Annotated in this window: 59 protein-coding genes and 1 tRNA gene (2 of these 60 only partly in view); 41 read left to right on the top strand and 19 right to left on the bottom strand. The window is 46.2% G+C overall.

Annotation, left to right across the window (positions count from 1 at the left end; genetic code table 11):
* The 3 genes in view from CWI78_RS07915 to CWI78_RS07905 are tightly spaced (at most 15 nt apart) and all read right to left on the bottom strand, a layout consistent with a single transcriptional unit that may run on beyond the window.
* On the bottom strand, positions 1-778 hold the 5' portion of the coding sequence (locus tag CWI78_RS07915; RefSeq protein WP_126781935.1) for a carboxyl transferase domain-containing protein. Its footprint begins 830 nt before the window's first position; only the first 778 of its 1,608 coding nucleotides appear in the window; its start codon is at positions 776-778; its stop codon lies beyond the left edge, outside the window.
* A gap of 15 nt (positions 779-793) precedes the next feature.
* Positions 794-1,963 carry an isovaleryl-CoA dehydrogenase gene (locus CWI78_RS07910; protein ID WP_126781933.1) on the bottom strand — a complete coding sequence of 390 codons (1,170 nt, stop codon included), beginning with the start codon at positions 1,961-1,963 and terminating at the stop codon, positions 794-796.
* Positions 1,960-2,379: a MerR family transcriptional regulator gene (locus CWI78_RS07905; RefSeq protein ID WP_126781931.1), complete on the bottom strand. Its 420-nt coding sequence runs from the start codon at positions 2,377-2,379 to the stop codon at positions 1,960-1,962. The genes CWI78_RS07910 and CWI78_RS07905 overlap by 4 nt, the downstream gene beginning before the upstream one ends.
* Positions 2,380-2,457: 78 nt before the next feature.
* Between CWI78_RS07905 and CWI78_RS07900 the strand changes: the two genes are divergently transcribed.
* Positions 2,458-3,639 (top strand): acetyl-CoA C-acyltransferase, encoded by a 1,182-nt coding sequence (locus CWI78_RS07900; RefSeq protein WP_126781929.1) that lies wholly within the window; start codon positions 2,458-2,460, stop codon positions 3,637-3,639.
* 10 nt (positions 3,640-3,649) lie between these two features.
* Here CWI78_RS07900 and CWI78_RS07895 read toward each other — a convergent pair whose 3' ends face one another.
* A complete protein-coding gene (locus CWI78_RS07895) occupies positions 3,650-4,528 on the bottom strand; it encodes an EamA family transporter (RefSeq protein ID WP_126781928.1) in 879 nt (292 codons plus the stop codon).
* Between the two features lie 68 nt (positions 4,529-4,596).
* On the opposite strand from CWI78_RS07895, the gene CWI78_RS07890 reads away from it, so the two are divergent.
* The 9 genes from CWI78_RS07890 (at position 4,597) to rlmM (ending at position 13,212) form a co-directional block, all read left to right on the top strand.
* Complete coding sequence (locus CWI78_RS07890) at positions 4,597-6,096, top strand: CoA-acylating methylmalonate-semialdehyde dehydrogenase (protein ID WP_126781926.1); 1,500 nt, start codon at positions 4,597-4,599, stop codon at positions 6,094-6,096.
* Positions 6,097-6,108: 12 nt separating this feature from the next.
* Positions 6,109-7,266, top strand: a complete 1,158-nt coding sequence (locus CWI78_RS07885; RefSeq protein ID WP_126781924.1) for an acyl-CoA dehydrogenase family protein — start codon at positions 6,109-6,111, stop codon at positions 7,264-7,266.
* A gap of 9 nt (positions 7,267-7,275) precedes the next feature.
* Positions 7,276-8,397, top strand: coding sequence for an enoyl-CoA hydratase/isomerase family protein (locus tag CWI78_RS07880; RefSeq protein ID WP_126781922.1), 1,122 nt, complete (start codon positions 7,276-7,278; stop codon positions 8,395-8,397).
* Positions 8,398-8,424: 27 nt separating this feature from the next.
* Positions 8,425-9,321: a 3-hydroxyisobutyrate dehydrogenase gene (gene mmsB / locus CWI78_RS07875; protein WP_126781920.1), complete on the top strand. Its 897-nt coding sequence runs from the start codon at positions 8,425-8,427 to the stop codon at positions 9,319-9,321.
* A gap of 20 nt (positions 9,322-9,341) precedes the next feature.
* Complete coding sequence (locus tag CWI78_RS07870) at positions 9,342-10,106, top strand: SDR family oxidoreductase (protein WP_126781918.1); 765 nt, start codon at positions 9,342-9,344, stop codon at positions 10,104-10,106.
* Positions 10,107-10,203: 97 nt separating this feature from the next.
* Positions 10,204-11,103 (top strand): transcriptional regulator GcvA, encoded by a 900-nt coding sequence (locus CWI78_RS07865; RefSeq protein WP_126781916.1) that lies wholly within the window; start codon positions 10,204-10,206, stop codon positions 11,101-11,103.
* Positions 11,103-11,726, top strand: a complete 624-nt coding sequence (locus tag CWI78_RS07860; RefSeq protein ID WP_126781914.1) for an alpha/beta fold hydrolase — start codon at positions 11,103-11,105, stop codon at positions 11,724-11,726. The genes CWI78_RS07865 and CWI78_RS07860 overlap by 1 nt, the downstream gene beginning before the upstream one ends.
* Positions 11,723-12,103: a DUF423 domain-containing protein gene (locus CWI78_RS07855; RefSeq protein ID WP_126781912.1), complete on the top strand. Its 381-nt coding sequence runs from the start codon at positions 11,723-11,725 to the stop codon at positions 12,101-12,103. Before CWI78_RS07860 ends, CWI78_RS07855 begins: the two co-directional genes overlap by 4 nt.
* Positions 12,103-13,212, top strand: coding sequence for a 23S rRNA (cytidine(2498)-2'-O)-methyltransferase RlmM (gene rlmM / locus CWI78_RS07850; RefSeq protein WP_126781910.1), 1,110 nt, complete (start codon positions 12,103-12,105; stop codon positions 13,210-13,212). The genes CWI78_RS07855 and rlmM overlap by 1 nt, the downstream gene beginning before the upstream one ends.
* 52 nt (positions 13,213-13,264) lie before the next feature.
* On the opposite strand, the gene CWI78_RS07845 is transcribed toward rlmM, so the two are convergent.
* The 5 genes from CWI78_RS07845 to CWI78_RS07825 all read right to left on the bottom strand — a co-directional run bounded on the left by CWI78_RS07845 (position 13,265) and on the right by CWI78_RS07825 (position 19,242).
* Entirely contained in the window at positions 13,265-14,269 is a 1,005-nt protein-coding gene (locus CWI78_RS07845) for an isocitrate dehydrogenase (RefSeq protein ID WP_126781908.1), read from the bottom strand.
* Between the two features lie 105 nt (positions 14,270-14,374).
* The gene (locus tag CWI78_RS07840; protein ID WP_126781906.1) at positions 14,375-15,898 is read right to left on the bottom strand and encodes a hypothetical protein; all 1,524 of its coding nucleotides are present in this window, start codon (positions 15,896-15,898) and stop codon (positions 14,375-14,377) included.
* A complete protein-coding gene (locus tag CWI78_RS07835; RefSeq protein ID WP_126781904.1) occupies positions 15,895-16,281 on the bottom strand; it encodes a DUF3192 domain-containing protein in 387 nt (128 codons plus the stop codon). The genes CWI78_RS07840 and CWI78_RS07835 overlap by 4 nt, the downstream gene beginning before the upstream one ends.
* A gap of 7 nt (positions 16,282-16,288) precedes the next feature.
* Positions 16,289-17,644, bottom strand: coding sequence for a nucleotide 5'-monophosphate nucleosidase PpnN (ppnN, locus tag CWI78_RS07830; protein WP_126781902.1), 1,356 nt, complete (start codon positions 17,642-17,644; stop codon positions 16,289-16,291).
* Between the two features lie 74 nt (positions 17,645-17,718).
* Complete coding sequence (locus CWI78_RS07825) at positions 17,719-19,242, bottom strand: GGDEF domain-containing protein (protein ID WP_126781900.1); 1,524 nt, start codon at positions 19,240-19,242, stop codon at positions 17,719-17,721.
* Positions 19,243-19,393: 151 nt separating this feature from the next.
* Between CWI78_RS07825 and CWI78_RS07820 the strand changes: the two genes are divergently transcribed.
* Positions 19,394-21,187 carry a M61 family metallopeptidase gene (locus tag CWI78_RS07820; protein ID WP_126781898.1) on the top strand — a complete coding sequence of 598 codons (1,794 nt, stop codon included), beginning with the start codon at positions 19,394-19,396 and terminating at the stop codon, positions 21,185-21,187.
* 4 nt (positions 21,188-21,191) lie between these two features.
* Here the strand turns inward: CWI78_RS07820 and queF are convergent, their stop codons facing one another.
* Positions 21,192-22,016, bottom strand: coding sequence for an NADPH-dependent 7-cyano-7-deazaguanine reductase QueF (gene queF / locus CWI78_RS07815; protein ID WP_126781896.1), 825 nt, complete (start codon positions 22,014-22,016; stop codon positions 21,192-21,194).
* A 59-nt stretch (positions 22,017-22,075) separates the two neighbouring features.
* On the opposite strand from queF, the gene syd reads away from it, so the two are divergent.
* The 4 genes from syd (at position 22,076) to CWI78_RS07795 (ending at position 24,176) form a co-directional block, all read left to right on the top strand.
* A complete protein-coding gene (syd, locus tag CWI78_RS07810) occupies positions 22,076-22,624 on the top strand; it encodes a SecY-interacting protein (RefSeq protein ID WP_126781894.1) in 549 nt (182 codons plus the stop codon).
* A gap of 137 nt (positions 22,625-22,761) precedes the next feature.
* Positions 22,762-23,142, top strand: coding sequence for a DUF3192 domain-containing protein (locus CWI78_RS07805; RefSeq protein WP_126781893.1), 381 nt, complete (start codon positions 22,762-22,764; stop codon positions 23,140-23,142).
* 33 nt (positions 23,143-23,175) lie between these two features.
* Entirely contained in the window at positions 23,176-23,856 is a 681-nt protein-coding gene (locus tag CWI78_RS07800) for a GNAT family N-acetyltransferase (RefSeq protein ID WP_126781891.1), read from the top strand.
* A 5-nt stretch (positions 23,857-23,861) separates the two neighbouring features.
* Positions 23,862-24,176: an Mpo1-like protein gene (locus CWI78_RS07795; RefSeq protein WP_126781889.1), complete on the top strand. Its 315-nt coding sequence runs from the start codon at positions 23,862-23,864 to the stop codon at positions 24,174-24,176.
* Here the strand turns inward: CWI78_RS07795 and CWI78_RS07790 are convergent.
* Together CWI78_RS07790 and CWI78_RS07785 are read right to left on the bottom strand one after the other, a co-directional pair.
* Positions 24,147-24,458, bottom strand: coding sequence for a DUF3301 domain-containing protein (locus CWI78_RS07790; protein ID WP_126781887.1), 312 nt, complete (start codon positions 24,456-24,458; stop codon positions 24,147-24,149). The two genes, CWI78_RS07795 and CWI78_RS07790, sit on opposite strands and share 30 nt — an antisense overlap.
* Complete coding sequence (locus CWI78_RS07785; protein ID WP_126781885.1) at positions 24,458-25,489, bottom strand: DUF3549 family protein; 1,032 nt, start codon at positions 25,487-25,489, stop codon at positions 24,458-24,460. The genes CWI78_RS07790 and CWI78_RS07785 overlap by 1 nt, the downstream gene beginning before the upstream one ends.
* A 93-nt stretch (positions 25,490-25,582) precedes the next feature.
* On the opposite strand from CWI78_RS07785, the gene CWI78_RS07780 reads away from it, so the two are divergent.
* Both CWI78_RS07780 and truC read left to right on the top strand, forming a co-directional pair.
* Positions 25,583-25,927: a YqcC family protein gene (locus CWI78_RS07780; RefSeq protein ID WP_126781883.1), complete on the top strand. Its 345-nt coding sequence runs from the start codon at positions 25,583-25,585 to the stop codon at positions 25,925-25,927.
* A gap of 2 nt (positions 25,928-25,929) precedes the next feature.
* A complete protein-coding gene (truC, locus tag CWI78_RS07775) occupies positions 25,930-26,640 on the top strand; it encodes a tRNA pseudouridine(65) synthase TruC (RefSeq protein ID WP_126781881.1) in 711 nt (236 codons plus the stop codon).
* A gap of 3 nt (positions 26,641-26,643) precedes the next feature.
* Here truC and dapD read toward each other — a convergent pair whose 3' ends face one another.
* The 3 genes from dapD to map are packed head-to-tail and all read right to left on the bottom strand — an operon-like array spanning position 26,644 to position 30,926.
* Positions 26,644-27,468: a 2,3,4,5-tetrahydropyridine-2,6-dicarboxylate N-succinyltransferase gene (dapD, locus tag CWI78_RS07770; RefSeq protein ID WP_126781879.1), complete on the bottom strand. Its 825-nt coding sequence runs from the start codon at positions 27,466-27,468 to the stop codon at positions 26,644-26,646.
* A 9-nt stretch (positions 27,469-27,477) separates the two neighbouring features.
* On the bottom strand, positions 27,478-30,117 hold the full coding sequence (gene glnD / locus CWI78_RS07765; protein WP_126781877.1) for a [protein-PII] uridylyltransferase: 2,640 nt from the start codon (positions 30,115-30,117) through the stop codon (positions 27,478-27,480).
* A gap of 20 nt (positions 30,118-30,137) precedes the next feature.
* The gene (map, locus tag CWI78_RS07760; protein WP_126781875.1) at positions 30,138-30,926 is read right to left on the bottom strand and encodes a type I methionyl aminopeptidase; all 789 of its coding nucleotides are present in this window, start codon (positions 30,924-30,926) and stop codon (positions 30,138-30,140) included.
* Between the two features lie 312 nt (positions 30,927-31,238).
* On the opposite strand from map, the gene rpsB reads away from it, so the two are divergent.
* The 16 genes from rpsB to CWI78_RS07680 all read left to right on the top strand — a co-directional run bounded on the left by rpsB (position 31,239) and on the right by CWI78_RS07680 (position 46,935).
* Positions 31,239-31,967 (top strand): 30S ribosomal protein S2, encoded by a 729-nt coding sequence (gene rpsB / locus CWI78_RS07755; RefSeq protein WP_126781873.1) that lies wholly within the window; start codon positions 31,239-31,241, stop codon positions 31,965-31,967.
* Positions 31,968-31,982: 15 nt separating this feature from the next.
* Entirely contained in the window at positions 31,983-32,861 is an 879-nt protein-coding gene (gene tsf / locus CWI78_RS07750) for a translation elongation factor Ts (protein WP_126781871.1), read from the top strand.
* A 104-nt stretch (positions 32,862-32,965) separates the two neighbouring features.
* The gene (gene pyrH / locus CWI78_RS07745) at positions 32,966-33,700 is read left to right on the top strand and encodes a UMP kinase (RefSeq protein ID WP_126782185.1); all 735 of its coding nucleotides are present in this window, start codon (positions 32,966-32,968) and stop codon (positions 33,698-33,700) included.
* A 31-nt stretch (positions 33,701-33,731) separates the two neighbouring features.
* Positions 33,732-34,289: a ribosome recycling factor gene (frr, locus tag CWI78_RS07740; protein ID WP_126781869.1), complete on the top strand. Its 558-nt coding sequence runs from the start codon at positions 33,732-33,734 to the stop codon at positions 34,287-34,289.
* A gap of 82 nt (positions 34,290-34,371) precedes the next feature.
* A complete protein-coding gene (gene uppS / locus CWI78_RS07735; protein ID WP_126782183.1) occupies positions 34,372-35,145 on the top strand; it encodes a polyprenyl diphosphate synthase in 774 nt (257 codons plus the stop codon).
* Between the two features lie 3 nt (positions 35,146-35,148).
* Positions 35,149-36,012 (top strand): phosphatidate cytidylyltransferase, encoded by an 864-nt coding sequence (locus tag CWI78_RS07730; RefSeq protein ID WP_126781867.1) that lies wholly within the window; start codon positions 35,149-35,151, stop codon positions 36,010-36,012.
* A gap of 4 nt (positions 36,013-36,016) precedes the next feature.
* The gene (gene ispC, locus CWI78_RS07725; protein WP_126781865.1) at positions 36,017-37,210 is read left to right on the top strand and encodes a 1-deoxy-D-xylulose-5-phosphate reductoisomerase; all 1,194 of its coding nucleotides are present in this window, start codon (positions 36,017-36,019) and stop codon (positions 37,208-37,210) included.
* The gene (rseP, locus tag CWI78_RS07720) at positions 37,207-38,562 is read left to right on the top strand and encodes a sigma E protease regulator RseP (RefSeq protein WP_126781863.1); all 1,356 of its coding nucleotides are present in this window, start codon (positions 37,207-37,209) and stop codon (positions 38,560-38,562) included. Before ispC ends, rseP begins: the two co-directional genes overlap by 4 nt.
* Positions 38,563-38,593: 31 nt before the next feature.
* Complete coding sequence (gene bamA, locus CWI78_RS07715; protein ID WP_126781861.1) at positions 38,594-41,077, top strand: outer membrane protein assembly factor BamA; 2,484 nt, start codon at positions 38,594-38,596, stop codon at positions 41,075-41,077.
* Positions 41,078-41,123: 46 nt separating this feature from the next.
* Positions 41,124-41,639 (top strand): OmpH family outer membrane protein, encoded by a 516-nt coding sequence (locus tag CWI78_RS07710; RefSeq protein WP_126781860.1) that lies wholly within the window; start codon positions 41,124-41,126, stop codon positions 41,637-41,639.
* Between the two features lie 3 nt (positions 41,640-41,642).
* A complete protein-coding gene (gene lpxD / locus CWI78_RS07705; protein WP_126781858.1) occupies positions 41,643-42,668 on the top strand; it encodes a UDP-3-O-(3-hydroxymyristoyl)glucosamine N-acyltransferase in 1,026 nt (341 codons plus the stop codon).
* 14 nt (positions 42,669-42,682) lie between these two features.
* A complete protein-coding gene (gene fabZ / locus CWI78_RS07700; RefSeq protein ID WP_126781856.1) occupies positions 42,683-43,138 on the top strand; it encodes a 3-hydroxyacyl-ACP dehydratase FabZ in 456 nt (151 codons plus the stop codon).
* On the top strand, positions 43,139-43,906 hold the full coding sequence (lpxA, locus tag CWI78_RS07695) for an acyl-ACP--UDP-N-acetylglucosamine O-acyltransferase (protein ID WP_126781854.1): 768 nt from the start codon (positions 43,139-43,141) through the stop codon (positions 43,904-43,906).
* Positions 43,906-45,045, top strand: a complete 1,140-nt coding sequence (lpxB, locus tag CWI78_RS07690; RefSeq protein ID WP_126781852.1) for a lipid-A-disaccharide synthase — start codon at positions 43,906-43,908, stop codon at positions 45,043-45,045. Before lpxA ends, lpxB begins: the two co-directional genes overlap by 1 nt.
* Positions 45,046-45,139: 94 nt before the next feature.
* Entirely contained in the window at positions 45,140-46,102 is a 963-nt protein-coding gene (locus tag CWI78_RS07685) for a glutathione S-transferase family protein (RefSeq protein WP_126781850.1), read from the top strand.
* Entirely contained in the window at positions 46,099-46,935 is an 837-nt protein-coding gene (locus CWI78_RS07680) for a pirin family protein (RefSeq protein ID WP_126781848.1), read from the top strand. Before CWI78_RS07685 ends, CWI78_RS07680 begins: the two co-directional genes overlap by 4 nt.
* Here CWI78_RS07680 and CWI78_RS07675 read toward each other — a convergent pair.
* Complete coding sequence (locus CWI78_RS07675; protein ID WP_126782181.1) at positions 46,932-48,575, bottom strand: tetratricopeptide repeat-containing response regulator; 1,644 nt, start codon at positions 48,573-48,575, stop codon at positions 46,932-46,934. The two genes, CWI78_RS07680 and CWI78_RS07675, sit on opposite strands and share 4 nt — an antisense overlap.
* Positions 48,576-48,660: 85 nt before the next feature.
* Here CWI78_RS07675 and CWI78_RS07670 point away from each other — a divergent pair, with 85 nt between their 5' ends.
* Positions 48,661-49,629: an NAD(P)H-quinone oxidoreductase gene (locus CWI78_RS07670; protein ID WP_126781847.1), complete on the top strand. Its 969-nt coding sequence runs from the start codon at positions 48,661-48,663 to the stop codon at positions 49,627-49,629.
* A 4-nt stretch (positions 49,630-49,633) separates the two neighbouring features.
* Here the strand turns inward: CWI78_RS07670 and CWI78_RS07665 are convergent.
* A tRNA-Tyr gene (locus CWI78_RS07665) sits at positions 49,634-49,718 on the bottom strand.
* Between the two features lie 111 nt (positions 49,719-49,829).
* Here CWI78_RS07665 and CWI78_RS07660 point away from each other — a divergent pair.
* The 7 genes from CWI78_RS07660 to CWI78_RS07630 all read left to right on the top strand — a co-directional run bounded on the left by CWI78_RS07660 (position 49,830) and on the right by CWI78_RS07630 (position 57,067).
* Positions 49,830-50,300, top strand: coding sequence for a VC2046/SO_2500 family protein (locus CWI78_RS07660; RefSeq protein WP_126781845.1), 471 nt, complete (start codon positions 49,830-49,832; stop codon positions 50,298-50,300).
* 84 nt (positions 50,301-50,384) lie between these two features.
* Positions 50,385-51,287, top strand: a complete 903-nt coding sequence (gene xerD, locus CWI78_RS07655; protein ID WP_126781843.1) for a site-specific tyrosine recombinase XerD — start codon at positions 50,385-50,387, stop codon at positions 51,285-51,287.
* A 55-nt stretch (positions 51,288-51,342) separates the two neighbouring features.
* A complete protein-coding gene (locus CWI78_RS07650) occupies positions 51,343-52,074 on the top strand; it encodes a thioredoxin fold domain-containing protein (protein ID WP_126781841.1) in 732 nt (243 codons plus the stop codon).
* A gap of 3 nt (positions 52,075-52,077) precedes the next feature.
* Positions 52,078-53,790: a single-stranded-DNA-specific exonuclease RecJ gene (recJ, locus tag CWI78_RS07645; protein WP_126781839.1), complete on the top strand. Its 1,713-nt coding sequence runs from the start codon at positions 52,078-52,080 to the stop codon at positions 53,788-53,790.
* 39 nt (positions 53,791-53,829) lie between these two features.
* A protein-coding gene (gene prfB, locus CWI78_RS07640) for a peptide chain release factor 2 (protein WP_126781837.1) occupies positions 53,830-54,928 on the top strand; the annotation gives its coding sequence in 2 pieces (ribosomal slippage) (positions 53,830-53,904 and positions 53,906-54,928; 1,098 coding nt in all).
* A gap of 36 nt (positions 54,929-54,964) precedes the next feature.
* On the top strand, positions 54,965-56,476 hold the full coding sequence (gene lysS / locus CWI78_RS07635; protein ID WP_126781835.1) for a lysine--tRNA ligase: 1,512 nt from the start codon (positions 54,965-54,967) through the stop codon (positions 56,474-56,476).
* 108 nt (positions 56,477-56,584) lie between these two features.
* The gene (locus CWI78_RS07630; protein WP_126781834.1) at positions 56,585-57,067 is read left to right on the top strand and encodes a methylated-DNA--[protein]-cysteine S-methyltransferase; all 483 of its coding nucleotides are present in this window, start codon (positions 56,585-56,587) and stop codon (positions 57,065-57,067) included.
* Positions 57,068-57,131: 64 nt separating this feature from the next.
* On the opposite strand, the gene CWI78_RS07625 is transcribed toward CWI78_RS07630, so the two are convergent.
* Positions 57,132-57,614, bottom strand: a complete 483-nt coding sequence (locus CWI78_RS07625; protein WP_126781832.1) for an FKBP-type peptidyl-prolyl cis-trans isomerase — start codon at positions 57,612-57,614, stop codon at positions 57,132-57,134.
* 4 nt (positions 57,615-57,618) lie between these two features.
* Positions 57,619-57,671, bottom strand: the final stretch of a protein-coding gene (gene ygfZ, locus CWI78_RS07620) for a CAF17-like 4Fe-4S cluster assembly/insertion protein YgfZ (protein WP_126781830.1). Its footprint extends 841 nt past the window's final position; 53 of the gene's 894 nt are visible here — the last part of the coding sequence; its start codon lies beyond the right edge, outside the window; the stop codon is at positions 57,619-57,621.

Here is a 57,671-nt window from a genome sequence, read left to right as displayed (position 1 = left end):
GTGCTAAAGCTAAGGCGTGTTCATCGTTGTGAGCGAAATGATCCGCAACACCGGAAATACGTGTGTGCACGTCGGCGCCGCCAAGCTCTTCGGCTGAAACTTCTTCACCCGTTGCCGCTTTAACTAGCGGGGGACCGGCTAAGAAAATAGTACCTTGTTCTTTAACAATAACGCTTTCATCCGCCATCGCGGGTACGTACGCCCCGCCAGCAGTGCAAAGGCCCATAACCACCGCAATTTGAGGAATGCCTTTGGCTGACATATTCGCCTGATTAAAGAAAATGCGGCCAAAGTGCTCTTTGTCCGGGAAAACTTCATCTTGACGGGGTAGGTTGGCACCGCCAGAGTCCACCAGGTAAATACAGGGCAGGTGGCAACGCTCAGCAATTTCCTGAGCGCGTAGATGCTTTTTAACGGTCAGCGGGTAATAAGTGCCACCTTTAACTGTAGCGTCGTTGGCGATGATCATGCACTCAGTGCCTTCAACCTGACCAATACCGGCTACCACACCAGCGGAGGGAACGTAGTCTTCGTAACATTCCCAGGCGGCAAACTGGCCAATTTCTAAAAATGGCGAGCCCGCGTCCAACAATTTATTGATACGGTCGCGAGGCAGCAATTTACCACGGGATAAATGGCGCTCCTGATACTTAGGACCGCCACCCTGATGGATCTTTGCCGCTTTTTCCTGCAAGTCGTTAACGACGGCCTGCATTGACTCACTATTAGCCGCAAATTGTGCATCGCGGGTGTTGATTTTACTGGATAAAATCGCCACGGCGTTGCCTCCTTATTATTTTGATTCAGTGAACAGTTCACGACCAATGAGCATACGACGAATTTCCGACGTACCAGCGCCGATTTCATAAAGCTTCGCGTCGCGTAGCAGACGGCCTGTCGGATACTCGTTAATGTAGCCGTTACCGCCCAATAACTGAATGGCGTCCAGCGCAAGCTGGGTAGCTAATTCGGCTGCGTAAAGAATCGCGCCGGCGGCATCTTTACGTGTGGTTTCGCCGCGGTCACAAGACTGGGCTACCGCATAAACATAAGCCCGCGCGGCATTAGTGCGAGTGTACATATCAGCCACTTTTCCCTGCACCAGCTGGAATTCGCCGATTTCTTTACCGAACTGTTTACGATCATGGATATAAGGTACGCAAGTATCAAGACACGCTTGCATAATACCTAAAGGACCGGCTGCTAAAACGGCCCGCTCGTAATCCAGGCCACTCATCAACACTTTAACGCCGTCGTTAAGCTCCCCCAGAATATTTTCTGCCGGCACTTCAACATCTTCAAACACCAGTTCACAGGTATTTGAACCACGCATACCCAGTTTGTCGAGCTTTTGCGCCTGGCTAAATCCTGGTGTGTCTTTTTCAACAATAAAGGCCGTGATACCACGAGAGTTCTTTTCGGGTTCAGTCTTTGCGTAAATGACAAAGACATTGGCTTCAGGACCGTTTGTGATCCACATCTTATTGCCGTTAAGGATGTAGTTATCGCCTTTTTTCTCTGCTCGCAGCTTCATACTGACGACATCAGAGCCGGCGTTGGGTTCGCTCATTGCCAATGCACCAACGTGCTCGCCACTGCATAACTTCGGTAAGTATTTTTGTTTTTGTTCTTCATTACCGTTGCGGTGAATTTGATTTACACAGAGATTTGAATGAGCACCGTAGCTTAAACCGACAGAGGCGGACGCGCGGCTAATTTCTTCCATTGCGATAACGTGCTCAAGGTAGCCCATGCCAGAACCACCATATTCTTCAGCAACAGTTAAACCGAGCAGACCCATATCGCCAAGTTTGCGCCATAAGTCGCTTGGGAATTCATTTTTTTCATCAATTTCAGCGGCGCGAGGGGCAATTTCGTCACGCGCAAAGGCGTTGACTTGCTCACGGATCATGTCGGCAGTTTCGCCGAGCCCAAAGTTAAAGGTGGTGTATTGACTGATCATAACGACTCCTGAGAATGAACTTCTGAAACTGATGAGTGGATAGTCTCGAGCTCGTCCTGACAACGCTGCTCAAGACCACTTAACTCAGTCAGTAATACATTAATATCTTCCATCTGTTGTTTGAGCGAGAGCTTTTTCTCGCTGATTAGCTCAAGTACTTTTTGTAACTGCGCCGCGCTGCTGTTATCTGCATCGTACAGCTCAAATAACCGACCTGTTTCAGCGAGTGAAAAGCCTAGTCGCTTACCGCGTAAAATGAGCTTTAAACGAACCCGGTCTTTATTAGTGTAAATGCGCTGTTGGCCCTGGCGTCTGGGAGAGAGCAGGCCTTCGTCTTCGTAAAAACGAATGCTGCGGGTGGTAATGTCAAATTGTTTTGCCAGTTCACCAATACTGTAAGTCACTTTATTGTCCATCGGTACTTGCTTTTTGGTTGCTCTGGGATCTAAGCTTAGAGGAAGTTTACGTTAACGTAAAGTGCATTTGGAGGAAAGATGTCAAGCGATTCCATCGTGATTGTGGCGGCCAACCGTACGCCAATGGGCGGTTTTCAGGGTAGTTTGAGTGAAGTTTCCGCTCCTAATTTAGGCGCAGCAGCTATAACGGCAGCGTTGAGTAAAAGCGGCTTAACCGCCGATGATATTTCGGAAGTTATCATGGGCAACGTGCTGCCGGCAGGCTTAGGTCAAGCTCCTGCACGTCAAGCTATGCTCTATGCGGGGTTACCGCGCTCAACCGGTGCTACCACGATAAACAAAGTTTGCGGCTCGGGCTTAAAAGCCGCGATGATGGCTCATGACTTAATCAAAGCTGGTTCTGCTGATGTTGTGCTCGCGGGCGGCATGGAAAGCATGTCTAATGCACCTTATATGTTACCGAAAGGTCGCAGCGGCTACCGCATGGGGCACGGGCAAGTACTGGATCATATGATGCTGGACGGCCTTGAAGACGCCTACGAACATAAAGCGATGGGCTGTTATGCGCAGGACACTGCTGATGAGTACGGCCTGAACCGTGAAGCGATGGATGACTTTGCCATTCACTCATTAACTAAGGCTCAGACAGCGATTAAAGACGGGCTTTTTAAGGGTGAAATTACGCCTGTTACCTATTCAACCCGCAAAGGTGAAGTCACGGTAGATACTGACGAGCAGCCGGGTAAGGCGCGCATGGATAAGATTCCTCAACTGCGAGCTGCCTTTAAGAAAGACGGTACTATCACAGCGGCTAACTCAAGCTCCATTTCTGATGGTGCTGCGGCGCTTATCTTAATGCGTGAAAGCGAAGCAAAAGCGAAAGGCTTGCAGCCGCTGGCACGAGTTATGGGCCACACGACACACTCGCAGGCACCGTCTGAATTTACCGTTGCACCAATCGGTGCAATGAATTCATTGTTGAGCAAGCTGGAGTGGACAAAAGACGACGTCGATTTATGGGAAATTAACGAAGCCTTTGCCATGGTGACCATGCTGGCTATTCAGCAAATGAAGTTAGACCCGGCTAAAGTCAATGTGCATGGCGGAGCTTGTGCTCTGGGACATCCAATTGGCGCAAGTGGTGCGCGTTTATTGGTTACCTTGCTACATGCATTGAAACAAAAAGGCCAGAAGCGTGGTGTCACCTCACTGTGTATCGGTGGTGGTGAAGCCGTTGCTCTGGCGGTAGAGATGATGTAATACCGGCTGACTAGCGGGCGGGCTTCAATTTTTGAGCTCGTCCCGCCAGCCATACAGCGAGTATGATGATTAAAGCTCCGATGCTTAAACGGGTGTAGTCAAAGGATTGTTCCCAGAATAAGACATTAACCAGAATTCCAGCGGGAATTAAGGCATTGTTCATAGTGGCAAGCTGTCCGGTGTTGACCCATTTACTGGCAAGGTTCCAGCCAAGGTAACCAAGGCCTGAGGCGACAATACCTAGCCACAGTAAAATGCCCCACTGGAGGTTAGTTGCAGGCATCATGTTTAGGTCAGCAAAAAGCAAAACACCCAGGCCGGCAATAACACTGGCACCAAAGAAAAACGCAGCAAACTGCTGACTTTGCGCCAATGTCTTACCGGTCGGTAAGCGTTTATAAGCAACTTGACCTAAGGCAAAGCAAGCATTGGCGGCCTGAATTAAAAGGAAACCAGTGATGAAATCATCAGACAGCGGTTGATACCGAATTATGGCCGCACCGCAAACGGACACTGCCGCGGCAATCCACCATAAAAGAGGTAAATGCTTGCGGTTAAGTATGAGTTCATCAATGAGGGTTATGTAGAGCGGTGTAAAAATAGTGAACAAAAGCACTTCGGCAACGCTCAAATACAAAAACGCATGGTAAAGAAACAAATACATGGCGCCAATTTGTATAGCGCCAATAACGGCCAGTTTAGTCAGTTGAGGTAGCTGCCCACTTTTGGGAGACAGATGCCGCCAACGAAATAACGGTAACACGGTTATCAGTGCTAAAATCATGCGGATAAACACAACAATATAACCGTCAACCTGGCCGGCAAGGTAAACGCCGATTAGCGAAAAACTGGCGGCCCAAAGTAAAGTAATCAGAATTAAGAGGGTCACGTTAAGGCTCACTTAACTAAATTTAGCTCATCGATAGATGACAAAATAACACAATAAGAAGGTGAATTATGTCTAAGAAAGTGCCTCTGTATATAGATGGCGAATTTGTCGCCTCGAAGTCAGAACAGTGGATCCCTGTCACCAATCCTGCGACACAGGAAGTTATCGCACAAGTGCCAGTTGCTACCCAAGATGAAATGGAAGCAGCGGTTGAGAGTGCTCGCGAAGCTTTTAAAACCTGGAAAGAAGTGCCTGTTTCTGAACGCGCTCGTGTCATGATGCGTTATCAGGCCTTGTTAAAAGAACATCAGGAAGAAATAGCAGAAACTCTGGCGCAGGAAACCGGCAAAACTTTTGAAGATGCAAAAGGTGACGTCTGGCGTGGTATCGAAGTGGTTGAACACGCAGCCAATATTCCTTCGTTATTAATGGGCGAGACCGTTGAAAACGTTGCCCGTAAAATTGATTCTTACAGCTACACTCAGCCACTTGGGGTTTGTGCAGGTATTACGCCGTTTAACTTTCCGGCTATGATCCCACTGTGGATGTTCCCGCTGGCAATTGCTTGTGGTAACACCTTCATCCTTAAACCTTCTGAGCAAGATCCATTAACGCCAAATCGTTTGGTGGAATTATTTGAACAAGCTGGCGCACCTAAAGGTGTGTTGCAGGTCTTGCATGGCAATAAAGACCAGGTCGATTTTCTACTGGATCATCCGGCAGTTCGTGCCTTGTCATTTGTTGGTTCTGTGCCGGTTGCAGAGTACATCTACCGTCGTGGTACAGAAAATGGTAAGCGTGTACAGGCCTTTGCCGGTGCGAAAAACCATTGCGTTATTATGCCAGATGCCAATAAACAGCAAGTGATCAACAACATGGTTGGCTCTTCTGTTGGTGCAGCGGGTCAACGTTGCATGGCGATTTCTGTCGCAGTATTCGTTGGTGCGGCAAAAGAGTGGATTCCTGAAATTGCTGAAGCCATTGCGAAAGTTCGTCCGGGCGCATGGAATGATGAAAATGCCGCTTATGGTCCGGTTATTAGCCCACAAGCAAAAGAGCGCGTTGAAGCTTTGATTACTCAGGGTGAAAAAGAAGGCGCGAAATTGTTGGTTGATGGTCGTAATTGCAAAGTTGACGGGCTGCCAAACGGTAATTGGGTCGGCCCAACGGTCTTTTCTAACGTAACGTCGGATATGGAAATTTATAAGACGGAAATTTTCGGTCCGGTATTGTGCGCCACAGAAGTAGACAGCTTAGAAGACGCTTTAGAATTGGTGAACAACAACCCATACGGTAATGGTACGTCTATCTTTACGGCCAGCGGCGCCGCCGCTCGTAAATATCAACACGAAGTTGAAGTGGGCCAGGTCGGTATTAACATTCCAATTCCGGTACCACTGCCGTTCTTCTCATTTACTGGCTGGAAGCGTTCATTCTTTGGTGATCTTCATGCTTATGGTAAGCAGGGCGTTCGTTTTTACAGTGAAACGAAGACAGTAACGGCTCGTTGGTTTGAGAGCGATCTGGAAGATCCAGCCGGCCCTAACATGTCAATTAACCTAAGGTAGTAGGGGATAGCGATGAATTTCGAATTGACAGAAGACCAGCAAGCCTTTGTTGATACGGCTAAAGCTTTTGCTGACAAAGAACTGGCGCCAAATGCCGCAAAATGGGACGAAGAGCACCATTTCCCAATTGAAGTGTTCCGTAAAGCCGGTGAAATGGGCTTTATGGGTATGTACACGCCGGAAGAGGCTGGCGGCTTCGGAATGAGCCGTCTGGACTCAGCGCTCATTTTTGAGCAGTTGGCGGGTGGTTGTACAGCAACAACAGCAATGATGACCATTCACAACATGGTCACCTGGATGATTGGCTCCTTCGGCCAACAGTCAGTGATTGATCAGTGGGTACCAGAGTTGGTTACCGGCGAGAAGCTGGGCTCTTACTGCCTGACAGAACCCGGTTCAGGTTCAGACGCTGCCAGCTTACGGACCAGTGCGAAAAAAGATGGTGACGAGTACGTTCTGAACGGCTCTAAAATGTTTATCTCCGGTGCCGGTGAAACTGATGTGCTGGTGGTGATGGCACGTACTGGTGAAGACGGGCCTAAAGGCATTTCTGCCTTTGCTGTCCCGGCGGATGCGAAAGGTGTTATTTACGGTAAAGCCGAAGAGAAAATGGGCTGGAACGCCCAGCCAACTCGCTTAGTAACGTTTGAAGACGTTCGTATTCCGGCAGAAAACCTGCTGGGTAAAGAAGGCGAAGGCTTTAAATTTGCCATGATGGGCTTAGACGGCGGACGCATTAACATTGCGGTTTGCTCTGTCGGTACCGCGCAGGCTGCTTTGAATACAGCAAAAGCTTATATGCAGGAGCGTACGCAATTTGGTAAGCCTCTGGCGGCATTTCAGGCACTACAGTTTAAGTTAGCCGATATGGCAACTGAGCTGGTTGCAGCCCGTCAAATGGTGCGTTTGGCAGCCAGTAAAGTCGATAACAACGATGCTGACAAAACGACCTATTGCGCCATGGCAAAACAGTTTGCGACCGATGTTGGTTTTAAAGTGTGTAACGACGCACTGCAGCTGCACGGTGGTTATGGCTATATTAAAGAGTATCCGTTAGAGCGCCATGTGCGTGATGTTCGTGTGCACCAGATTCTGGAAGGCACAAACGAAGTCATGCGTATGATTATTGGCCGCCGTATATTAGCGGATAACGATCGCGAAATCTTGTAAGGAGACTCCATGCAAGACGTTGTACTTTTTGAAGAACTGAACGCCGGTGACAAGGTCATCGGCGTTGCTACATTAAATTCCGAGAAATCGCTAAATGCTCTAAGCCTGGCAATGGCTGAAAAGCTGTTACCACAGCTAAAAAAATGGGCTAAGGATGACAATGTCGCTTGTGTCTGGTTGCAGGGGGCGGGTGAAAAAGCATTCTGCGCCGGTGGCGACATTGTTGCAATGTATAAAGCTATGCAGGCAGAGCCTGGCAAGCTGGTGAGCGAAGTTGAGAACTTCTTCACGCAGGAATATCAACTGGATTATTTTATTCAGACCTTCCCTAAACCTCTTATTTGCTGGGGTGACGGCATAGTGATGGGCGGCGGTATGGGGCTGATGAATGGCGCCAGTCACCGTATTGTGACCGAACGTTCGTTACTGGCTATGCCGGAAGTGACGATTGGGTTGTACCCGGATGTTGGCGCAACCTATTTCCTGAACCGTATGCCACAAGGTTGTGGCCTATTTTTAGGCATTACCGGGGCGACGATGAACGCAAATGATGCGTTATATTTAAACTTGGCGGATCACTTTGTGGGTCATGAAAGCAAAGAAACTATTCTGACCCAGTTAAAAGAATTGGAGTGGGGCGATACTGAAGCATTGAATAAGCAAAAAGTGTCGGATTTACTGAGTTCGATTGCTAGCAGTGACCCAACCGCTCTACCAACGCCACAGGTGGAACCGCACCAGTCACTTATTACAGAACTGACAGACGGCAATGACATTGGCGATATTGTTACGCGTATTGTAAATGATGAAACCGATGATAAATGGTTGGCGCGGGCGCGTAAGAATCTCGCAAATGGTTGCCCGTTTACTTCGCACCTTGTCTGGAATCAATTGCAGCAGGGTTCTGATTTGTCGTTGGCAGATTGCTTTCGACTGGAACTGACCCTGTCTTGTAACTGTGCGGTTCGTGGTGACTTTGCTGAAGGTATTCGGGCATTGCTGATTGATAAAGATAAGAATCCACAATGGCAGCACAGCTCGGTAGCCGAAGTACCAGCGGAAGAGGTTGATGCATTCTTTTTACCGCCCTGGGGCGAGCGAACGCATCCATTAGCCGATCTTGATAAATAAAACGAATTAACAAGAAGGAGTGCCTGTATGGCAACCGTAGGATTTATTGGACTGGGAAACATGGGTGGCCCTATGGCCAGCAACCTGGCAAAAGCAGGCCACACAGTTAAGGCTTTTGATTTATCGGAAGATGCGCTGAAAGCCATAGTTGCGGACGGTGCACAGGCAGCGAAAACAGCAGCTGAGGCCATCGACGGCGTTGAGTTTGTGGTTTCTATGCTGCCGGCAGACCGCCACGTAAAAGGTGTTTACCTCGGAGACGACGGTCTAATCAATAAGCTGACCAAAGATCAGCTTGTCATTGACTGCAGTACCATTTCATCAGATACCGCTATGTATGTCGGTGAACAGCTAGAGAAAGCCGGTATTGCCTTTATTGACGCCCCGGTTTCCGGTGGTGTGGGTGGCGCGAAAGCCGGCACCTTAACCTTTATTTGTGGTGGCACAGAAACCAACGTTGACCGGGCTCGCACGGTTCTCAACGACATGGGGAAAAATGTTTTCCGCGCCGGTAATGTCGGTGCTGGGCAGATTGCAAAAATCTGCAACAACATGTTGTTGTCGGTATTAATGGTGGGAACTTCTGAAGCCTTGCAATTGGGTAAGGCAAATGGGTTAGATCCGAAAGTTTTATCGGAAATTATGCTGGCAAGCTCGGGTAGCAACTGGACTTTACAGGTTTACAATCCGTGTCCGGGCGTAATGGATAACGTACCTTCAAGTAACGACTATCAGGGCGGATTCCTGGTTGACTTAATGGCCAAAGACTTAGGGTTGGCGCAACAAACCGCATTAGAAAGTGGTGCGGCAACCCCGATGGGGTCGTTGACTCGCAACCTTTACCATAGCTGGTCTGAGCAAGGCCATGGTCGTCAGGATTTTTCCAGTATTTTTAACTATGTGGCACCGAAGTCACAGAAGTAACCTAAGAATTGGGGATACACATGCAAATTAAAGACAGTGTTATTGTTATTACCGGTGGTGCCCAGGGGCTGGGCCTTGCAATGGCTGAAGATTTCGCCAAACAAGGCGCTAAACTTGCACTTATCGATATTAACGGCGACGTATTAGGTGAAGCTCAGGAGCACTGCGAAAAGCTGAGTGCTGCCAAAGTAGTTGGCTATGAAGTGGATATTACTGACGAAGAGTCGGTAGAAACCGTGTTTGAACAAATTCAGCAAGAGTTTGATGGCATTGATGTGCTGGTAAACAACGCAGGACTACTGCGTGACGGCCTGCTGATTAAATTCAAAGACGGCGAACTGAAACAGAAGATGCCATTACAGCAGTTTCAGTCGGTACTGGATGTGAACTTAACCGGTACTTTCTTATGCGGCCGTGAAGCTGCTGCGCAGATGGTAAAAGCTGGTAAGAAAGGCGTTATCATCAATATTTCCAGCGTCGCGCGTGCTGGCAACATGGGACAGACTAACTATTCGGCGACCAAAGCCGGTGTGGTTGCCATGACAGTCACCTGGGCTCGTGAATTGGGTCGCTACGGCATTCGCTGTGGTGCCATTGCACCGGGCTTTATCGAAACTCCAATGACGGCACAGATGAAACCTGAAGCGGTTGATCGCGCGTTGTCTATGGTTCCGCTCAAACGCTGGGGCCAGCCCAATGAAATTGCTCACAGTGCGCGTTATATCATTGAAAATGACTTCTTCAGCGGTCGAGTGGTCGAGATTGATGGCGGCGTTCGTCTGTAAGTCACATTAGATTAAGTAATGATAAATAGCCGAACGAAGGGCGTCTCTGTTATAGTAGTGTTTATCTACTAAACCGAGACGCTTTTTAGTTAATGGCATGCGGAAATTACCTCCCTTAAACGCACTTAAATCATTTGAAGTGGCAGCGCGTCATCTCAGTTTTACCAAAGCCGCCGAAGAGCTATTTGTCACTCAGGCTGCGGTCAGTCATCAGGTAAAAGCGTTAGAAGAGTTTCTCGAGCTCAAACTTTTTATTCGACGTAACCGTTCTTTGCTGTTGACCGAAGAAGGTCAGGAGTATTACTTAGAGTTACGAGATATTTTTGAGCAGTTGGCACAGGCCACCGATAAACTTCGATTAGTGTCGGAGCGTGGCGCTTTGACCGTGTCGGTTCCTCCCAGCTTCGCTATTTTATGGTTTGTTCCCCGGCTGAGTAGTTTCCGCGAAGCGCATCCCGATATGGATATTCGCATTAAAGCCGTAGATGAAATTAGTGGTTCGTTAACCGACGACGTGGACGTTGCTATTTACTATGGGGATGGCCGCTGGCCTGGGGTAAAAGCTTACCAACTGCATGAAGAATACTTATGGCCAGTCTGTTCTCCCTTGCTATTAGACAAAGCCAACATCAAAGAGCCCATAGATTTATTCAAACAGACGCTACTGCATGATGAAACCCGAAATGCCTGGAAGGATTGGTTTCAGTTGGTAGGATTGCCCCAGTATAAAGGTGATAATGGGCCGGTATTTAGCCATTCCAGTCTGGCTTTGCAGGCGGCAGTTCACGGGCAGGGCATTGCATTAGCCAATAACGTGCTGGTGAAGTCCGAAATTGACAGTGGCCACCTGGTTCGTATTTTCCCTCAGGCACTGCAGCGGAATAAAGCGTTTTATCTGGTTTGTCGTGACAATCAGGCGGAGATAGGTAAAATCGCGACCTTCCGTCAGTGGCTGCTAAACTTGGTGCAAAAAGAAGAGCAAGAGTTTAACCAATAATGCGTTATCAACAACAGAACCCGGAAGGGGCGTTCCGCATCGTTTTTTTGCATGGCTCAGGCGGCGGTCCCGACACAGCTTTTATGAACTTCTTTGCTGAACAGGGCATTGCGCTTGATGCTGAAGTTGTGCGTCCAGACTTTCCTTATTGGGAAAAGGTTCGTGAAACAGGTAAGCCCCGACCTCCGAATAAAATGCCGATGTTAGTCGATGCGGTTGATGAGCTACTGAGTGAATTGCAGCAAGATAAGAAATCGGTTGTCTTGATGGGTAAGTCGTTAGGAAGCCGGGTGATGTTAAGGTTAGCGGATAAATATCAGGTTAAAGCCGTTATTGCTCTGGGATTTCCCTTTCATCCGCCTCAAAAACCAGAGAAATCACGTTTTGAAGAGTTGGAGTTGACGCAGGCACCTGGACTGATTCTGCAAGGAACAAGAGACCCTTTCAGCAAACCCATAAGAAAGAAAATGGAACTTGGTGAGAGCGTGGAGTTACCTGAGAACTGGCAACTGCAATGGCTTGAGGGAGCTGATCACGGCTTTGCGGCCACTAAAGCAAAGGCGGATAACACGCCCAAATTATGGCAAGAGGCGGTAGACGCTATTAAGGAATTTATTCAATGAGTCAGTTATTTTTGATCGTGTCAGCGATTTTAGGCGGTACAGGCGTTATGCTGGGCGCTTTTGCTGCGCATGGACTTAAATCGAAGTTAAGCGACGATCTGCTGAGTGCGTTTGAAACGGGTGTTACTTATCAGTTCTATCATGCCTTGGCGCTATTTGCTTTAGCGTTTTGGTTAAAGCAGTCCTATTCGGTTTGGTTTGTTGCCAGCGGCTATTTGTGGCTGGCGGGCGTGATTTTATTTTCAGGCAGTTTGTACGCATTAGCGCTGACTGGTATTAAATGGTTTGGGCCCATAACGCCCATTGGTGGGTTGTTATTTATCGTCGGCTGGCTCAGTTTGCTGGTTGGTGCAGTGAAGTCAGGAGCGGGTAGTTAATGAAAGACATTGTTAGCGGCAAAGGTAGTGGCATCATATTGCTGTGTCGTGCAGGGTTTGAAGGCGACTGCGCTGCAGAAATTCAGGATAAAACAGCTAACCTGGGTATTTACGGTTACTGTCAGACGCAGCCTGATCAAGCGTATGTTACATACAACTGCCAGCACGAAGAAGCAGAGCATATTGCCCGGAAACTGGCGCTGAAGGACTTGGTTTTTGCTCGTGAAATGTTTGCTCTATTGGGGCCTGTAAAATTGGCAGGTATTGAAGATCGTGCCAGTGAGGTCATTAAGGTATTGAAACCTCACGAAGAAACCTTTGGTTTGGCGGGAGAGCTACGAGTTGAAACTCCAGATACGAACGATGCGAATCAATTATCAAAATTTTGTCGTAAGTTCAGTGTGCCATTGCGTCAGGCTCTGCGTAAAGAGGAGCTTTTAAGCAATAAACCGTTAGCAAAACGACCCATATTACATGTGTTTTTTGTTAATTCAGCGCATGCATTAGTGGGGTATTCGTATAGCTATAATCAGACGCCGCACGATGGTGGCATTGTGCGTTTGCGCATGCCAAAAGATGCACCGAGCCGTTCAACTCTAAAGCTGGACGAGGCCTTTCAGGTGTTTGTACCTGAAAATGAACAGGAAAAACGTGTACATTCGGGTATGAAAGCCGTGGATTTAGGTGCGGCACCAGGCGGCTGGACTTATCAGTTAGTGCGCCGAGGCATGATGGTACAGGCGGTCGATAACGGGCCGATGGCTGATTCATTAATGGACACCGGTCAGGTTAAGCATTTTAAAGAAGATGGCTTTAAATTTCGTCCTAAACGCAAAAATATCAACTGGTTAGTTTGTGACATGGTCGAAAAGCCCGCGCGTGTCGGTGAGCTGATGACCAATTGGTTACTTGATGGCGATTGTGAAGAAGCGATATTTAATTTAAAACTGCCGATGCGTCAACGTTACGCAGCAGTGAAAGAGTATTTGGGTCAGATTACCGATAAGCTACAAACGGAAGGCACTAAGCCATTTGAAATTCAGGCCAAGCATCTTTACCACGATAGGGAAGAAATCACCGTACATTTGCGTTGGTTGCCGCGCAGCTAGTTTTTAGAGCATAGCCGCGATTAAACAACGGCTATGCCTGAAAAACTGTTTTTTAAAGTCGTTCAATAACGGCCTGAGTAAAGTCAGTTGTTCCGTGCGAACCACCTAAATCACGAGTTGTTCGGTCGCCGCTGGAAATAACATCGGCCAGAGCTTTAGTGATGTTGTTAGCTTGTTCCTGCATACCCAGATATTCAAGCATTTGAATGGAAGCCAAAATTACTGAGCTTGGGTTTGCCAAGTTTTTACCGGCAATGTCGGGAGCTGAGCCGTGTACGGCTTCAAAAATTGCACAGTCTTTACCAATATTGGCGCCTGGAGCCATGCCTAAACCGCCAACTAAGCCAGCACAAAGGTCTGACAAAATATCGCCAAACAGGTTTGTGGTGACAATGACATCAAATTCTTCCGGGTTCATAACCAGACGCATGCAGGCTGCATCGACAATCATCTCAGTTGACTCAATATCCGGGTATTCTTCAGCAATTTCACGTGCGACTTTCAAGAATAAACCGGATGTTGATTTCAGAATGTTGGCTTTATGAACCGCAGTAACTTTTTTACGACCCTCACGGCGTGCAGTTTCGTAAGCGAAACGAACAATGCGCTCTGCGCCTTCACGAGTAATTTTACTTACTGCTTCGGCTTCATTACCGTCTTCAGACACTTTTTGCCCTATACCTGAGTACATACCTTCGGTATTTTCACGAATGGTGATGATATCAATATCGTCGTAACGAGCTTGTGTGCCTTTAAAAGACAACACAGGGCGAACGTTTGCGTAAAGAGAAAAGTGCTTGCGTAGACTCACGTTAATAGAAGTAAAGCCTTCACCAACCGGTGTTGTTAATGGTCCTTTTAAGGTAACACCGTTACGTTCAATCGCATCAAGAGTGTCCTGAGGTAATAACTCTCCGGTTTTCTCTAAAGCAGTTAGACCGGCCTCAACGTATTCATACTGAAAGTCACAACCCGCTTTATCTAGAATAGCGGTTGCGGACTTAACGATATCCGGGCCGATGCCGTCACCTGGAATGACTGTGATAGTTCTGCTCATGAATTGATTCCTTTAACCGTGTTACAACAAAAAACAGGAATAGTGATTCTACCATTGCTGCGCTGATACTGACTAGATAAGCACTATTCACCTGGTGAATATGGGTTATAATGGCGAGTAACAGTGACTGTCAAAAGCAGTTTTTGTTTTGATTTGCGTCAGTTGTTCACCATCAATTTTCAGTTGCTGACAAGACGATTTTAGCAGCGATTTAACCGAACTGCTTAATGATACTTCGGGATAGTAAGTGCTTAAGGTCAAATAATGGGCCAGAAAAAAAAGTGCGCTTAATGAATTGTGTTCGGTTTTATCTGGATCGAGTAAGTTTTCAGTAGCAGGTGGAAGCTGCCAGCGCTTAACCAACTGCCGACTGCGACGAAAATCACTGATATCCAAAGCTGAACCTACCCAACAGGTACTGTAACAATGTTCTACTTGTTTCGGACGTGGCCACTTGGCTGACTTTAATAGCTCGGGATGGCGAAAAAGATCGGAGCCTGAAAGCAAAGCGAGTAACGGAGCAGGTGTTGGTAGGTTAATACCAGTAAGCTCCGATAGATGTTGCAGTATCGTTGTGAGTAAGCCCAGTTTCTGCATTAAGGTTTTATGCAATGGAATTGTATTCAACGAAAACTGGTGTTGGAGAAAAGCGGTTGCGAGTATGACCGAGGATCGCTTTGATCCCAGCCATAAGTACGCTTGTTTTAAATCCATACGGGACGCTTCACTGTAGCCAATGCGCTCACTTTGCTGAACTGCGGCATGTAAGCTGTTTGCTAAAAAAGGCAACTGATTAACGTGTTGGATAACGGCATTTAAAGCACCGTTTGCATTGGCGTAGCGATTAATAGCTTTTAATAACTGTCGAGGTGTTTGTTGCGCTGCACTGGTTTGCTCATGTTTTAGCAACCTATGGTGTACTAAAGCACTCATCTGCTGCTTAGTTAGAGGCTTGTCATTTAGTTCCCAGTGATGAGTTTCTTCGGGTGTCACGTAAAATGGGCTGTCGAGTTTGTGTATTAAAGCTAGAATTTGATGCTTTCCTTCAAAACCCAAAAGCACGGCGGTCTGCGAATTCTTTTTGTGAGAGAATTTCTGACCTGTCAGTCTAATCGGTAAGGTATCTTGCTGGCTTAACAGCATCCAAAAACGGTATCGGAAGTGACCATTTAATAAAGGAAAAAAGGCTTGTGCGGGCTCCTTACGCTCCAGTTGAACCTGAGTTAGCGCGTTGACCCAGTGCCGAAAAATCACTATGTCTGGTGAGTTAAACCTCAGCGGTTCTAATGCAGTAAGCCATAGTGGCTGTCTTAACTGGCGTTGCTTCCAGTAATTGGGATCAGAATTAAGTTTCTCACTGATGCAGGCTGCAGCCAGGATACGACGGTAATGTGTATGTAACGACCAATGGTAACCGCAGTGTAGAGCATTAATGCAAACTGAGAGTAGCTCACTGACGGCTTCATTATCGGCGGAGGTGTTTTGCTGGGCGTAAAGCGGGAGCAATTCCGGCCACCGGTTTTGCTGGTACTCTTCATCAATAAACTGAACCAAACGATAAAGCTGACGAACGTCGTGTTGTTTCAGTAAACTCGCTGCTTTTTCACAACATTCGGGCAGCTCTCTCATTCGCGCCTCTGATTGTCCTGATAATCGCGGTAAGAGTCATTGCCCCAGGCAATGAGCTCGTTGTCCCGGAAAACCAAAGGAGTGCATTCGTCCTTCGTCGTAATACCGTCAGAGGTCACATGATGAGTACGATAGAACAACACTTGCATATCACCTTTAGGCGCTGCTTTGGCTTCATTAATATCCGGAGACCCCAAAATACGAATGACGCTGTCTTTGGACATACCGAGATCCAACTGGCCAATTTGTCTGGCGTTGTAGGTTTCTCTTTCCTGCCACTGCAAATCGGCGGGGTCAGCCTGATACAACATCAGAACTGCCCCGACAATAGCCAGATAACTAATCGTACCAATGGCTAGTATGACAAAGACCTTATTCTTCATAAATCCTTCAGTCAGTGACAACCTTATAACACGGATGATACACCGAACCCGGCAACTTCATACGCCCTTGTTCGACGAATGCTCTTAACAAGACGTCGAGTCGTTTCATCAATTCTTTTTCACCGTGAATAGTGAAGACACCTTTTTCTCTAATCTGGCGGATACCATCATCTTTCACGTTGCCCGCCACGATGGCTGAAAAAGCTCTGCGTAAATCGGCTGCGAGCTCTTCTTTGGGCTGCTCAGGGTGTAAATTAAGCGAAGCAACATTCTCGTGCGTAGGGTAAAAAGGACGTTGGAAATTTTCATCGATAAACAGCGTCCAGTTAAAGTAGTAGGCGTCACCTGAATCTCTACGGTACTGTTTTACAGCTGCCATTCCAGCATGCATGTGTCGGGCGACACCTGCAGGGTCATCAATAATAATGCGGTAGAATCCACGGGCTTCATCACCTAAGGTATCTACAATAAAGTTATCTAGAGCGTCAAAGTAATCTTTAGCGCTTGCCGGACCAGTTAAAATGACGGGTAAGCTTTGCTGTTGGTTTTTAGGGTGCATCAGAATGCCAAGAAGATACAACAGCTCCTCCGCGGTACCAGCACCTCCCGGGAAAATGACAATGCCATGCGCACAGCGCACGAAAGCTTCCAAACGTTTTTCAATATCAGGCAGAATAACCAGCTCGTTAACGATAGGGTTCGGTGGCTCGGCAGCAATTATGCCTGGCTCTGTAAGACCTAAGTAACGGCCACGACTAATACGTTGTTTAGCGTGTCCGATAGTGGCACCTTTCATTGGGCCTTTCATAGCTCCTGGTCCACAGCCGGTGCAGATGTTCAGACCGCGTAAACCTAGCTGGTAACCCACTTCTTTGGTGTATTTGTACTCACCCTCATTGATTGAGTGACCACCCCAGCAAACGACCATATCAGGCTCTTGCATCGCTTGAATTGTGCGGGCGTTTCGTAAAATGTCAAAAACAACATGGGTGAGGGTGGCACTGCTGGCATCCTTCAGTTCTTCTTCAGAGTAACGCTCTCCGGTAAAAAGAATATCGCGTAGGACTGACTCGAGTAGCTCACGGATACCAACAATCAGTTCGCCATCAACAAAGGCCTCTGCTGGTGGTTCAATCAGTTCAATTTTAATACCGCGCTCTTTGCGGATAATGTTAACGGCGAAGTCTTTGTATTTGTCGTAGATTTCAGCACTACTGTCGGTATTACTTCCGGCGTTTAATACCGCAAGACAGCAGTTACGAAACAATTTATAAAGCTGGCTGTTTGAGGATTGTTTTAAACGTTCTATTTCCAGCTGCGACAAAAGAGACATCGTGCCTCTTGGAGAAATGCTTGCTCTCATTATTTTTTAATACTCCTGTAATAACGATGACTCGGCGTCATCCTTGTGCCGGCGTTGGTCATGAGTTTCTGCTTTTATTTTGCCGTCATGACCCGGTTCCGCCCGCTATTTTTTGCATCATAAAGTGCCTTATCGGCCCTTTCGAAAACAGCCGTTGGCGTATCTTCGTTGTATTTAAATTTTGCGATTCCTGAAGAAATAGTAATACGGATGTCTTCACTTTTAAATTTAAACGGGATATTTGCAACTTTATCCCTGGTGCTTTCTATGTGTTGATAAGCATCTTGCTCATTCGAACAGAATATAATAGCAAATTCTTCGCCGCCATAGCGACAAACAAAGCCAGAATCTTTCAGGGCCTTGCTAAGAGTTCCGGCAATAACCTGAAGGGTTTTATCTCCCGCTATATGACCAAAGTTGTCGTTAACGTTCTTAAAATGGTCAACATCTATGATTGCTATAGTGAGCTCAGTGTCACCTTTTATCCAACGTTGAAATTCAAGGTTTAAGCGTTCTTCAAAAGCCGAGCGATTGGGAAGCTTGGTTAAGTTATCCTGCAAGCTTCGAAATTTTTGTTTCGCCAGTTCTTGTTTATAGTGGGCAACCTGCGCTTCTGTTTCCCGGAGCCTCTGTTCCATAGCTTGTGTGTTGCTACTAAAACTCAGGCGTTCCTCTTCATGCAGTTTCAGGTGCTGATTCAGTGTTTCGCTCAAGGTTTGCAGTTGTAGGCCCACCGATTCTTTTAAATCGTGCAATTCACAGGCTTCAGTAACACAAGCACTGATTTCTGATACGCCGTTTTTTAATTTCTGGTTTAGGTGAAGTCGCTGATCAGCAAAGTCAGCTGACCGATTTATTGTTTGACCCAATACATTCTGGACAGATTCAAGTGACGCATTTAACTGCTGCAGAAACGTCTGCGCTGATCGGCGTTCTTCGTTAATGTTACTAAAAACCAGGCGCATCACTTTTAAGGTTATCGCCAACAATGTGGTACTGGTTTGCGGCTTCTGCAGTGCCACTTTTACTTGCTGAAGGGTATCGGCAGCATTTCCCGAGAATTCAACTTCGCTCAGTAAATCGAGTAGCTGGGCTTGATATTGGGTTACTTCGGTTTCTGTTTGAGTTGAAGGCTGCTGATAGGCCAGCGCCAATAATTGGTTAATCAATGGCATATAATGAGAAACCGTCATAGTCGGTTGCTCAAATTCATTAGCTATTCGTTTTAGCTTGCTTCTGCTGTCATTGTCGTGCGGCTTAATGGATGTCAGAGCGTGGCGAATGCTTTCATTGGTTTGTTTCAGTTGAGTCTGTAAGCGAATGGTATGCTGAGAAATAACATCACTTAAACCTTGCATAATAGGTTCGAGTACAGCTGCTGCGGCATTTTGCTGAAGGTGCCCTCGCAACTTATGTAACAAACCGTCTAACTCAGTATCGACACCGCTTAATGCTAAGCAAAGTTCATTCACAAACTCCGAGTACCGTTGTGAATCACGCAGGTAATGATCTTCTAACTGCTTGCGTGACTGAATGCTCTGCTGCAACTTTTTGCTGAGGTGCTGAATCTGTTCTTGTGGTGTTTCAGGTATTGCCAATGCTCACCTACCCAATACTGAATGCAATACGCATAATACGTAAGTTACTGTTATAAAGTCTAACCTATTTGCATTTAATTACCACTGGTGGATTGTGGTAGTCTTTGCACAAGTTGACTAACAAAAAAATCGAAATTAACGGAGAAAAACTGTGCGCAAGAGCTTACTCACTGTTGGTGTTATGTTGGCACCTTCAATTGTCCTGGCAAATACGGATTACAAACTTAACCTGACTCAGCCTGAGCATCACAAAGGAGAGGTGTCTATTACTTTCCCTGCTAGTGACGCTAAGTTTCTGGATGTGAAAATGCCTGCATGGAGAACGGGCTATTATCGCATTTTAAATTTGGCAAATGGTGTGCGTGACTTTGAAGTTAAAAGTAATGGTGAAGTATTACGTTGGGAAAAAGTGGATAAAAGTACCTGGCGTGTCTATTTGCCCGAAAACAGCGGTGACGTTACGGTCGATTATGAAATTTACGCAAACCAGCTGGGGCGGCGCAGCCGTCATATTGATGATAGCCATGCTTATCTCGACGCATCTGCCGTCTTTATGTACGCCGATGCTTGGCGCAATGAGCCGATTTCAGTCTCTTTGAACGTTCCGAATGAGTGGAAAAGTTATTCTGGTATGAAGCGCGAGGGGGAGCATCAATTTTCTGCCGAAAATTGGGATGTATTCGTTGACTCGCCGATAGAAACAGGCATCAACAAGCATTATGAATTTACTCAAGGTGACCGGGATTACGAAGTGGTTTTTTGGGGAGAGGGTAATTACGATGCAGAACAGACGGTTGCTGACCTAAAGAAACTTGTCGACACGGGGGACTCTATATGGAGTGACTATCCGTTTGAACGTTATGTTTTTATGATTCACGCAACAACCGGTGCTGGTGGCGCAACGGAACATAAAAATTCAACCGTCATTCAACGGCCACGATACAGTTTTGCCAGTCGTGATGATTACTTGTCCTTTATGTCGACAGCATCACATGAATTTGTACACACCTGGAACGTAAAAGCTTATCGCCCTGATGGCTTGGTTCCATATGACTACCAGAAAGAAAACTATACGGACTTGTTTTGGATAGCCGAAGGTTCAACCAGCTATTTTCAGAATCATCTGTTGTTGCAAGCCGGTATCATGGAGCCTTCCGAGTATTTTGAGCGTGTTGCAAAAAGTATTGACCGCCATAAAGCTAAGCCTGGCCGAGATGTTATGTCGGTCGCTGAAGCGTCGTTTGAAGCATGGATAGATCAGTATGGCGACCGGGCTCACAACGATTCAGTCAATATCTATTCAGAAGGGGCGCTGGTGTCCTGGATGCTGGACAGTGAATTACTGAAAACCACCGACGGTGAAGTAAGTTACCGTGACGTGCATAATGAATTGTATCAGCGCTTCGACGCCGATGAGAAGGGCTTCACTTCAGCCGATGTGCTGACTATTTTGAAAGATTTGACCGGTGAGTCCTGGCAGGGTTGGTGGCAGGAAAATGTGCAAAGCCCAGCGGCAGATATTCCGTTTGAAAGCATACTGGAACAAGTTGGATTAGCACTGGTGTATGAGCAGGGTGAGGACGAAGACAGTACTGAAAAAGCCTGGGCTGGCTGGAGTGCTAATGAAGCCAGCGGTGGCATGGAGTTGACTCGGGTTAGCAAAGGCAGTCCCGCCTGGGAAGCGGGCTTTACGCCGGGCGATGTCATTGTTGCTTATGACGGACAGACTGTTGTTGATGGTCGTTTTAAAGAAGCTTTTGCTGAATATAAAGCGGGTGACTCAATTGAAGTGACATTCTTCCGGCGCGACCAGTTGCACACGAAAACCTTAACGGTGCAACCAACCCCTGCAACTGACGCGGAAATTGAACCATTAGACGAGCCTACGGCTAAACAAAAAGCTCGTTTCCTGCAATGGTTGCAAATTCCGCACCCTAACGCTTAATCCGTTATTGTCGGGCCATGCGTTGCATTTGCAGCGCTGGTTCGAAGTCTGAACGAAATGGGTTTATGTCGAGACCGCCACGACGAGTGTAACGGGCATAAACCGTTAACTTCTTCATTCCCAGCGCTTTCAGATCCTGATAAATGCGCTCAACGCATTGCTCGTGAAACTCATTATGCCGCCTAAATGACACCAGATAAGCTAAGAGCGCTGCGCGGTCTAATTTAGGTCCCATATAATGAATATACACCGATCCCCAATCGGGTTGATTGGTGATAAGGCAATTGGACTTTAACAGGTGACTGTGCAACTTCTCTTCGGTTTCGCCGTCTTCTGCTGCCAACAACGATGGCTGATAATCATAATGCGATATGGTGAGATCCTGACTATCAATGCAACTGCCAGGCATGCAGGCAATAGATTCTCCAGTTAGCTCGGATAGCGTTTTCAGGCTGACTTTAACTGCAGCTCCTGCGCAGGACGATAAATCGTCTTCCATGAGTTTCTGAACGCTTTCCCACGAGTCAAAACGAGAGTCATTGAAACTATTCAGGTAAAGTTTAAATGACTTAGACTCGACAAGGTTGGGACTCTCTGCCGGCACTTCAAAGTAACCGACAGCAACCTGAGGCAGCCCATTTAAATTTAGCCATGAGATTTCATAGCCGGTCCATAAATCGACGCCCGAAAAAGGCAGCTTGCCTTTAAGCCCTATGGGTTCGCGGTTCAGCGAACGAGGCACTGGTCGCAATTGCTTAGGGTCGTACTGACTAGGGTAATTTGTGCTCTGCCCCAGTGATAAATGATCTAATGCGTCCTTCTTTGGCATTTAAGTCGCTCCGTAAGTACAATGGACTGATTGTAAATTCTATTAGGTGCAAGTACCAGATGAAGACGTTAGAAGAATCGATAGATGCATTGATGGCAGGTTACGAAGAAAAGATTCCTGTTCGTCATACAGAGTATGTAGAAGAGTGGGCGAGCCCCATATATGGCGAAATTCTTGATGAGGATACGGTTGAGTGGACACCTTGTCGACAAGCGGAACCTTTAAAGTTTGCCGAGCTGGAAAGTGCTCTTGAACTCATTTTTCATGACAGTATAAAAACACTCTTCGGACGTTGGTATGCAGGGGACTTAGCGCTTGCTTATCAGGGGCATCCAATTAATTTACTGCAAGTTCAAAGCGCAGAAGACGGGGAGAGATTACTCGCGAATATTACTGGGCACATTTTAATGAAGCGCCGCTTGAAGCAACCCGAAACGGTGTTTATCGGGTTGGGCGTAGAAAATGATGACTTATTGCTGAGTATAGATAACCAGAGTGGGGTTGTTGGATTGGAATGGGTGGGCAAGGAGCAACATGAAGTTCTGGCTGACTCTCTGACCGAGTGGCTTGAGCAATGTGAGCCTCAAATTAGTGAAAATAGCGATTAATTAGTAGGTTAGAAATCTTCGTAAAATAAAACTATTTTAAAAACAAAGACTTAGTTTTGGCCCGAAGTTTGCTTTAAATGTTTTGCTGAAATAGTGAAGCACATTAATTAAATAGGATACTCAGGAGAACATTTAACATGCTAAAAAAATCATTATTGGCCGCAGCGTTACTCAGCTCGTTAACTTTATCCGGCTGTGTTGTTGTTAAAGAGTCGAGTTACGATGGAAATAACGAAAAATATGAAGGGCAGCAGTCAGAGCAAAGAAATCGCTCTTCTATTGCTGCATTACCGCCCTCGCTTTCTGTTAGCGAAGCCTTAAGTCGATTAGGAACACCTGACTTTAATGACTCATGGAAAACCGAGCAACATAACTATCAGGTTTTGTATTATCGCACACACAGGAAACACGCTGATGGTATGACGACCCGTGATGAGTGCACTGCTATTGTGTTCGTTGACGATACTCTGGCTGGAACTGGAGAAATGGCTCTCGACAGGATCCCTAAAAATGGTTAACTTGGTCTGATAGAAAACCAATCAGTGGTTGTTATGCAAGGCTTAACCGAAAAAACAGACAGTGAAATTGATAAGGCAGGTGAAAACAGCAGCGAGCATATTCAGGGGAAACTTGTCTATCTCGTTGCGGAAGATCTTAAATTAGCTGCTTCGCTTTTGTTTCAGACATACTATGATGATGAATTACTGCAAAAGATTTTTCGTGCCGATAAACCGGATTACGAAAAGCGACTGCGCGCAGCGATTCGGGAAGATTTGAATGCGTTCTGGGAAAGCGGGCAACCCATTATTGGGATTCGGGACGGCGGCACACTGTTAGGTGTTGCTTGTCTCACCCGTCCTGGTAAGAGTTTTGGCCCTGGTCGTTTCTGGCATTGGCGCATTAGTATGTTGTTGACTGCTGGCTTTTTAAGTACCCGGCAGGTGCTTGAAAAGGAACGCTTAATTCAAGAAGCCATGCCCGATGTGCCTTATCATATGCTGGCTTTTATTGCTGTAGCGCCACAGTATCAATGTCAGGGAGTCGGGCATTTATTGGTTGAGGCTGCTAAAACTGTTTTTGAAGAAGATCCTGAGTCACAAGGCATTGCCGTTTATGTTACTCGCTCTGATTATCAGGCGTTCTTTAAGAAACGGGGTTATCGCTTGCAGGCCCAGATAGAAGTTGAGAAATTACCTGGCGAAGTACTTTTTTACCCTAGGCTAGAAGAGTAAAGCGAATGAGTTACTCCAGTTTTAAAGAATTTTATCCTTATTACTTGCAAGAACATTCAGACAAGCGTTGTCGGGTATTGCATTATATTGGCAGCACCATGGTATTAGCTGTGTTAATTTACGCGCTGATCAGTGCGAATTATTGGTGGTTGCTGGCGTTGCCGGTTATTGGTTACGGGTTTGCCTGGCTTGGTCATTTTATATTTGAAAAGAATAAACCAGCCACTTTTCAGTATCCTTTGTACAGTCTACTGGGTGACTGGGTTATGTATAAAGATGCCTGGGTTAAGTTATTGACCGGGAATTCGAAACGGCGGTAATTCAACACCCACTAAACGCTGGTTATGAAGTGTTAACTCTCCTTCGTATCGGGTTTCACCGTCACTGCTAAAGCCCATTTTAAATGTACTTCGCCAGCCCGGCTGGCTTCCTTTAAAAGACCACCGAGTGTCCTCACGGCGAATATCCAAAAATTGTAAGCCTTGCTGTTTGCAATAAAACACTGCATGTTTTTGGGCGCTTTCTGATTGTTGCCGATGCTGCCAGAAAACCCATATTGCGGTTGCTAACACCAGAAAAATAATGACATCAAGTAAATTCATTAGGTGCCCTGAGTTTGTTGTTTTAATCGATTGAGAGCCTTGCCAACCTCTTCGGATTGTTTTTGTTGTGCCAATATGGACAAAAGCAGTGGGCGAATGTCTGGTAGTGCAATAATGTCCTGAAACAACGCGTCAAAAAGCACCTTATCAAGAGCTGCTATGGCGTCTAAATAACGCAGCAGGTTTTGTTCTTCATTAAGTATTGGCCATAGACGTGCAGCAATAACAACCAACTGATCCGCTGTAGCTTTTGGTACCAGCTCATTTACCGACTTTTTCACACGAGGGTGGCGGGTTACTGAGGCCAGCGCTCTTAAGCTATCAGTGCAAAGTTTAGGATCTTCGTCTGCGAGGTGTCTGAGCAGTGAGTCCCTTATTGGCGCAGTAATAGTTTGCTGCTCAAGCGCAATTGCAAGCGGTTGCCTAACAGCTGCAGGGTAGTGTGCAAACTGTTTTGCAATAGCTTCACTCAGTTCCGGGAGTTGCTCTAATCTTGCCGCGCAATCGTGTAAACCCTGTAAACCGATTTTTTGCCAGTCAATGCCACTTTGAGGTTGTTTCAAGTAAGCTTCTGCGGTTTCAAAGTGAATGGAGGGAGACAGCTTTTGCTGGCGCTGCACGAGGGCATGCAAAGCTGCGCGCTGTTGTTCACTCGGGTTGAGTAAATAAGGGTTTTGTTGCAGCTGTTTTTCCTGCTCCTCGGTCATCTCTCCTGTTATTTCATGCCCTAAAGCGCTGACCACGTACTCCAAATACTGATTGCGCGCGGCCAGATTAAGTAATCCGCGCTCGTCCAGAGGAAACTGCAGAAACCATAGAAACGGCTGTTGGTCATGCTGTTTGTGCTGGAACAGTATCGCTAGCTGAGCCTGACGTGCAATTGGGTAGGGGTAAGGGCGTTGCTGTTGTTCAATTGCGGCAAACTCTTCCCGTGGCAGCTCAGTAAGGCATCTGCCAATATCAAAAATTTTGTACTCTGCTTGGCCGGCTTGCAAAAACTCACCCAAGGTGGTGATGGTCGGTGCTGACACAGGCGCTCCCTTTTTTCTTGAATTTTAAGGCGTATTAAATCACTATGGCGCCATTATATCGGTTTATACAATGATGTGGTAACGGAGTCTGATATGGAGCAGTATCAGAAAGCCGCTCGATTGCTGGATAGAATAGAGCGGGAACTGAACAGTCTTGGCTTATGGCAGTCTCACCAGCCCCCGGTGCAGGCACTGGAAAGCCAGCAGCCTTTTGCTGTTGATACGCTGGAATTTCATCAGTGGCTACAGTTTATCATGCTACCCCGAATGTGGGCCCTGGTGGATAGCCAACGACCTTTACCCGAAGGTATTGCCGTTAGTCCAATGGCAGCGCACACCTACCGTAATGAGCTGGAACAGTATGAGCAATTAATTACGCTAATACGTGAATTCGATGTTTTGCTAAGCGGAACAGACCCTTTTCAGGAAGATGTTTAACGGTGGATGAGTTAGAAATTGTCTATCAGGACGAGTACCTTGCCGTTATCAATAAACCCAGTGGTTTATTAGTTCATCGAAGTCGAATAGCAAGCGGGGCCCGCGAGTTTGCGATGCAGATGTTGCGCAATCAAATGGGTCGTCATGTTTATCCGGTGCATCGACTGGACAGGCCAACATCGGGATTACTCATCTTTGCTTTGAATAGCGATGTTGCACGTTCTTTAACGGAACAAATGACAGCGCGCCAGGTGCGTAAAACGTATCATGCGGTCGTCAGAGGTTATGTGTCAGACAGTGGCACCATCGATTATTCCTTGAAAGAGGAGTTGGATAAATTAGCCGATGCCGATGCTGATACGGATAAAGAAAAGCAGTCAGCGATAACGCATTATGAGTGTCTGAAACAGGTCGAACTGCCTTACAAAGTCAGTAAAAAACATGATACCACGCGATATTCGCTGGTGCAGATGCAACCAGAAACAGGTCGAAAACATCAGTTACGCAGGCACATGGCACACATTCGACATCCTATTGTGGGTGACACGAATCATGGAGATGGGCGGCACAACAACTTTTTTCGATCTCACTTCGACATTCATCGTCTGTTGTTGGCTGCAACGGCGTTGAGCTTTCATCATCCGGTCAGTGGCGAGCCAATGAATTTGGAATTACCACTGCCGGATGAGTTTCATCGGCCATTTATTGAATAATGACTATTCCGCGCTACGCAGCAAAGCGTTGATACCCACTTTTGCACGGGTTTTGGCATCGACTCGTTTTACAATAATGGCCGCGTACAGGCTGTGTGTTCCGTTCGCCGATGGCAATGAGCCAGGAACTACAACCGCTCCTGAAGGCACTCGGCCGTAGAGAATACGATCGTTCTCGCGATCATAGATACGGGTGCTCTGACCAATATAGACGCCCATTGAAATAACCGCGCCTTCCTCAACAATAACGCCTTCAACAATTTCTGAACGCGCACCAATAAAACAGTTGTCTTCGATAATAGTTGGGTTGGCCTGTAATGGTTCTAATACACCACCAATACCAACGCCCCCGGATAAGTGTACATTCTTACCAATTTGCGCACACGAACCAACGGTAGCCCAAGTATCAACCATAGTACCTTCGCCAACGTAGGCTCCGATATTTACATAGGACGGCATAACGACGACATTGCGGCCAATGAATGCACCTTTACGCACCATGGCTGGCGGAACAACACGCATACCTTCTGCGCGAAAACGGGCGCTGTCGTAATCGGCGAATTTGGCCGGAACTTTATCCCAAAAACGGGTTTCACCGCCTTCAATAAGATCGTTGTCGTTTAAACGAAACGACAGCAGGACGGCTTTTTTTAGCCATTGATGAACAACCCATTCGCCGGAAACTTTCTCGGCAACCCGTAATTCACCACGATCAATTTCGTCAATAACGTACCGAACCGCCTCACGCAGCTCGTCGTTTTCTGTGCGGGCATTGATGTGGTCGCGTTGTTCAAATGCATCGATGATGCGTTGTTTAATGTTATCCATGATAAGAATTTAAAACTCCAGGTCTTTGATAATTTGTGCTTTCAATGTTTTTTTCTGTTTGTCGTCCAGAGCGGTTTGATGCTCGGTTGTGACAATAAATAAATCTTCTGCCTGCTCGCCGATGGTTGTTATTTTTGCGGCAAGTAAGGTGACGTTTTGTTGTTGCAAAATAGCCGCAAGTTTAGCAATCAGTCCGGGTCTGTCTAGTGTTACTAACTCAAAGGTTGTTCGGCCATGATGCTTGCTGGGAATAAAGCTGACCTCTGTTGCTACCGAAAAGTTTTTCATGCGGCGCGACAACGGACGTTTTGTGCTCGGAACGGGGATCCGTTTATGCAGAACATCCAGCAATTGCTGTTTGACTTCTTCAATACGATGAGGCTCAGTTAACGGCTTGCCGTCTCGCTGTAAGACGACAAAAGTATCCATGACGAAGCCGTCACGAGTGGCAAGTATTTGCGCGTCCAGGATGTTTAACTGCTGGCTATCCAGAACACCAGCAACAGACGCAAATAAATGACTTTCTTCATGATGATAAATAAACAGCTCAGTTGTACCGTAGTTGTTTTCATCACCAATTAAAATAAGAGGCAGCTGGTCAGTGGGTAAGTTTAAAATATGTTGAGAGTGCCAACTGATTTGTTCTGCAGTATGTCGGAAGAAATAATCGGCGGTAAAACGTCCCCATAACGCCATAATTTCTGCTTTTTCAAAGCCGGCACTGAGCAATAAAGCCATAGCACTGGCCTTATTCTCTTGAATTTTTTGGCGAATATCCAGAGTCGGCTTGTTGCTGTCCTGCTGCAGTAGATAGGAGGTTGCGTTATACAGTTCTTCCAATAAAGTCGCTTTCCAGTTATTCCACAGTGACTGATTGGTCGCACGAATATCCGCTACGGTCAGGCAGTAAAGATAGTCTAATCGTTCGAGTGTTGAGACTTGATTAGCAAAGTTTTGTATCACTTCAGGGTCATGGATATCACGCTTTTGAGCAGTAACTGACATGGTGAGATGGTGTCTTACCAGCCAGGCTACCAACTCGGCATCCTCTTCGTCATAACCATGTTGATGACAAAAGTTGCGCGCATCCATTTCACCCAATTCAGAATGGTCACCGCCGCGACCTTTGGCTATATCATGGAAAATACCGGCCAAGTAAAGACAATAGCGTCGGTCCATTTGAGCCACGAGTTTCTCGCATAAGGGGAACTTGTCTTGAAATTCCTCGTCGCTAAAACGATACAGGTTTCTGACTAAACGAAAGGTATGTTCATCCACAGTGTAAGCGTGAAAAAGGTCAAACTGCATTTGCCCAACAATTTGTTGCCATTGAGATAGGTAGCTGGCTAACACACTATGGTGATGCATGAGTGCAAAGGATAGGCCGCAACCTCTGGGATGCTGAATCAGTTGGTTAAATAAATCACGGCACACTGGGTCATGGCTCAGTGGTTCGTTTAACTGAGAACGGGCATTCCTTAACAAGCGTATGGTATTCGAATGAATACCGGTAATTTGCGGGTGCTCAGCAATGCAAACAAAAGCTCGGATGATATTGCAGTGATCTTCGAATACTTGGTCATGACGGGCCGTTAGCAGTTTATTAGCAACGGCGAAATCGTCGCTGATATGCTCGGCGTGCTGTAAATCCTGAGTGCCTAATATTGCCTGGTGGAAAAACTGCAGCAACATCTGATTGAGCTCGCTGACGCGCAAAACCACTTTGAAATAATCCTTCATCATGGTCTCGACTGACGCTTTACCGTCATTACCATAGCCTAGCCGAACAGCAACGCCTGGCTGAAAATCAAAGAGTAAACGATCTTCTCTTTTACCAGCTTCCAGGTGAAGTGCAAAGCGGATACGCCATAGCCAGTTCATGCAGTCACGAAGTTCAACGAACTCATCGGCAGTCATGTATCCGTATTCAACTAAGTTTTCATCAGAGTGTGTGCGGAAGTGACGCTTAGCAATCCAGCCAACAGTTTGAATATCGCGCAATCCGCCAGGACTTGATTTGATGTTAGGCTCAAGATTATAGGAGGTACTATGGTACTGCTGATGTCGTTGCTTTTGCTCATCAAGTTTGGCTTGATAAAAATCGCGACTTGACCAGGGAAAGTCATTTAAGAGCTGTTGATGGAATTCATTATAGAGGCTTTCTGATCCGGAAAGAAAACGACTTTCAATCAGGTTTGTGGCTATGGTGATGTCATTTTCAGACTGACTAAAACATTCTGTGACAGTACGTACCGAGTGGCCAATATCCAGATGAAGATCCCATAAAAAAGTGAGGAACTGACTGAGTTTGTCAGATAATTCAGTCTCAGTTTTTTCCGTCTTGGGGCTTATCAGAATGAGTAAATCGATGTCCGAACCCGGATGCAGTGTTTCCCGGCCATAGCCACCTACCGCTAGTATGCTGGCAGGTTCATTTTCAAGTTGAAATTGTTGCCAAAGCTGACCAATGAGTTGGTCGAAAAACGTCGAACGGTGGTGGACTAACTCATCAATATCGGCGGTAACAAAACGTGCAGCAGACCAGTTTTGATAGCTCTCTAGAAGCGTCTTATAGTCTTTTATGCAGGGAGCGCGAGTTTTATCAGGCCAACGCCCGTGAAAATCTTTATCTTTGTGAACGTTAGCCATAGGCTCTCCCTGCAAATGCGTTAGCTGTGCTCGATAACTCGCGCTAAGTCAGGCTCATCACTGCGCAGTGTCAGTACTTCAACACCGTTATCGGTAACTAATAAGGTATGCTCCCACTGCGCACTTAAGCTCCGGTCTTTAGTTAAGACTGTCCAACCGTCTTTCATTAATTTAGTGTGTCTTTTACCGACATTAACCATAGGTTCAATAGTGAAGCACATACCAGCTTTTAATTCTTCGCCAGTGCCAGCTTGACCATAATGAAGAATTTGAGGGTCTTCATGGAACACCGAACCAATGCCGTGACCGCAGTATTCGCGAACAATGGAATAACCATGGCCTTCTGCATGTTTTTGAATAACTTCGGCAAAATCACCCAGTTTAATACCCGGTTTAACCATTTCGATGGCTTTGTAAAGCGACTCCTGGGTCACTTTGATTAAACGTTCAGCCATAATCGAGGGCTTACCCACAACGAACATTTTTGAGGTGTCACCGTGATATCCATCCAGCTTAACTGTGACATCAATATTCATGATATCGCCATCTTTCAGTTTTTTCGGGCCAGGAATACCGTGACAGACACAGTGGTTAACCGAAGTGCAAATTGACTTTGGAAAACCATGATAATTTAACGGAGCCGGGTAGGCATTATGATCCGTTATGTATTTGTGACAAATGTCGTCCAGTTCTTCTGTCGTTACACCTGGCTTTACGTAGTCACCGATCATTTCAAGCACACTGGCGGCAAGCTTACCCGCAGCGCGCATTTTTTCGATTTCTTCGGGCGTCTTTATTGAGATGGTCATTCTCTTCCTGTCCATGACTGCTGGAAAAGCCGACAGTTTAACAGTGACTGATAAAATTCGCTATCTTTGAGGACGAGCAAAACACAAGTTAAGTGGCGGTTTTTGTTGTATGAGGATCTAGTTTATGGTATAAAACGCACGCTTTTTTGGCCTTACTGCTATTCTAAATTTGAAAGCAGAAGCACCGACTAAGTACACTTGTATGTAAATTATAATCCACACATACATCGACACATAAGGCGGGGTGCTTGTCTAAGAACAAGTCGGCTTATGGGATGTATGGAGGCTTAACCCCCTAAAAAGGAAAATATTATGGCTAACGTGTCAATGCGTGACATGCTCAAAGCAGGTGTCCATTTCGGTCACCAAACTCGTTTCTGGAATCCAAAAATGAAACCTTACATTTTTGGTGCACGTAACAAGATTCATATCATTAACCTCGAAAAAACTGTGCCTATGTTCAACGATGCGTTGAGCTACATGCAGCATGTTGCTTCAAACAAAGGAAAAATCCTGTTTGTTGGTACTAAGCGCGCAGCAGCTGAAGCGGTTAAAGAAGCAGCCATTAACTGTGGTCAGTACTACGTAAACCACCGTTGGTTAGGCGGCATGTTGACTAACTGGAAAACAGTTCGTCAATCAATCAAGCGTCTAAAAGACCTTGAAACCATGAGCCAGGACGGTACATTCGAGAAACTGACCAAGAAAGAAGCCTTGGTTAACACTCGTGAAATGGAAAAACTGGAAAAAGGTTTAGGCGGTATCAAAAACATGGGCGGCTTACCTGACGTTCTGTTTGTTATCGACGCTGATCACGAACACATCTCTATTAAAGAAGCAAATAACCTGGGCATTCCAGTTGTTTCTGTTGTGGATACAAACTCTGATCCTGACGGTGTTGATTACATTGTTCCGGGGAATGATGATGCAATTCGTGCCGTTCAATTATACTTGAACACTGCTGCTGAAGCGGTAAAAGAAGCACGTACAGCGCAAGTTGAAGCGAAAGACTCTGACGATTTCGTCGAAGCAACTGAATAATCGAGGAATAGAATCATGGCAATTACAGCAGCTCTAGTAAAAGAACTGCGCGAGCGCACAGGCGCTGGCATGATGGACTGCAAAAAAGCATTGCAGGAAGTCGACGGTGATATGGAAGCGGCAATTGACCTGATGCGTAAAAGCGGTCAGGCAAAAGCGGCGAAAAAAGCAGGCCGTGTTGCAGCTGAAGGGGTTATCCTAGTTAAGTCTGAAGGCAATCAGGCAACCTTGGTTGAACTGAACTGTGAAACAGACTTTGTTGCTCGTGATGACAGCTTCCTGGCATTTGGCGATAAAGTGATTAACGCGGCATTTTCTAATAAAGAAAATGACATTGAAGCACTAAAAGCAACAGAAATCGATGGTCAAACAGTAGAGAAAACTCGTGAAGACTTAGTCGCTAAAATTGGCGAGAACATGAACGTTCGTCGTGTTCATACGCTTGAAGCTGGTGATGTTGTTGCAACTTATGCGCACGGTGCTCGTATCGGTGTTGCTGTTGCACTTCAAGGTGGCGATGAAGATTTGGCTCGTGACTTGTGCATGCACGTTGCAGCAAGCAGCCCACAATTTGTTAAACCTGAAGACGTGGAAGCTGAAGTTGTAGAAAAGGAACGCGCAATTCAGGTTGATATCGCAATGCAGAGCGGTAAGCCGAAAGAAATCGCTGAAAAAATGGTTGAAGGCCGTATGCGTAAGTTTACTGGTGAAATCAGCCTGACAGGTCAGCCTTTCGTTAAAGATCCATCAATGACTGTTGGTGAGTTACTTAAGAAGGCAGGTGCTGATGTTGTTACTTTCGTTCGCTTTGAAGTGGGCGAAGGTATTGAACGTAAAGAAGAAGATTTTGCTTCTGAAGTTCAGGCACAAGTGGCGGCAGCGAGCAAAGGCTAATAGCGTGGTCTCGACCAACCCCATGAAATAGAAAATAGTAAACCGCGTCTTGAGCGTTCAGGACGCGGTTTTTTTTAAACTAAAGGAAAAGAGTAGAGGCAATGATGAGCACCCATCCGAAACCCAGTTATCGACGCATATTGTTAAAGCTCAGTGGTGAAGCCCTTATGGGGGACGAGCCATTTGGTATTGACGCCAAAGTGCTTGATCGTATGGCGCAAGAGATTAAAGAATTGGTTGAATTAGGGGTTCAGGTAGGCTTAGTCATTGGTGGTGGTAACTTATTCCGTGGAGAAGGTTTGGCAAAAGCCGGCATGAACCGCGTTGTGGGTGACCATATGGGTATGCTGGCAACGGTAATGAACGGCTTGGCAATGCGTGATGCTTTACACCGTGCTTTTGTTAACGCTCGCTTAATGTCAGCTATAGAATTGACCGGCGTATGTGACAGTTACAATTGGGCTGAAGCTATTAGCTTGTTAAAATCAGGTCGTGTGGTGATTTTCTCAGCCGGAACCGGAAACCCGTTCTTTACTACTGATTCAGCTGCGTGTTTACGTGGCATCGAAATTGAAGCTGAAGTCGTACTTAAGGGGACAAAGGTTGATGGGGTTTACTCAGATGACCCAGTCAGTAACCCGGATGCGACGTTGTATAAGCACATTGGTTACGATGATATACTGGAAAAACAGTTAAAAGTAATGGATTTAGCGGCTTTTACTCTCGCGCGAGATCACGCTTTACCTATCAGGGTGTTTAATATGAATAAGCCGGGTGCTTTACGAGCCGTGATTATGGGTGAAGAAGAAGGTACACTGATCAGCAAGAACGCAGAGTAACTGCAGTTATTGAATAAAAGGGTATAAGACAGTGATAAAAGAAATTATAGAAGACGCTAAAGATCGCATGGAAAAAAGTGTTGAGTCGTTGCGTAGTCAGATGTCAAAAGTACGTACAGGCCGAGCGCACCCCAGTATTCTGGATAGTGTTATGGTGAACTATTACGGTACCGATACACCGCTGAAACAATTAGCGAACATTACGACAGAAGACTCTAGAACTTTGGCTCTGACCGTGTTTGATAAATCTGCTTCAGCCGCTGTTGAAAAAGCCATTATTAATTCGGACTTGGGTTTGAACCCAGCTTCCGCTGGTGCGGTTATTCGCATCCCGTTGCCTCCTTTGACAGAAGAGCGTCGCCGCGATTTGGTTAAGATTGTGCGGGCAGAAGCTGAACATGGTCGTATAGCGGTACGTAATATTCGCCGTGATGCTAATGGTGACATCAAAGATCTTCTTAAAGAAAAAGAGATTACAGAAGACGAAGAGCGTAGCGCTGAAGATGAAATTCAAAAGCTGACCGATAAATATGTGAAGCAAATTGATGAATCATTAAAAGCAAAAGAAGAAGACTTGATGGAAATTTAGTCATCAAACCTTCCCTACGTTGGTCTATGACGCCGTGTCAGGTATACTCGCACGGCGTTTTTTAATGTTTACGGCAGATTTAATGAAAGAATTACCGTCAATTGAGCAGTTAGTTCCCAGGCACGTTGCCATCATTATGGATGGGAATGGTCGTTGGGCGGAACAACGCGGTAAAATAAGAACCTTCGGGCATAAAGCCGGTGCAGAAGCGGTGCGTCGAGCTGTCGCTTTTGCTCGCCGTAATGGTATAGAATCGCTGACGCTATTTGCATTTAGTAGTGAAAACTGGAAGCGTCCCGCCACAGAGGTTTCAGTGCTGATGGAGCTATTTATGTCAGTACTGAAAAGCGAGGTGAAAAAACTCAATGATAACGATATTCGCTTACGCATTATTGGTGACAAAGAAGCTTTCTCAAAGCGTCTGCAAAAACGTATTTATGAAGCAGAAGAAAAAACTCAGAATAATAGCGGATTAAATTTGAATATCGCTGCAAATTACGGTGGTCAGTGGGATATTACGCAAGCGAGTCGTAAGTTGGCCGACAGAGTTAAAGCCGGTGAGATGGAACCATCAGAGATTACCGAACAGGCGATAGCTGAAGAATTGATGATGGCGGATCAACCGTTACCGGATTTATTAATCCGCACTGGTGGTGAACGTCGAATCAGTAATTTTCTCTTGTGGCAGCTGGCATATGCAGAGCTCTATTTTACTTCGACACTGTGGCCTGATTTTGATGATGCTGTGTTCGCTCGTGCGATTACTGATTTCGCCCAACGCGAACGTCGCTTTGGCTTAACGAGCGAACAATTGAACGTGCTCATGCAAGGCATAGAAACTCGGATAGAGGAATAACACTTGCTAAAACAACGTATTATTACAGCACTATTGCTGGTTCCGGTGGCACTTTACGGGGTTTTTATGCTGCCGCTATGGGGCTTCGCTCTGTTTATCCAAGGCGTGCTAATGCTTGGCGCCTGGGAATGGTCTCCGTTAATGGGGGTGCGTCGCGTATCAGCGCGTATTGCTTACACCTTGTTTGTTGGTGCCATCATCGGCGTATTGTCGTGGCTGGCACCATATGAACATCTATGGGAAGGCGGCGAACTTTCTAAACTCATTTATTACACCATATTGGCGGGCGGAGTTTGGTGGGTTATCGCACTGGCGATGATCGTAAACTATCCTTCCAGCCGGCGTATGTGGTCGAGAACGCGCGCGATTGTCGGTGTATTTGGTTTATTGATATTTATTCCTACCTGGGCAGCTCTGGTTACAGTGCGCTCAATTGATTTTGATGAATCACGCTTCTTTGGTGGTTGGGTCGTACTCTTTATTCTATTACTGGTTTGGGCTGCTGACGTTGGGGCGTATTTTGCCGGCGTTCGTTATGGCCGAAATAAGATGATGCCTGCGGTGAGCCCAGGAAAAACCATGGAAGGCTTGTGTGGGGGCGTGACCTTAGCTTTTGTGGTGATGATGGTTGTTGCGCACTGGACCAAAGTGCCGGCCGATCAGTTTACAGGTTACTATTTGACGGGACTGTTTACGGTTGTTGCCTCAGTCTTCGGGGATTTAAACGAAAGTATGTTTAAGCGAAGCGCCGGAGTTAAGGACAGTGGCTCGATTTTACCTGGCCACGGGGGAATTCTTGACCGGATTGATAGTCTTACAGCTGCAGTGCCAATTTTTACGTTAGCTTATCTGGAGTTCTTGCATTAAACCTATGCGTCGAATTACGGTTTTGGGGGCAACAGGCTCCATCGGTCAAAATACTCTTGATGTTGTTGCAAGACATCCGGATGACTTTCAGGTTTTTGCTTTAACTGCGCATAGCCAGGTTAAAGCTATGGCTGAACTTTGTTGTAAGCATGCTCCTCAATTTGCAGTGATGGGTTCACAAGACAGTGCTTCAGAACTTAAAGAGCTTTTAGGTTCTAAGTTGTCGACTCAGGTAATATACGGTGAGCTGGCTTTAGCAGAAGTCAGTTCAGCGAGTGAAGTTGATGTTGTTATGGCGGCGATTGTCGGTGCTGCCGGACTATCACCAACATTGGCTGCTATAGACGCGGGTAAAGACGTGTTATTGGCAAATAAAGAAGCTTTGGTCATGAGCGGACAGTTGTTTATCGATCATGCTCAACGTTCAGGCGCTAAAATTATCCCAGTCGACAGTGAGCACAACGCTATTTTTCAATGCTTACCGCAATCTGCTCAACAGCAGGTTGGAACCATGTCGTTAACTGAACATGGTATTCAGTATTTATTACTGACAGGTTCAGGCGGTCCATTTCGAGACTTGCCTATTGCCGAACTGGTTCAACAAACGCCAAACTCAGCCTGTAAACATCCAAACTGGTCGATGGGACGAAAAATTTCCGTTGACTCTGCAACCATGCTGAATAAAGGGCTGGAGTACATTGAAGCGCGCTGGCTATTTAACTGCTCACGCGAGCAACTTAAAGTGGTGATTCATCCACAGAGTGTGATCCACTCCATGGTTCAATACACCGATGGTTCTGTATTGGCGCAAATGGGGGAACCGGACATGCGTACGCCCATAGCGCACTCTCTCGGTTATCCGGAGCGCTTAGAAAGTGGCGTTTCAGGTCTCGATTTTACGCAAATTAGTCAGCTGACCTTTAAACAGCCGGAGGCACAACGCTATCCTTGTCTGCAACTGGCGATAGAAGCCTGCTGGGAAGGACAATGGGCAACCACGGCATTAAATGCTGCTAATGAAGTGGCTGTTGCCGCATTTTTACAAGAACAGGTTGGTTTTACTGATATCTCAAAGGTATGTGATTCGGTATTACAATCAATACAAGCTGATGAGGCCGATAGTTTAGAAACGCTGTTAGCCATAGACAAACAAGCGCGTTTAGCGGCCAATAAATGGTTGCAGGAGTACGCACAGTGATAGACGCAATTTGGTATTTTTGTTCCTTCGTAGTAACTCTGGGTATTTTAGTTGCGTTTCACGAGTTTGGTCACTTTTGGGTTGCGCGTCGTTGTGGCGTTAAAGTGCTAACCTTCTCGGTTGGTTTTGGTCGGGCAATATGGAAACGTCAGGGTAAAGACGGCACGCTTTATCAGTTAGGTATTATCCCTTTGGGTGGTTATGTCCGGATGCTGGACGAGCGCATTGACGAGGTTTCCGAACAAGAACGCGATGTGAGTTTTAACGCACAGTCGGTTTATAAGCGCTTTGCTATCGTGGCAGCAGGGCCAGTCGCAAACTTTGTTCTGGCGATAGCCGTCCTATGGTTAATGTTTGGTATTGGCGTACCAACGGTAAAACCTGTCATTGGTGATATAAAAGAGAAGTCAATTGCTGCTGAAGCAGAACTTGAGCGGGGTAGCCAAATTCTTTCAGTGGATGATATTGAAGCTTATGACTGGCAGCAAGTGCAACTGGGTTTAATGTCAGCAATTGGTGATAACGAAACGGTATTAACTCTGCGAACGCCAGCTGGGAATGAAGTAACGCGGACGCTCGATTTAACGAGTTGGAATTTCGATCCAGAAACAGAGTCTACGTTTGGTAGCTTGGGTATCGGCGTTTATCAACCAACAGTTTATACCGAACTCAGCCAGGTTGAAAGTGGCTCACCGGCTGATATGAGTGGTTTAAAGCAAGACGACAAAATTACGCATATTGCAGGGAAAAGGGTCGATAGTTGGTCAAAAATACGTGAAGTTATTGCTGAATCTGCAGGTCAGGAACTGCTATTCACCATAGAAAGAAATCAGGTTGAGCAACAAATTTCTGTTCAAATCGGGGAACGGGAAAGCCAGGATGCTGTCATAGGCTACCTTGGCGTTGTTCCGGTAACTGAGCCGTTGCCAGATAATTACGTGTTTACGCATCAATACGGTTTTTTCGAGGGCTTAGCTAAAGGCGCAGAAAAAACTTGGGAATTGATGGTTGTTAGCGTGAAAATGATAGGTAAACTGCTGACCGGAGATGTTTCAGTAAAGAATCTGGCGGGACCTTTAAGCATTGCTGAAGGCGCTGGTGTTAGTGCCAGTAACGGGTTCGTATATTTTTTAAGTTTTTTGGCGCTGTTGAGTGTCAATTTAGGGATAATTAATTTATTACCTTTACCGGTGTTAGACGGCGGTCATTTAATGTTTTACAGCATTGAGTGGGTACGTGGTAAGCCGGTATCCGAAAGAGTGCAAGACGTTTGCTATAGGATTGGTGGGGTGCTGGTATTCGCGTTGATGGCGTTAGCAATATCAAATGACATCGCCCGTTTCGCATTCTGAGTCACGAATTAACAATAAGTAGCTAGTGATAATGACGTTTAAAAAGCTGTTAGTGAGTGCCATGATTGCAGGTGCAGTAGCACCAGCCTACGCACAAGATGAATTTGTTGTCGAAGATATCGAGGTTAAAGGGTTACAACGTGTTGCTCTAGGTGCTGCGTTGACCTACATCCCTGTCAGGGTTGGTGATGAAGTGAGTGAGCTACAAATTCGTAGCGCTATTCGGTCACTGTATTCATCGACACACTTTGACTATATCGATGCGCGCAGAGATGACGACACGTTAATCTTTACCGTTAGTGAGCGACCGACGATTGCCGAAATTACTTTTGACGGTAACAGTGATATTAAAGATGAGCAGCTTCAGGAAAGCTTGATAGATAACAATATCGTTACCGGTGAGCCGCTAGATAGAACAACGATTTCAGGCATAGAGAAAGGTCTGGAAGACTTTTACCACAGTGTCGGTAAATACAATGCATCGGTTGAGGTTCAGGTTGTTGACTTACCGCGAAATCGTGTTGAGTTAAGAATGAACTTTGAAGAGGGCGATGCAGCCGAAATCGCACAAATTAATATCGTCGGTAATAAAGCTTTTTCGGATGAACAGATTTTGGATGCGTTCGAGCTTCGAGATGATCTCCCATGGTGGAACTTTATTGGTGAAAAGCGCTACCAGAAACAACAGTTAAGTGGTGATTTAGAAACTTTAGAATCTTTTTACCGCGATCGCGGGTATCTGCGATTTCAGGTTGAGTCCGTGCAAGTTTCGATGACGCCGGATCGTGAAGGCATCTATATCACGGTTAATGTGAATGAGGGCGACAAATATAATATTAGTGAAACTGATGTTATAGGTGATCTGAAAGGCCATGATGAACTTGTTGGCAGAATTGGAAAAATAGAAGAAGGTACGCTCTACAATGCGGCTCAGGTAACCTACATTGAAGATATGATCAGCCGTTTTTATGGTCGCTATGGTTATGCTTACCCTGAAGTCCGTGCAATTCCGGAACATAATGATGAAGACAAAACGGTTAAAATTACGTTTTCGGTAAATCCGGGTAAACGAGTGTATGTTCGTCAGATAAGCTTTGAAGGTAACGGAGCAACACAAGATCGAGTTCTTCGCCGTGAAATGCGTCAACTTGAAGGTTCTTGGTTATCTGATAGCAATATCGAGCAAGGTAAAGTTCGTCTTGAACGACTTGGCTTTTTCGAAACCGTAGAAACATCTACTGAGCGAGTAGAGGGCCGCGAGGATCAGGTGGATGTCACCTATAAGGTAAAAGAGCAACCATCCGGTTCGTTTAATGCGGGTATTGGCTATGGTGACTACTCTGGTTTGCAGCTTAATGCGGGTGTTCAGCAAAATAACTTTTTAGGTACGGGTAACCGGGTTGGTTTTAATGTCAGTACCAGCCGCTTTAATAAAAACGTTAACGTTTCATACACAGACCCGTACTTTACAATGAATGGCGTTAGTTTATCGGGTCAAGTGTACATGAGTGAGTTTGATGCCGGTCAGGCTGAGAACTTAATTCGTTATAATCAGAAAACCTTTGGTGTTTCAACCGGGATTGGTTTCCCAGTTGACGAAATCAACAGTTTTAACTTTGGCGTGGGCTATAAAAACCAAGAAGTCACCAATGTTGATGGTTATGAGCAAATACGCAAATTCTATTCAGCTTACCTGAATAGAGAAAACCCGGACGACGGGGTTGCTTTCGATATTTATGAGTTCAACCTGGGTTGGTCCCGAGTGACATTGAATAGAGGACGTTTCCCAACAAGTGGTTCGTCACAGAAAGCCGGAATTGAAATTTCCGCGCCATTTAGTGATGTTCAGTACTTCCGGGCAAATTATGATTATAAACATTACTATCCTATAACTCGCGATCAGCAATGGACGTTCCTGACACGCCTGAACTTAGGTTACGGTAATGGGTACGGGTCGGATGACCGCGGTAATGATTATTTGCTGCCATTCTGGGAGTCTTTCAGAGTTGGTGGACAAGGTGATTTACGCGGGTTTGAACCGAACACAGTCGGGCCGCGGGCTATATACAGTTCCGCAAGCCAACTGCCAGCGCCGCCTGATGTGACCGGTGCGCCGGGCGGATTGCCATCTGGCGATGGTACTGAGAGGGTTCAGGTCAGTCGTTACGCTGTTGGTGGTAATGCGAAGGTTGTTGGTGGCTTAGAGCTCATTGTCCCCACACCTTTTGTCGATGAAGGTATGCGAAATAGTGTAAGAACCAGTGTCTTTGTTGACTTCGGTATGGTCTGGGATACAGAATTCGATTACGATAGATATAAAAATCTGGAAGTGGTTCCCGGAAGCGAACCGTTAACTGATTTTAGTTCTCCTGGAGATTTCAGAGCATCAGCAGGTGTGTCAGTGCAGTGGATATCTCCAATGGGTCCACTAACCTTCTCGTTAGGTCGAGCGCTGAAAGAAGTTGAAGGTGATGAAACCCAAGTGTTCTCATTTAATATCGGAACCACATTCTGATAATAATAATTACATAATAGTTACAAAAATTTGAAGGAGTTTTACCTTGAAAAAATTAATTAAATCAACAGCTGCGGCTGTCGCTGTTTCAACAGCACTTTTTGCCGGTGCGGCACAGGCACAGCAAAAAATTGGTGTGGTCGATATGATGGAAATATTCCAACAATTACCACAACGTGAACAAATTTCAGAACAACTGCAAACTGAATTTCAGGATCGCTTTGAAGAAATGCGTCGTCTTGAACAGAAAGTTCAGGAACTGCGTCAAAAACAAGAACGCGATGCGTCTATTATGTCAGCTTCTGAGAAAACTCAGTTAGAGCGTGATCTGGAGCAAACCATTTCAGAAGCTCAACTGAAAAGCAAAGCACTTCAGGAAGACACTCGTGCGCGCCAGAATGAGGAACGCAACAAGTTGCTTGGTAAAGTTCAGGAAGTGATTACTGAAGTTGCAGAGTCTGAAGACTATGACATCGTTCTTGAAAGCAATGCTGTTACTTATATGAAAGCAGATAATAACTTGTCTGGTGCTGTTGTCGAGAAAATGACTTCAGGTAACTAATTTATGACTGAGTACACATTGCAGCAGTTGGCTGACCATGTGGGTGGGGAGGTGCGAGGAAATTCGCAGCTCCCCATTTTGCGCGTGGCGACCTTGCAGTCTGCTACTGGCGACGCTATCGCGTTTTTGGCGAACAGTCGTTACAAAAGTCAATTAGAATCGACTTCTGCTGGTGCCGTTATCGTTTCCGAAAAAGACGATAGTGACGCAATTGATAACGCGCTTAAAGTAAAAAATCCTTACGCAGCATTTGCGCGAATAGCACAACTATTAGATACCACTCCAAAGCCAGCAACCGGCGTAGCGCAATCTGCAAAAATTGCTCAGTCGGCTAGTATCGGTAATAACGTCAGTATTGGTGAGTATGCGGTTATAGATGATGGCGTTATAATTGGTGATAATAGCAGTATAGGAGCGCATTGTTATATTGGTCCCGAAACTCAAATTGGTTCCGGGTGCACATTGTGGTCAGGGGTAATAATTTACCACCGTTGTGTGATTGGCAATGATTGTTTGTTTCATTCAGGTGCCATTATTGGTGCCGATGGCTTTGGTTGGGCGCCTGACAACGGTAAATGGCTGAAAATTCCTCAGTTGGGCCGTGTTGTCATTAAGGATAATGTCGAGATTGGCGCGAGCACAACGGTCGATCGTGGTGCGCTTGACGATACGATTATATCGTCGGGCTGTATTATCGATAACCAATGTCAGATTGCTCACAACGTATTCATTGATGAGGATACTGCCATTGCAGGTTGTACGGTATTGGCCGGAAGTTGTCATATTGGTAAGCGCTGTATGATCGGCGGAGCTTCTGCCATAAATGGTCACATTAGTGTGTGTGACGACGTGCAAATCATGGGATTTGCTATGGTGATAAAGGAAATTACTGAGCCTGGTGTTTATGCGTCAGGTATCCCTGCCAGCGGTCATCGTGAGTGGCGCCGCAATGGGGCAAGATTCCGTCAGCTGGACGATCTCTTCAAACGTGTTAAAGACTTAGAGAAGCAAGCTGACGATAATAACTGAGTAAGGTGAAAGGTTTGAAAATTACGGAATCAGGATTTGATATTCAAGGGGTACTGGATCTATTACCTCATCGCTATCCGTTTTTATTAATCGATAGAGTTATCGAAACAAACTCTAAAGATTCATTACATGCGATCAAAAATGTCACGTTTAATGAGCCAATGTTTAATGGCCATTTTCCGGCGAAACCTATTTTCCCGGGGGTGTTGTTGCTGGAAGCCATAGCTCAGGCCTGTGGTTTACTTGGCTTTAAGATTACTGAAAGCAAAAAAAGTGCAAATGATCTTTATTTGTTTGCTGGTATTGATAATGCCCGATTTAAGCGTCAGGTGATTCCCGGCGATACCGTTGATTTTTACGTCACCTTTGAAAAAGAGCGTCGTGGTATTTGGAAATTTACCGGGCGAGCAGAAGTTGATGGTGAAGTGGCCTGTACTGCCGAAATTATCTGTGCAAGAAGAGAAGTTTAAGTGATTCACGAAACCGCAATTATCGACCCCAGTGCAAAGCTCGGCACGAATGTTAGTGTGGGTCCCTGGACGGTTATTGGTCCTGATGTCCTTATCGGCGACAACTGTGATATTCGTTCGCACGTTGTTCTTAAGGGCCCGACAACCATGGGCAAAAACAATACGATTTATCAATTCGCTTCGGTTGGTGAGGACTGTCAGGATAAAAAATACGATGGAGAACCAACGGAGCTTGTTATTGGTGACAATAATGTGTTCCGTGAATCTGTAACGATTCATCGTGGTACGGTTCAGGATAACTCATTGACTAAAATTGGTGACAACAACCTGTTTATGGCATACGTGCATGTGGCGCACGACTGCATCATAGGTAACGATAATATTTTTGCTAATCAGGTTACTTTGGCTGGGCATGTTCATGTCGGGGATTGGGTTATCCTGGGAGGCATGACGGGTGTGCATCAGTTTTGCCATATTGGTTCACATTCTTTTGCTGCAGTTAACTCAATTGTGGTTCAGGATATCCCTCCTTTTGTTATGGCGCAGGGTCATAATGCCAAACCAAGAACCATTAATGCGGAAGGTCTGAAACGACGTGGTTATACTTCTGAACAGATTCAGAATGTTCGTCGTGCCTACAAAATCTTGTACCGTTCCAGTTTGACTATTGATGAAGCATTGGAAAGTATTGCTTCATTAAATGAGCCTGCACTCGAGGGCTTTACGCATTTTGTTCGGAACAGCTCGCGGGGCATTATTCGTCCCTAATGATCAGCAAGCAGAGGCCTAAAATAGCAATTGTCGCCGGCGAACATTCTGGCGACCTCTTAGGAGCCGGGCTTATGCGGGCAATCTTGAAACGCCATCCCAATGCTGTTTTTATTGGTGTTGGTGGCCCGCTGATGGCAGAGCAGGGGATGGACTCGTATTTCCCCATGGATGATCTGGCCGTTATGGGGATTGCTGAGGTGTTTCAACAACTTCCCAAGTTATTGAAACACAGGAAGAACTTAGTCAGTTACCTTATCTCCGAACAACCCGATGTGATGATAGGTATCGACGCTCCCGATTTTAATCTGACCGTTGAAACTCGCCTTAAAAAGGCTGGAATATCAACTATTCATTACGTAAGCCCATCGGTCTGGGCGTGGCGTGAAGGCCGTATTAAGGGTATAAAAAAGGCGGTAGACCATGTACTGTGCTTATTGCCCTTTGAAAAAGACTTCTACGATAGACATGAGTTACCTGCAACCTTTGTTGGTCATCCTCTGGCCGATGACATTCCAATGCATTGGGAGCAAGATTTAGCAAGAAAAGAGCTAAAACTGGAGTCTGAAAGCGAGTATTTGGCTATTTTGCCTGGTAGCAGAAAAGGTGAAATTGCTCGTATGGCGCCTGTATTTTTGCGAGTTGCAAAAAAGTTAGCAGAGAAATACCCAAACCTTCGTTTCGTGGCACCGATGATAAGCCAGGCTCGTGCTGAGCAGTTTCAGGAACTCATTAAGCAATACAGTCCAGAATTGACCATTGTGCTTCCTGTAGGCGAAAGCCGTAAGGTTATGGCGGCATCAAATTACCTGCTACTGACATCGGGAACTGTGGCGCTTGAAGCATTACTTATTAAACGCCCTATGGTGGTGGCTTATAGGTTCCATTGGTTGTCTTATCAAATTATTAAACGTTTATTCCATGCGCCGTTCTTTTCATTGCCGAACCTTTTAGCGGGCAAAGAAATTGTGCCGGAACTCGCTCAGTCAGAGGCGTCTGAAGAAGGCATCGAGCAGGCCTTAGCTGAGTTAATTGAGCGGGACAACACCGTTTTGCTTGAACAGTTCAAAACGATTCATCAGCAGTTGAAAGTCTCAGCCAGCGAAAAAGCGGCTAATGTTGTAGACTCCTTTCTATAGTTCTATTTTTTAGAAATAAAAACTGAATACATTGCGCTAATAATTCCAAAAAATAGACCCTATTATATAGGCATCTAAACAAGAGGAATTTATTATGGGTTTATTAGTGGATGGTCAGTGGCACGATAAGTGGTATGACACAGAGAAACATGGTGGCCGCTTTGTGCGCAGCGAGTCACAGTTTCGCAATACAGTCGCTAAAGGTACAGAGTTTGAGCCCGAATCCGGTCGATATCATCTGTACGTTTCTTATGCCTGCCCCTGGGCTCACAGGGCATTAATCTTCCGGAAGCTAAAAGGTCTGGAAAATCATATTGATGTCTCGGTAGTGCATCCGTTGATGCTGGAGAATGGTTGGGAATTTTCTGAAGCCCCTCTTAACGAGCCACTCTATGACGCTGATTTTCTCTATCAAATTTATCTGAAAGCAGATCCGGAATATACCGGGCGAGTTACGGTACCGGTGTTATGGGATAAGAAAACCCAGACCATAGTCAATAACGAGTCAGCGGAAATTATACGAATTTTCAATTCTGTCTTTAATGAGCTGACCGGAAATACTCTGGACTTTTTTCCGGCGAGTAAGCAAAAGCAGATAGAAGAAATTAACGAGTGGGTTTACAACGACATTAACAATGGTGTTTATCGTAGTGGCTTCGCTACCACGCAAAAGGCTTACGAAGAGGCTTATCAGTCTTTGTTTGCTGCACTGGATAAAGTCGAAGGTATTCTCAGCCAGAGTCGTTACCTCGCCGGTGATGAACTGACAGAAGCTGACTGGCGGTTGTTTACAACTTTGGTTCGCTTTGATGCGGTTTACTTCGGTCACTTTAAGACCAATAAGAAACGCATTGTCGATTACCCTAATATGTGGAACTACTTGCTGGAGCTGTATCAACACCAAGGTGTGGAAGAAACGGTTGTGATGGATCATATAAAAACTCACTACTATGCCAGCCATACCACAATTAACCCGACTCAGGTGGTGCCTAAAGGCCCTGAAATTGACTTTCATCAAACACATAACCGGGGTCAAAATGGAGGTGAAAAATCATGAGCGCGATTTTGGCTAAACACCGGGGTATGCCGGCTCAGGACGGTGCTGGGGTTAAGCTTACCCGCATCATTAATCAGCCGGGCTTAAAGCATCAGGATCCATTTCTAATGCTGGACGAATTTCGTTCGGATAATCCCGATGACTATATTGCAGGGTTTCCACCTCATCCGCATCGGGGATTTTGTACTTTGACTTATATGCTGGCTGGAACCATGGAGCACAAGGACTCTGTGGGCAATACGGGCGCCGTCGAGGCTGGCGGTGTGCAATGGATGAAAGCAGCGAAAGGAATCATACACGCGGAAATGCCAAAGCAGGTTGAAGGTTTGATGTGGGGCTTTCAGCTATGGGTTAACTTGCCGTCGGAGGAAAAAATGAGTGAACCCGATTGGCATGACTTTCCATCCGCGACTATTCCAGAAGTAGAAAGTGATGGTGCTCTTGTGAGAGTAATTTCAGGACAATATGAACAGAAAGAAGGTCCGGTAAGAGCGCCGGGGCGTGATTTTTTAATGCTGGACGTACACTTAGGGAAGAAAGACTTTAGCTTGCCTTCTCAGGGACAAAAACGTCGCCTGCTCTATGTTTATCAGGGCGATTTAACGGTTAACGGAGAGCTCGCAAAGGAAGGTGAATTGCTCGTGCTTGATCCGGCGGACACATTAACGTGCACTGCTAACGAAGGTGCACGATTTATTTTATTAGCCGCCAAACCCATAGAAGAGCCAATTGCTCAGTATGGGCCGTTTGTCATGAATAACTCCGGTGAGATTGAACAGGCGATAAAAGACTATCAGGCAGGGACGCTGGCAGCCAATCAAAAATTAAGCTAACGCAGTTCTAAGGTTTCGGTTTGCTCCAGTAATCGCTCATAGCGGTTACTGTGGCTGCTGGAAAGCTGCAGACCTTCTAACACTTTAAAACACTGATTACATTCTTTTTTCAATAAATTTCGCTCTGCCTTAGGGTTTTCTTCTATAAAGCGAACGGCAGCCTGAATAAAGTTAAGTGCGGCACCGCTATTCATTGGGGCTGCCTCCATCGCTTCACGGAATAACTCAAGGGCACGGCTGTAATGGCCTTCCTGGTAAGCTTCGGCGCCTGCTTTGTGTACTTTAAAGAATGCGTCTTGCTGCTTTTGAGCGGCGACAAGTCTGGCTTGCAGGATCTTCGTGGTATAACTGTCAAGTAACAGGTTGTCGTCTTTAAATGCGGCGAGGGCATTGGCTTTTTCGTATTCGCCGACATCCAGAAGAACCGCGATAACGTCTGGTAATAAATCTTTGTTGATGGGTTGGTTCGTTGCCAGGTTTTCACCCACAACTTCGTTTAACCGCTGTTGAGCTTCACGCAAACGACCATTAAACGAATCAATTCGTGACAATAAAATCGCTTCTAAATCTTCAAATGAAATATCAGCATGCAACAGATGCTCATCGTAACGGGCTCGCTGAAGCTCCATTGTTGCTTCGGTCTGGTACTTGCTAATTTGTTGCGGTGTGTCGCTGTGTTCAGCAGCATCAAGAATACTGCGCAAGTAATTACACAAGTGCTGCGCATTACGGAAGACCGACTTACGCGCTATTTGCAAAACATTATTCATGGCTTGTTTGGCTATATCAAAGTCACCGTTGTCGCGTGCTATATGAGCCAGTTTGGTTTGCCTTTCGATAGAAAAGGGCGCCATCGTTATTGCATCACGAGCGCTTTCCAGTGCATCTTCAAGCTGTTGTTGTTGCAGGTAGCACTCGGTTTTTAAATCATGAGCCTCAATAGCATTGGGCATGCGCTTAATAATATGATTAAGAATATTAAGCGCCTCTTCCGGCGAGTTTTGCAGTAAACGAGTTTCCGCTAACTTTAAAAATACCCAGCTATGAGAGTTCTCTTCAAGTAGATCTTTAATCGCAATTTCGGCTTTATCCAGTTGTCCGGTCTTATTGTACAGCTCAATTTGCAGCTTACGGCAATAATTGCTGTAACGACTGTTGGACTGAATGTGTTTCTGGCAGGCGCTAATACAGGCTTCGTAATCGTGATTCGTCAGGGCTTTAAACACATCTTTTAGCCACATGCGGCGCTTGTAAGCACGCATTAAACGAGAGCGTAAAACACGATGGGAAAAAGGCTTCATTAAATAGTCATCTGGCTGCAGTTCCAGCGCGCTTAAGACCATCGGACGGGTATTGTCACCGGTAATAATGAAAAACAGGGTGTGTTCCTTCATTAAACCACGCACCTGAAGCTCTTCAAGTACCTGTCGGCCATTTCGACCACGGCCCAAGTTATAATCCACTAACAGAATATCGTGCGGATTTTTAATGTAGGCTGCAATGCCTGCCTCGCCCGTTGTCTTGATCTGGACGTCCTTTGCCCCCAAATTTAACAGCAGACCTTTGAGCATAACCTGAAAGGGCTTCTGGTCATCAATCAATAACACACGTTTATCATTGAGCTCTAAGGTTTTGTCCATTAGTGTCAAACAGTATCCTGATAATATTCAATACCGACAGCATACTGGCTAATCTCAATAATGTTAAGCGGCAACCGAGGCTGATATGAAAGCAATTCAGATTTCAGAGCAAAAAGTGACATGGAAAGACGGTATTAACTTAAGCGAGCCGGATGCAGATGAGGTTCAACTGCGCGTTTTAAGTGCTGGGGTTAACCGCGCAGATTTAATGCAAATAGCGGGGAAATATCCGCCGCCCCAAGGCGCATCCGATATTCCCGGGTTAGAAGTCTGCGGCGTCATAGAGCAAGTAGGTTGTCAGGTTTCAGATTGGAGGCCGGGACAACGTGTTAGCGCGTTATTGGCTGGGGGAGGCTTTGCGGAACGGGTGAATGTTTCGGCAAAGCAACTTCTGGAAGTGCCGGAAGAATGGAGTAATGAAACTGCTGCAGGCTGGCTGGAGACTTTTGCTACTGCCTATCTAAATGTTTTCCAGTTGGCCGGGTTAAAGCAAGGAGAGCGTGTATTGGCTCATGCTGGTGCCAGTGGTGTTGGAACCTCACTCATACAGTTGTGCCGTGAAAGCGGTAATGACGTTATAGCGGTCGTAGGCAGCGATGAAAAGTCACGATTTTGTCTGAACATCGGCGCGAAGCACGTTATTAACCGATATCAGCAAGACATTGTTGAAGAAGTTAAGGCGCTGGGAGAAGTCGATGTCATCCTCAACCCGGTTGCCGGTGAATCTATCGCAAAAGACCAGCAGTATTTAAAGCAAGACGGTCGTATTATTTTGATTGGCTTAATGGGCGGTCGTACGGGCGAAGTTGATTTCGGGAGAATGCTAATGAAGCGTCAGAAGCTTATTGGCTCGACCTTGCGGGCGCTGTCTTCAATACAAAAAGGTCAGATTTTAAGTGGTTTATGGGATGACTTCAGTGACAAGTTTAAAACCAGCAAAATAAAACCTATTATCGATCAGGTTTTTATGGTCGATGATATTCAGCAGGCGCTGGACTATGTTGCAGCGAATAAAACTCAAGGAAAGGTCGTGCTGAAGCTGGCCGAGAAGTAATAAATGGTGGAGGGAGCAGGATTCGAACCTGCGAAGGCTGAGCCGTCAGATTTACAGTCTGATCCCTTTGGCCACTCGGGAACCCCTCCACTCAAGTGGCGCGTATAATAACAGCCTTAACTTAGCTGTAAAGAGAAAACTTAAACTTTTAGGACTTTGGCCGATACAGAACTATCGGTAATTGATAATTCAGAGTCTTAATGAGTCAAGTTTCTGCTGTTCAGAGTAATGCGGCTGATTTTTTTGAGCAACACGCAGGCGAAGCCGTTAACCACGGTTTTTCCGGTGAGTTTGCTTATTGGGTCTCGGCCCTGGGAGCTGACCCGGTTGTCTCTGAACGCCCAACAGAGGTGAACTGGCAGCGCTCTATTGGTGCTGGCAGAGCAAGGCCTTTAGATGTTCAGCCGAGTACTGTGATGGCCACAGGCGTTTATGCAACAGTAAGTCAGCTGTCGGACTTTAAATTACAGGACGCGACTCATCCTCAACCCCTCATTCCCGATGCTACGCCTGATCGCTTGCCTTTAGAGTTGATTCAAAACCTGGACTGGCGAGTTCGCCAACGGCTTGATAAAAAGAAACAACCGGAACTAGAAGAGAAGAAAGAATATCGCCACAGGGGGCCTGCAGGGCTTTACGATGTGCTGCAGAAGTTGGGTATCACACACTAGCACGCCTTTAATTATTGCGAAGAGTTTCCGCCGCTCTCTGTATACGGCATAATGCGACAATCACTTCGCTAACGTCCAAAACACATGAAGCAACTTCGCCCAGAGGATGAAGACCGTATTGATGCTTTTACTGAGCACTTATGGCTGCATCATGGTTCCAGCGATAATACTCAGGCAGCTTACCGCAGTGATCTTCGTCGTTTTTGTGACTACCTGCTGTCGCTTAAAAGGTCCTTAATGGAAACTGATGAATTGGTGCTTCAGGACTATCTGTTATGGCGTCGGACTCAGGGATTATCGCCGCGAAGTACTTCTCGTTTTTTAAGCTCAGCAAAGAAATTCTTCCAGTTCGCGGTCAAACAGAAGTGGGTATCGGTCGATCCAACTGCACGCTTAAAACGTCCTAAATTGCCTCAAAGCATTCCGCATTCGTTGAGCGAAGACGATGTTATTTCTTTACTGGACCAACCGGATACAGAAACTCCGATTGGTCTGCGCGACCGAACGATGCTGGAAGTACTCTACGCGACGGGCCTGCGGGTAACCGAACTCATTCGTTTGCAATATGATCAGCTCAGCCGCCAACAGGGGTTAGTGAGAGTCGTGGGAAAAGGCAATAAAGAACGGCTGGTGCCTTTAGGCGAAGAAGCGCTGGAGTGGCTGGATAACTATTTAAAACATGGGCGCCCGGCGATAACAGACAAAAGCAGCCCCTGGGTATTTGTAACGCAACGAGGCTCTCTACTCACACGGCAGGCCTTTTGGTATCGCTTGCGACATTACGCTGAAGAAGCAGGTATTTATGCGCATTTATCGCCACATACCTTACGCCATGCGTTTGCGACACACTTACTGAACCACGGAGCCGATTTGCGCGTATTACAGCTGTTATTGGGTCACAGCGATCTGTCTACTACACAAATTTATACCCAAGTTGCCCGTGAACGTCTGCAGGCCTTGCATGCTCAGCATCACCCCCGGGGCTAATTGCATTTTAGCCAGTAACAGGGTAGGGTTCGGACAGTTAATTTATGAGGTATTTATGCGCAATTTGATGTCTTTAGTAGGATTAGTCGGTCTAGTTGGTGTCAGTTTCAGTTTGCCGACGATGAGTGCTCAAAAAAATGAGGTTGATGCTCGTCATTTAAACAAGATGGGGATTGAAGTGCTATCGACAGAACCGGGGGAAATCGATGGTTATGTTCGTGCTATTACCAACCAGGGCATGTTTTATGTTTCTGAAGATGGAAATCGACTGATTAGTGGGAACGTTTTTGATATTACAGGGAGTGAGCCAGAGAATTTAAGTGAAGCCGCAATGGCAAGAGTGCGACTAAAAATGCTGAAGGGCTTTCAAGACGATATGATCGTTTATCCGGCTGAAAATGAAAAATATCAAGTGACTATTTTTACGGATACAACCTGTGGTTACTGCCAACGGCTGCATCAAAACATCGCCAGCTATCATGCGGAAGGCATTACGATTAAGTATCTGGCGTTTCCTCGCGGTGGCATGAGCAGTAAAGGTGGCCGTCAGTTGCAGACCGTTTGGTGCTCGGATGATAAAAAGGCCGCTATTGGTGCCTTTAAAGATGAAGAAAACTACAGTGGCAGTTCCAGTTGTTCTAATCCTGTGGCGGAACATTATCAATTAGGGAAATCGTTTGGTGTAACCGGTACGCCGGCTATTATTTTGCCTGACGGCCGCATGGTGCCTGGTGCGCTGCCAGCATCACGTCTAGTAGCGGAAATTCGTAAAGGTGAGTCTAAGTAATTCATGAGTGAATACGAAATACGTCGTTATCAAGTCGTTGACGATGACTTTTTGCCGCAACAGATACCACCTTTGTTGCGGCAAATTTATGCCCGACGGGGAGTTCGTAGCGCGGATGAACTGTCCCTGAAGGCGTCAGGTTTACTTCACTTTTCTTCGTTGAAAGATATTGAAAAATCCGTCGAACTGCTTCGAACCGCTTTAAGAGAACAGGAAAAAGTCTGTATTTGTGGTGATTTTGATGCCGACGGTGCAACGAGCTCTGCATTGATGGTTTCAGCGCTGCAGGCTTTTGGTTTGCAGCAGGTGGGTTATCGTGTACCGAATCGAATGACCGATGGTTATGGTCTCTCTGTCGCTATGGTTGAACAGCTGGCAAGTGAAAATGTGCAGCTTATTATTACAGTCGATAATGGCATTGCAGCGCATGAGGCTATTGCACTTGCTCGTGAAAAGGACATACAAGTGTTGGTTACCGACCACCATTTACCGCCTGAAGAGCTGCCTCCGGCTAATGCGATAGTGAATCCGAATCAGCATGGCTGTGAGTTTCCCAGCAAAAATTTAGCGGGCGTCGGTGTCGCATTTTATGTCTTACTTGCACTGCGTTCGGCCTTGCGAGAGGAAGGTATTAAACCATTGCCTAATTTGGCCGACTGGCTGGATTTGGTTGCTCTGGGAACCGTAGCTGACGTAGTACCATTGGATTATAACAACCGAATATTGGTTCAGCAGGGTATTGCTCGTATTCGTCAGGGTAGGAGTCGGCCTGGTATTAGAGCGTTGTTAAAGGTTGCCAACCGAGATGCTGGTGAGCTGGCTGCGAGTGATTTAGGTTTCGCGCTTGGGCCGCGTATTAACGCTGCCGGCCGATTAGACGACATCGGTTTGGGAATAGAATGCCTACTGGCTGGAGAATCTAATGCGCAACAGCTGGCACAGCAACTAAACGATTTAAACCAGCAACGTAAATCGATTGAAACGGAAATGCGCGAGCACGCCGAAAGCGCTGTCGCAAAGCTGCGTTTTGATCAAGGGCAGGTGCCTGATTTAGTCACTTTGTATCAGCCGGACTGGCATGCCGGAGTTATTGGTATTGTCGCGGGCAGAGTAAAAGAGCAGGTGAACCGACCGGTGATTGCGTTGGCCAACGATGACGATGAATTCTTAAAAGGCTCAGCACGTTCGGTTAGTGGTCTGCACATGCGCGACTTACTGGAACGTGTTCATAGTCTGCAGCCGGGCATTATGGAACGTTTTGGTGGACATGCTATGGCCGCCGGACTGACCATGAAAAAAACGAATTTAGCGCGCTTTTCCGAGCTGGCCGAGCGAGTGGCTTCCGAGTGGTTGTCGGAAGAACAAAAGCAGCGTGTGTTCTGGTCTGATGGTGAACTCACGGCATCACAACTGGCACTGGATAGTGTGAATATGCTGCAAACTGCCGGCCCCTGGGGCCAGCAGTTTCCCGAACCGATGTTCGATGGACAGTTTGAGTTAGTGGATCAACGTATTGTCGGCGAACGCCATTTAAAGCTGGTGTTACGACATCCGCAAGGCGAGTTATTAGATGCCATTGCTTTTAACGTTGATACACAACAATGGCCGGTAAGTCAGGTATCGGTTGTTGAACTTTTATACAAGCCTCAACTTAATCACTTTCGCGGGCGCACAAACGTCCAGTTGTTGGTGGAGCAAATCCGCGCAATACGTTAAACTACGTCCCTTTTAGAATTAACGGAATTAGGTAGTCGCATGTTTGAGACCAACGCAACCTACAACAACATAAAAGAAATGCGTGAGCGTAGTAATTCGCTTAGGGGGTATCTTTGACTACGATGCTAAGTTAGAGCGTCTGGAAGAAGTTACCCGTGAAATGGAACAGCCCGATGTCTGGGATGATCCTCCTAAGGCACAAGCGTTAGGTAAAGAACGTGCGGCTCTGGAACAAGTCATACAAACGTTGGATAAGCTCCAGCAGGGTCTTGATGATGTTGAAGGTCTTGTTGACCTTGCTGTAGAAGCAGAGGACGAAGACACTTTTAACGAAGCTCAGGAAGAACTCACCGGTTTAGTGAAACAACTGGAAGCTTTAGAGTTTCGTCGTATGTTTTCCAAAGATAACGATTCAGCAGACTGCTACCTGGATATTCAGTCAGGTTCCGGCGGCACCGAAGCCCAGGACTGGGCGAATATGCTGCTTCGTATGTACTTGCGTTGGGCAGAGGCACATGACTTTAAAGTCGAAATTACTGAGCTGTCAGAAGGTGATGTTGCTGGTATAAAATCGGCGACAGTACGTGTGGTTGGAGAATACGCTTACGGTTGGTTACGTACTGAAACGGGTGTGCATCGTTTAGTGCGTAAATCTCCTTTTGATTCGGGTAATCGCCGACATACCTCGTTTGCATCGGTATTTGTTTACCCAGAAGTCGACGACGACATTGACATTGAAATTGATCCATCAGATTTGAGAGTTGATACCTACCGGGCTTCTGGAGCAGGTGGTCAGCACGTTAACCGAACCGATTCCGCCGTTCGCTTAACACACGAACCGACAGGCATTGTTGTACAATGTCAAAGTGACCGCTCGCAGCATAAGAACCGTGATTCAGCAATGAAACAGCTGAAAGCTAAACTGTATGAATTCGAGTTACAGAAACAGAACGAAGAGAAGCAGGCGTTGGAAGATTCAAAAGCTGATATTGGCTGGGGCAGCCAAATTCGTTCATATGTTTTGGATGATGCGCGCATAAAAGATTTACGTACCGGCGTTGAAAACCGTAATACGCAAGCCGTGCTAGATGGCGCTTTAGACCCATTTATTGAAGCCAGCCTAAAAAGCGGGCTGTAAGTTTAATTTAAGTATCCTGACAGAGGAAAATCGATAATGACTGATAAATCGCAAGCACCTGAAGTAGACGTAAACGAACAGATCGCGCAACGAAAGGCGAAACTGTCGGCGCTTCGCGATAAGGGCATCGCCTTCCCGAACGATTTCCGTCGGGATTCGCTAGCGGCTGACTTGCACGCAGAATACGATGAAGTCAGCAAAGAAGAGCTGGTTGAAAAGGGGATTCGTGTCAAAGTCGCCGGTCGTATGATGACCCGCCGAATTATGGGTAAAGCGAGCTTCGCCACCATTCAGGATATGAGTGGGAAAATTCAGCTTTATGTTGCCCGCGACAATCTGCCGGAAGGTTATTACAACACTGAGTTTAAGAAGTGGGATTTAGGCGATATTGTTGGCGCGTCAGGCACATTGTTCATTACCGGAACCGGGGAGCTGAGCGTTCAGGTTGATGAAGTGCGCTTACTGACCAAGGCTTTACGCCCGTTACCCGATAAATTTCATGGTTTGGCCGATCAGGAGACACGTTATCGCCAGCGGTACTTAGATCTTATTACCAACGACGAATCACGTGGCACCTTTGTTGTGCGCTCTAAAGTTATTGATTACATTCGTCGCTTTTTAAGTGAGCGTCAGTTTCTGGAAGTGGAAACGCCTATGATGCAGGCAATTCCTGGTGGTGCGGCAGCGCGTCCATTCAGCACGCACCACAATGCGCTTGATATGGAACTGTTTTTGCGTATCGCACCTGAGCTTTATTTGAAGCGCTTGGTCGTTGGTGGCTTTGAAAAGGTTTTCGAAATTAACCGTAACTTCCGTAACGAAGGGTTGTCGACTCGTCATAATCCAGAGTTCACTATGTTGGAGTTTTACTGGGGCTATGCTGATTATCACGACCTGATGGATTTAACTGAGAAAATGTTGCGGGGTGCTGCAGAAGCGGTATTAGGCTCTGCTCAGTTTACCAGTCAAGGCGTTGATTATGACTTTGGTAAACCATTCGAGCGCATGACGGTATTGGAAGCTATCGTTAAATACATGCCGGAAGTGAAAACAGAGCAACTGGACGATCTTAACAGCGCGACGGAAATTGCCGAGCAGGTGGGGGTTAGCGTTAAGCCTTCCTGGGGCTTAGGTAAAATCCAAATTGAGATATTTGAAACTGTTGCAGAGCATCGTTTGATTCAGCCAACTTTCATTACCGCGTATCCAGCGGAAGTTTCGCCGTTGGCGCGCCGTAACGACGATAACCCATTCGTAACCGATCGTTTTGAGTTCTTTGCCGGTGGACGTGAACTTGCGAATGGTTTCTCAGAGTTAAATGACGCGGAAGATCAGGCTGAGCGTTTCCGTGAGCAGGTAGAACAAAAAGAAGCGGGTGACGATGAAGCCATGTTTTACGACGAAGATTACGTGACAGCGCTTGAACACGGTATGCCGCCAACAGCTGGTGAAGGAATTGGGATTGACCGCCTGGTCATGTTGCTAACCGACTCAGCCTCTATTCGGGATGTGTTGCTGTTTCCACATATGCGACCTAAAGCTGACTAATTGATTGGTTGAAAATTACGCAGAAAACGCGTTAACTGCTATAGTCCTTTTCTATAGTCAGTTAACGCGTTTTTTTATGATCGCAGTGTCACAGATGCGGAGGTTCGTATGTACTACTCTGAATTTTCAACGCCGTTAGGTAAAATGTATGCGGTTGCCGATAAAGAACATATTTTGGGGCTGTATTACAAAGGCCAGAAGCACTGCCCGGAAATGAGTCAGTATCAGTACTGCCCCGAAGATTGGTTACTGGAAGCTGCCGCCAGTCAAATACAGTCTTATTTTAGTGATTCAGATTATGCATTCGATTTACCGATAAACCCTTTGGTGACAGAGTTTCAGCGGCGGGTTTTATCTGTGCTACAAAACATTCCAGCGGGTACAACGTTAAGTTATCAGCAAGTAGCTAATGAATTGAATCAGCCTACTGCGACTCGGGCTGTCGCCAGTGCGATTGCAAAAAATCCGCTTATTATTGTTATTCCGTGTCATCGGGTGATAGGGCAGGATGGTTCATTGCGAGGTTTTGCTGCAGGACTTGAAAGAAAACAGCAATTATTAGATTTAGAACGCCGGGTTATTGCTGCTTAAATTTGTCGCTTAAAAGAAAAACCCGGCTATTTAGCCGGGTTTCTTTTAGCAACAACAGCAGCGATTAGTGATCTTCGCCTTCAGTGTGCACGTGACCGTGCTCAAGCTCTTGTTCAGTTGCGTCGCGAACTTCAAGGACTTCCACGTCAAAGTTCAGGTTAACACCCGCTAGTGGGTGGTTACCGTCGACAGTCACTTCTTCGTCTTTTACATCAACGATAACAACTGACTGTTCGCCCTGGTCGGTGCTGGCACGGAACTGCATGCCAGGTTGTACTTCATTCTCACCGAATAAGTTACGCGGTACAGTCTGGATTAAGCCGTCATGGCGCTCGCCATAAGCTTCTTCGGGTTTAACTTCTGCAGTGAAGCTATCGCCCACAGACTTGCCTTCCAGTGCATTTTCCAGACCAGGAATCAACATGCCACGACCGTGGATGAAGTTCAACGGGCTGCCATCTTTAGACTCGTCCAGGGTCTGGCCATCTTCCGTTTTAACAGCGTAGTTAATAGCCACGACTTTATTTGGTGCAATGGTTTCGCTCATAAATTTAACCTAATTGATAAGGCAGTGAGTGTATTTCCAGAAGACTTGCGTCGTCAT

Source organism: Idiomarina ramblicola, assembly GCF_003987255.1.
Classification (GTDB): Bacteria; Pseudomonadota; Gammaproteobacteria; order Enterobacterales; family Alteromonadaceae; genus Idiomarina; species Idiomarina ramblicola.
Note: the sequence above shows the minus strand (reverse complement) of the source record. Positions and strands in the feature narration are given on the sequence as shown.

Coding starts and splice junctions, on each gene's coding strand:
- CWI78_RS07800 (WP_126781891.1), top strand. CDS start 23,176: ATGCAAGGCTTAACCGAAAAAACAGACAGTGAAATTGATAAGGCAGGT.
- syd (WP_126781894.1), top strand. CDS start 22,076: ATGAAGACGTTAGAAGAATCGATAGATGCATTGATGGCAGGTTACGAA.
- uppS (WP_126782183.1), top strand. CDS start 34,372: ATGAAAGAATTACCGTCAATTGAGCAGTTAGTTCCCAGGCACGTTGCC.
- rlmM (WP_126781910.1), top strand. CDS start 12,103: ATGAAAGACATTGTTAGCGGCAAAGGTAGTGGCATCATATTGCTGTGT.
- CWI78_RS07890 (WP_126781926.1), top strand. CDS start 4,597: ATGTCTAAGAAAGTGCCTCTGTATATAGATGGCGAATTTGTCGCCTCG.
- glnD (WP_126781877.1), bottom strand. CDS start 30,117: ATGGCTAACGTTCACAAAGATAAAGATTTTCACGGGCGTTGGCCTGAT.
- recJ (WP_126781839.1), top strand. CDS start 52,078: ATGAGTGAATACGAAATACGTCGTTATCAAGTCGTTGACGATGACTTT.
- CWI78_RS07680 (WP_126781848.1), top strand. CDS start 46,099: ATGAGCGCGATTTTGGCTAAACACCGGGGTATGCCGGCTCAGGACGGT.
- CWI78_RS07795 (WP_126781889.1), top strand. CDS start 23,862: ATGAGTTACTCCAGTTTTAAAGAATTTTATCCTTATTACTTGCAAGAA.
- CWI78_RS07910 (WP_126781933.1), bottom strand. CDS start 1,963: ATGATCAGTCAATACACCACCTTTAACTTTGGGCTCGGCGAAACTGCC.
- rpsB (WP_126781873.1), top strand. CDS start 31,239: ATGGCTAACGTGTCAATGCGTGACATGCTCAAAGCAGGTGTCCATTTC.
- CWI78_RS07675 (WP_126782181.1), bottom strand. CDS start 48,575: ATGGACAAAACCTTAGAGCTCAATGATAAACGTGTGTTATTGATTGAT.
- CWI78_RS07660 (WP_126781845.1), top strand. CDS start 49,830: ATGAGTCAAGTTTCTGCTGTTCAGAGTAATGCGGCTGATTTTTTTGAG.
- map (WP_126781875.1), bottom strand. CDS start 30,926: ATGACCATCTCAATAAAGACGCCCGAAGAAATCGAAAAAATGCGCGCT.
- CWI78_RS07880 (WP_126781922.1), top strand. CDS start 7,276: ATGCAAGACGTTGTACTTTTTGAAGAACTGAACGCCGGTGACAAGGTC.
- bamA (WP_126781861.1), top strand. CDS start 38,594: ATGACGTTTAAAAAGCTGTTAGTGAGTGCCATGATTGCAGGTGCAGTA.
- CWI78_RS07855 (WP_126781912.1), top strand. CDS start 11,723: ATGAGTCAGTTATTTTTGATCGTGTCAGCGATTTTAGGCGGTACAGGC.
- ispC (WP_126781865.1), top strand. CDS start 36,017: ATGCGTCGAATTACGGTTTTGGGGGCAACAGGCTCCATCGGTCAAAAT.
- CWI78_RS07835 (WP_126781904.1), bottom strand. CDS start 16,281: ATGAAGAATAAGGTCTTTGTCATACTAGCCATTGGTACGATTAGTTAT.
- CWI78_RS07885 (WP_126781924.1), top strand. CDS start 6,109: ATGAATTTCGAATTGACAGAAGACCAGCAAGCCTTTGTTGATACGGCT.
- lpxD (WP_126781858.1), top strand. CDS start 41,643: ATGACTGAGTACACATTGCAGCAGTTGGCTGACCATGTGGGTGGGGAG.
- pyrH (WP_126782185.1), top strand. CDS start 32,966: ATGAGCACCCATCCGAAACCCAGTTATCGACGCATATTGTTAAAGCTC.
- lysS (WP_126781835.1), top strand. CDS start 54,965: ATGACTGATAAATCGCAAGCACCTGAAGTAGACGTAAACGAACAGATC.
- lpxB (WP_126781852.1), top strand. CDS start 43,906: ATGATCAGCAAGCAGAGGCCTAAAATAGCAATTGTCGCCGGCGAACAT.
- CWI78_RS07685 (WP_126781850.1), top strand. CDS start 45,140: ATGGGTTTATTAGTGGATGGTCAGTGGCACGATAAGTGGTATGACACA.
- CWI78_RS07670 (WP_126781847.1), top strand. CDS start 48,661: ATGAAAGCAATTCAGATTTCAGAGCAAAAAGTGACATGGAAAGACGGT.
- CWI78_RS07905 (WP_126781931.1), bottom strand. CDS start 2,379: ATGGACAATAAAGTGACTTACAGTATTGGTGAACTGGCAAAACAATTT.
- mmsB (WP_126781920.1), top strand. CDS start 8,425: ATGGCAACCGTAGGATTTATTGGACTGGGAAACATGGGTGGCCCTATG.
- CWI78_RS07840 (WP_126781906.1), bottom strand. CDS start 15,898: ATGAGAGAGCTGCCCGAATGTTGTGAAAAAGCAGCGAGTTTACTGAAA.
- CWI78_RS07845 (WP_126781908.1), bottom strand. CDS start 14,269: ATGAGCAGAACTATCACAGTCATTCCAGGTGACGGCATCGGCCCGGAT.
- CWI78_RS07870 (WP_126781918.1), top strand. CDS start 9,342: ATGCAAATTAAAGACAGTGTTATTGTTATTACCGGTGGTGCCCAGGGG.
- CWI78_RS07860 (WP_126781914.1), top strand. CDS start 11,103: ATGCGTTATCAACAACAGAACCCGGAAGGGGCGTTCCGCATCGTTTTT.
- tsf (WP_126781871.1), top strand. CDS start 31,983: ATGGCAATTACAGCAGCTCTAGTAAAAGAACTGCGCGAGCGCACAGGC.
- dapD (WP_126781879.1), bottom strand. CDS start 27,468: ATGGATAACATTAAACAACGCATCATCGATGCATTTGAACAACGCGAC.
- xerD (WP_126781843.1), top strand. CDS start 50,385: ATGAAGCAACTTCGCCCAGAGGATGAAGACCGTATTGATGCTTTTACT.
- CWI78_RS07780 (WP_126781883.1), top strand. CDS start 25,583: ATGGAGCAGTATCAGAAAGCCGCTCGATTGCTGGATAGAATAGAGCGG.
- CWI78_RS07625 (WP_126781832.1), bottom strand. CDS start 57,614: ATGAGCGAAACCATTGCACCAAATAAAGTCGTGGCTATTAACTACGCT.
- ppnN (WP_126781902.1), bottom strand. CDS start 17,644: ATGAGAGCAAGCATTTCTCCAAGAGGCACGATGTCTCTTTTGTCGCAG.
- CWI78_RS07650 (WP_126781841.1), top strand. CDS start 51,343: ATGCGCAATTTGATGTCTTTAGTAGGATTAGTCGGTCTAGTTGGTGTC.
- CWI78_RS07865 (WP_126781916.1), top strand. CDS start 10,204: ATGCGGAAATTACCTCCCTTAAACGCACTTAAATCATTTGAAGTGGCA.
- CWI78_RS07630 (WP_126781834.1), top strand. CDS start 56,585: ATGTACTACTCTGAATTTTCAACGCCGTTAGGTAAAATGTATGCGGTT.
- CWI78_RS07900 (WP_126781929.1), top strand. CDS start 2,458: ATGTCAAGCGATTCCATCGTGATTGTGGCGGCCAACCGTACGCCAATG.
- CWI78_RS07790 (WP_126781887.1), bottom strand. CDS start 24,458: ATGAATTTACTTGATGTCATTATTTTTCTGGTGTTAGCAACCGCAATA.
- queF (WP_126781896.1), bottom strand. CDS start 22,016: ATGCCAAAGAAGGACGCATTAGATCATTTATCACTGGGGCAGAGCACA.
- CWI78_RS07805 (WP_126781893.1), top strand. CDS start 22,762: ATGCTAAAAAAATCATTATTGGCCGCAGCGTTACTCAGCTCGTTAACT.